The sequence below is a fragment of the Streptomyces similanensis genome (assembly GCF_039543625.1).
GTDB lineage: Bacteria > Actinomycetota > Actinomycetes > Streptomycetales > Streptomycetaceae > Streptomyces > Streptomyces similanensis.
Genome location: NZ_BAABKC010000020.1, coordinates 1 through 56,635 on the forward strand (window position 1 = coordinate 1; position 56,635 = coordinate 56,635).

Here is a 56,635-nt window from a genome sequence, read left to right on the forward strand (position 1 = left end):
TCACCGGCCTCTACCTCCTGCTCACCTCCCGCGGAAGGAAGACAGCCGATGCCTGACACCCCCACCACCCTCACCGCCCGGCGCCCGGCCCGCTCACCGATGGCCCCGCCCCGCTCCTTCCACTGGTCACGCCGCGTCTTCCTCACCCTGCTGACCGCCTTCGTCCTCCTGCCCGTCTACGTGATGGTCTCCAGCTCCCTCAAACCCTTGCAGGACGTCTCGGGCAAGTTCCGCTGGCTGCCCAGCGGCCTGACCATCCGCCCCTACATCGACATCTGGTCCACCATCCCCCTGGCCCGGTACTTCACCAACTCCCTCATCGTCGCCGGCGCCGCCACCGCCGGATCCGTGGTCATCGCGGTGTTCGCCGCCTACGCCGTCAGCCGCTACTCCTTCCGCGGCAGACGCGTCTTCACCGTCACCGTCCTGTCCACCCAGATGTTCCCCGGCATCCTCTTCCTCCTCCCGCTGTTCCTCCTCTACGTCAACATCGGCAACACCACCGGCATCGCCCTGTTCGGCTCCCGCGGCGGACTGATCCTCACCTACCTCACCTTCACGCTGCCGTTCTCGATCTGGATGCTGATCGGCTACTTCGACTCCGTCCCCAAGGACCTGGACGAAGCGGCCCTGGTCGACGGCTGCGGCCCGCTGGGCGCCCTGTTCCGCGTCGTGGTCCCCGCCGCGATCCCCGGCATCGTCGCGGTCGCCGTGTACGCCTTCATGACCGCCTGGGGCGAAGTGCTGTTCGCCTCCGTCATGACCAACGACACCACCCGCACCCTCGCCGTCGGACTCCAGGGCTACTCCACCCTCAACGACGTGTACTGGAACCAGATCATGGCCGCCTCCCTCGTCGTCAGCGTCCCCGTCGTCGCCGGCTTCCTCCTCCTCCAGCGCTACCTCGTCGCCGGGCTGACGGCAGGCGCCGTCAAGTGACCGCCCGCCCCGATCCCGAAGGGACCTCCGTGACCATCGACCTCGCCGCGCTCCCGCACGACTTCCTGTGGGGCAGCGCCACTTCGGCCTACCAGATCGAGGGGGCCGTCGCCGGGGACGGGCGTTCACCGTCCATCTGGGACACCTTCTCGCACACCCCGGGCAAGATCGACGGCGACGACCACGGCGACACCGCCTGCGACCACTATCACCGGTGGCGCGAGGACATCGGTCTGATGCGGCAACTGGGCCTCAACGCCTACCGGTTGTCGATCGCGTGGCCGCGCGTGCTGTCGCACGGCGACGGCCCGGTGAACCCCAAGGGCCTCGCCTTCTACGACGAGTTGATCGACGGCCTGCTGGAGGCGGGCATCACCCCGTCCGTCACCCTCTACCACTGGGACCTCCCGCAGGCCCTCCAGGACCGCGGCGGCTGGCCCGAGCGGGACACCGCCGAGCACTTCGCCGACTACGCCGCGGTCGTCGCCGACCGCCTCGGCGACCGGGTCACCCACTGGACCACCCTCAACGAGCCCTCCTGCTCGGCCTGGATCGGGCACCTGGAGGGCAAGATGGCCCCCGGCCTGACCGACCTCACGGCCGCCGTCCGCGCCTCCTACCACCTGCTGCTCGGCCACGGCCTGGCCACCCGGGCGATCCGCGCCGCGGCTCCGGGCGCCCGGATCGGCATCGTCAACAACCTCTCCACCGTCTTCCCCGCCACCGACCGCCCGGAGGACGTCGCCGCGGCCCACCGCCACGACGGCCACGTCAACCGCTGGTGGCTGGACCCGGTCCACGGCCGAGGCTTCCCCGCCGACATGCGCGAGATCTACGGCGTCGAACTCCCCGAACGGGACGGCGACGCCGAGACCATCGCCGCCCCGCTGGACTGGCTGGGCCTGAACTACTACTTCCCGGCCCACATCGCCGACGACCCCACCGGCCCCGCGCCGCACGCGCGCTCCGTGCGCCGCCCGGACGTGCCGCGCACCGGCATGGACTGGGAGATCGACCCGAGCGGCATCGAGACCCTGCTGCTGCGCCTCACCGATGAGTACCGCGCCCGCAAGCTCTACGTCACCGAGAACGGCTCCGCCTTCCCCGACACCGTCGGCCCCGACGGCACGGTCGAGGACCCCGAGCGCCAGGACTACCTGGTCCGGCACCTGGCGGCCTGCGCCTCCGCCACCCGCCAGGGCGCCCCGCTGGCGGGCTACTTCGCCTGGTCGCTGCTGGACAACTTCGAGTGGGCCTACGGCTACGACAAGCGCTTCGGCCTCGTCCACGTCGACTACGCCACCCAGCAGCGGACCGTCAAGGGCAGCGGACACCGGTACGCGGGGATCGTGCGCGCGCACCGGGCGGGGGAGCGGAAGGCGGCGTAGCACCCGCCGCCGCCACGAGACGCCGGTGGGCGCGAGCGCGGGAGGCCCGCGTCCACCGGTGAACGGCCCGGCCGTCAGCCGTCCTTGCGGGCCACCCCGCCGTAGATGCCGATGGGCGGGGCGTCCTGCTCCAGGGGCTCGTCGGGACGCCAGTCGGTGACCTTGACCAGACCGGGGTCGAGCAGGGTGAAGTCGCCGAAGAAGTCCAGGATCCGGTCGTGCGGACGCAGGTTCAGGGTGGCGGTGGCGTTCTTGTAGACGGCCGCCGCGTCCTCGCGCCGGTCGTCGTGGACGTCGCCCGTGGCGTGCGAGAGGACGAGGTAGGAACCGGCGGGCAGCGCGTCGCGGAGGGTGGCGACGACGCCGGCCGGGTCGTCCGCCTCGGAGAGGAAGTGCACGACGGCCACCAGCAGCAGCGCCACCGGCCGGCCGAAGTCGACGAGCCGCCGCACCTCGGGGTGGCCGAGGATCGCGTGCGGGTCGCGCAGGTCGCCCAGGACGACGGAGGTGCCGCCGGCGCCGTCCAGCAGGGCCATCGAGTGGGTGCTGACGATCGGGTCGTTGTCGACGTAGGCGATGCGGGTGTCGGGGGCGACGGCCTGCGCGATCTGGTGCACGTTCGGCTCGGTGGGCAGGCCCGTGCCCACGTCCAGGATCTGCCGGACGCCGCCCTCGGCGACGACGTGCCGGACGGCGCGGTGCAGGAAGCGCCGGTTGGCGAGGACCCCGGCCCGCACCTCCGGGGCCGCCTTCATGAACCGCTCGGCGGCCCGCTGGTCGACCTCGTAGTTGTCCTTGCCGCCCAGGAAGTAGTCGTACATCCGGGCCGGGTGCGGCTTGCTGGTGTCGATCTCGTACAGCTCGTACTGGGAGACGGCGCCGCTGTCGCCGCTGCTGAGGGAGGTCATGGATGCCTGGGCTCCGTCCTGGACTCGCACCCCGGTGATTGCCTGTCGGACCGTCATCCTGGCATGCCCGCGGCACGGCCGGGACGGAGATCACGAGAGATCGGCTACGGGCTGCCGCCGGTTCCGCCGGGCTCCGGTTTCACTCGATCGGATGGGCTCGGGCGGAGCGGGCACGGGCGGCGGGAGCGGCTCGTTCGACGGGGTGACGGGACGTTCCCGGCATCGTCGGACATCGGGCAGCGAGGGAGACACGGCATGGGACTGTATGTGCACCACAACGAGGACGGCACGATCACCGGTCGCAACGAGGACACGGGCTTCGCCGTGACCCTCGCCGACGAGGAAGAGGTCAAGCGGCGGTTGTGCGAGGACGCGGGCTGGGAGTACACGCCGCCGCCCCCGCCGTCCGTGCCGCCGGGCTTCCACCGCTTCACGCTCGTGGACGAGTCGTCCGGGTCCGACGGCTTCGAGGACGAGCGCTGGGCGGGGGTGCGGGAGCGGCCGCCGCGGGGCTGCACTCCGGCGGACCGGGACGGCTTCGCCTTCGCCCTGGAGTGCGAGCGGCCGGGGAAGTCGCTGCTGGACGCCGTCGCGGACACCGTCGCCGAGATCCGCCGCGACCACGGCGTGGTGATGAACAGCCTCGGCGTCGAGCAGCCGCAGGAACGGCTCGACCGCGACCGGGACGGCCACGCGGGGCGGACCGTGGCCCACCTCCTGCTCATGACGGCACACCGTGCCGCGCTGTTGGGATACGGCCGCAAGGACCTGGTCCGGCTGCTGGACGCGACGGGAGTGCGGTAGCGGCGAGGACGGGCGACGACCCGACCCCGGCCCCGGCCCCGGCCCCGGCGGCGGCCGCCCCCCACCGGTCCGTCCCCCGCTGGGGCGCTCGTCGCCGGTCCGCTCGCCGCCGCAGCCACCGCACGTCCCGCCCGAACGACCACACCAGCAGGGTCAGCGCCAGCAGTACGACTCCCAGGTTCGCCGGGCGGGGAAGGAGGTGTGCGTCCGCCAGCAGCAGAAGGACGCCCTGGAAGGCGGCCACCGTCTTGCGGGCGGTGCTCGGCGGCAACGGTGCGTCGAGCCAGGGCAGGAGACGGGCGGCGGCGACGAAGGCGTAGCGCATGCCGCCGATCAGCAGCACCCACGCGCCGAGGTCCCTGGACACATGGACGCTGAGCACCAGGATGAGGAACGCGTCGACCTCCATGTCGAAGCGGGCGCCCAGCGCCGTGGCGGTGCCGGTGCGGCGCGCCACCCTGCCGTCCACGCCGTCCAGGATCAGCGCCACCGCGGTCAGACCGACCAGCGGTGCCAGGGGAGGTGAGCTTACGAAGGAGTCCGCGACCAGCGCCGTCACCGCGCCGACGAGGACGGTCCGCCCCAGCGTCACCCGGTTCGCCGGGCCGAACGAGACGAGCCGGGAGCGCAGCACCGCCCTGGAGAGCACCGCCCAGGTGGCGATCGCGAAGACGAGGCCGGTCACCCAGCCCGCGGGGCCCATGCCGATCGCCGTGCCGAGCAGGGCCAGCAGCAGGATCTGCGCTCCCGCTCCCACCGCGGTCTCCTGCTGGACCGGCCTCGCCTCGTACGTGTTGTTCAGGGCCACCGCACACCCTCCGACGGAGTGACAGAGTCGATCTACGCCGCGTACGTTGTGCGCGGCCTGTGCATCCGTCGGTACGTGGACCACTTCCCGATCGTTCAGGAGGACGCTCGATGAACCGTTCCGCCCGCGCCTTCTGGCTGGCCTCGCCCGGCCGGGGCGAGATACGTGACGAGCGCCTGCCCGAGCCCGGCGCGGACGAGGTCGTCGTCCGCACGCTCTACTCCGGGGTCAGCCGGGGGACCGAGACACTGGTGTTCCGCGGCGGGGTGCCCGTCAGCCAGCACGAGGCGATGCGGGCGCCGTTCCAGGAGGGCGACTTCCCGGGACCGGTGAAGTACGGCTACCTCAACGTGGGCGTGGTGGAGCAGGGGTCGCCGGAGCTGGCCGGGCGCACCGTCTTCTGCCTGTACCCGCACCAGAGCCGCTACGTCGTGCCGGCGAGCGCCGTGGCCGTGGTGCCCGAGCGGGTCCCCGCCGGACGGGCGGTCCTCGCGGGTACCGTGGAGACCGCGGTGAACGCGCTGTGGGACGCCGCGCCGCTGGTCGGCGACCGGATCGCGGTGGTCGGCGGCGGGATGGTCGGCTGCTCGGTGGCCGCGCTGCTGGCCCGGTTCCCCGGGGTGCGCGTCCAGTTGGTGGACACCGACCCCGCGCGGGCCGCCGTCGCCGAGGCGCTGGGCGTGGACTTCGCCGCACCCGAGGAGGCCCTCGGCGGCTGCGACCTGGTCGTGCACGCCAGCGCCACCGAGCAGGGCCTCACCCGCGCGCTCGACCTGCTGACCGCCGAGGGCACCGTCCTGGAGCTGAGCTGGTACGGCGACCGCACGGTCGCCCTCCCGCTCGGCGAGGCGTTCCACTCCCGCCGGCTGGTCATCCGCGGCAGCCAGGTCGGCGCCGTCTCCCCGGCCCGCCGCGGCGACCGCACCTACGCCGACCGGCTCGCCCTCGCCCTGGACCTGCTCGCCGACCCGGCGCTGGACGCGCTGATCACGGGCGAGAGCGCGTTCGAGGAACTGCCGGACGTGCTGCCCGAACTCGCCTCCGGCGCGCTGCCGGCCCTGTGCCACCGGGTGCGGTACGGGACGGGCGCGTGACCTGAGGCGACACGCACCGCTGACCTGAGAAAAGGGTGCGAGGCGGCTGAACAAGGGGAAGCGTGGAGCCGTACTACACGGCATCCCCCGGCAGGTACGGGCGGGGGACCAGACGCGCCGCACCTGGAGGGTCGTCCGTTGTTCAGCATCACCGTCCGCGATCACATCATGATCGCCCACAGCTTCCACGGCGAGGTGTTCGGGCCCGCGCAGCGACTGCACGGAGCCACGTTCCTGGTGGACGCCACCTTCCGGCGCGAGCAGCTGGACGACGACAACATCGTCGTCGACATCGGCCTGGCCACCCAGGAGCTGGGCGCCGTGGTCAGCGAGCTGAACTACCGCAACCTCGACCACGAGCCCGACTTCGCCGGGATCAACACCTCCACCGAGTTCCTGGCCAAGGTCGTCGCCGACCGGCTCGCCGAGCGGATCCACCAGGGCGCCCTGGGCGAGGGCGCCAGGGGCCTGGCGGGGATCACCGTCACGCTGCACGAGTCGCATGTCGCCTGGGCGAGTTACGAGCGTGCGCTGTGACCGACCCGGCCACCCATGCCCCGTCGCACGGCGCTCCGCCTCCCGGTGTCGCGCCCCTCGACCATGTGCCCGCGCAGCGCGCGAGCCCCGAGAACGTCGGGATCATCCCCATGTCCCTGCGCACCGCGCACTTCGTCCTGCCGGGCGGCGTCGACGACCCGGCCACCCCGAGCGGCGGCAACGCCTACGACCGCCGGGTCGGCCTCGACCTGCCCGGCTTCGGCTGGCAGGTCCGCCCGCACCCCGTGCACGGCGACTGGCCCCGGCCCGGCGACCGCGCCCGCGCGGAACTGGCGCGGACCCTGCGGGAGCTGCCGGACGGTTCCGTCGTCCTCCTGGACGGACTGGTCGCCTGCGGCGTCCCCGAGGTCGTCGTACCCGAGAGCGAACGGCTGCGCCTGGCCGTCCTCGTCCATCTCCCGCTCGGCGACGAGACGGGCCTCGAACCGTCCGTCGCCGCCGAACTGGACGCCCGGGAACGCCGGGTGCTGCGGGCGGCGGCCGCCGTCGTCGCCACCAGCGACTGGGCGGTCCGCCGGCTCGTCGCCCACCACGGCCTCGCCCCCGACCGGGTGCACGTGGCCGCCCCCGGCGCCGACATCGCGCCGCTCGCGCCCGGCACCGACGGCGTCTCGCACCTGCTGTGCGTCGCGGCCGTCACCCCGCGCAAGGGCCAGCACCGGCTGGTGGAGGCCCTGGCCGCGGTCACCGACCTGCCCTGGGAGTGCGTGTGCGTCGGCGCGCTGACCCAGGACCCGGCCTACGTCGCCCGGCTGCGCGAACTGATCGCCGCACACGGTCTGACGGACCGATTCCACCTGGCCGGACCGCGCACCGGCGCCGACCTCGACGCCGCCTACGCCGCCGCCGACCTGATGGTCCTCGCCTCCTACGCGGAGACGTACGGCATGGCGGTCACCGAGGCGCTGGCGCGCGGTGTGCCCGTACTGGCCACGGACGTCGGGGGCGTGCCCGAGGCGGTCGGCCGCGCACCCGACGGCGGGGTGCCCGGCATCCTCGTCCCGCCGGAGGACCCCGCGGCGCTCGCCGCCGAACTGCGCGCCTGGTTCGGCGAGGCCGACGTACGGCGTCGGCTGAAGACCGCCGCCCGGGGCCGGCGCGCCGCCCTCGGCGGCTGGGCCGCCACCGCCCGCAGCCTGGCCGGCGTCCTGGCCCGGCTCCCGCGAGAACCCCGGAGGGCGGCATGAGGAGGACGAGTTCCGCGGCGCGCACCGGCTCCGGCGCGGTGATCGCGGGCGCCGGTCCGGTCGGGGCCCCCGGCGAGCGGAAGACCGTGCGGCTGCGCGCGGAAGAAGCGGAGGGGATGGAGGTATCGAAGGGAGCGGAGGTAGTGGCGGAAGCGGAGGAAGCGGCGGGGGCCGAGGAGCCGTCCCGGTACGCGCCCGAGTGGCTGCGGCTGCGGGAGCCCGCCGACGCGGCGGCGCGAGCGGCGGAGCTGCTCGGACCGCTGTCCACCCGGCTCGCCGAACGGCCGGGCGCACAGCGCGGGTTCGTGGTGCACGACCTGGGCTGCGGCACCGGTTCGATGGGCCGCTGGCTCGCCCCCCGGCTGCCCGGCGCCCAGCACTGGGTCCTGCACGACCGCGACCCCTACCTGCTGCACTTCGCCGCCGTCGGCGCCGCCCGCGCCGCCGCGGACGGCAGCCGGGTCACCGTGGAGACGCGGCGCGGCGACGTGGCCCGGCTGACCCCGGCGGCCCTGGCCGGGGCCGGCCTGGTGACCGCGTCCGCCCTGCTGGACGTGCTCACCCGCGAGGAGGTCGACGTCCTCGCCGCCGCCTGCGCCGGGGCCGGCTGTCCGGCCCTGCTGACCCTGTCCGTGGCCGGCCGCGTGGCACTCGCCCCGGCCGATCCGCTGGACGCCGACCTCACCGAGGCGTTCAACGCCCACCAGCGCCGCAGCGGCCTGCTCGGTCCGGACGCGGTGCCGGCGGCCCGCGAGGCGTTCGCCGCGCACGGCGTGCGCGTCCTCGTGCGGCCGAGCCCCTGGCGGCTCGGCCCCGGCGCCCGCGAACTGGCCGCCCAGTGGCTGCGCGGCTGGGTCGGCGCGGCCGTCGAACAGCGCCCCGCACTCCGGCAGCGCGCCGACCGCTACCTCGCCGAGCGCCTGGCGGCCTGCGCGGCGGGCGAGTTGGAGGTCGTCGTGCACCATGACGACCTGCTGGCCCTGCCCGGCCGGCCGGACGGTGAGGCATGAGCGCGCGCACACTGCACGCGCCGACGCCGCGAACGGACATCCTGCTTTCCGGGGGCTCCGCCCCCGGTCCCGGCTCCGCCCCCGGCCCCGACGCCGACCCCGAGTCCTCGTCCGTCGTCGCCCGGAGCGGCGTAGCCTCTGCTGTCCGCGTCCGGACCGGCATCTCCCGGTTCGACACACGTGTGCTGCGGGCACACCTCGGCACGGTCACGGGTGTGTTGATCCTCGCCGTGCTGCTGTGGCGGCTGGGCACCGGCGTCTTCCTGGACGGGCTGCGCCGGATCGACGCGCCCACGCTCCTCGCGGCGGTCGGGATCGGCGTCGTCACCACCGTGTCCAGCGCCCGGCGCTGGCAGTTGGTGGCCCGCGCGCTGCGCATCCGGCTGCCGCTCGGCCCGGCGGTCGCCGACTACTACCGCGCGCTGTTCCTGAACGCGGCGCTGCCCGGCGGCGTCCTGGGCGACGTGCACCGCGCCGTGCGGCACGGACGGAGCGCCGGGGACGCGGGCCGCGCCGTGCGGGCCGTCGTCCTGGAGCGGCTGGCCGGCCAACTCGCCCTGGCTGTCACGGCGCTGGCGGTCCTGCCGACCCTGCGGTCCCCGGTCCGCGCACAGGCCCGGCACCTCGCGCCCCTCGTCGCGCTCGCCGCGGTGGGCGCGCTCGCCGTCGGCCTCGCCCTGCGCATGAACCGGGCGCCGTCCGGCGGCGGCCGGGGGAGCGCCCTGGGCCGGGCCCTGGGCGAGGCGCGCGCGGGGCTGCTGTCCCGCCGTACCGGACCGGGCGTCGCGCTGTCCTGCGCCGTCGTGCTCGCCGGGCACCTCGCGACGTTCGTGGTGGCCGCCCGGGTGGCCGGCTGCGCCGCCCCCGTCTCCGTGCTGCTGCCGCTCGCGGTGCTCGCGCTGGTCGCGATGGGACTGCCGCTGAACGTGGGCGGGTTCGGACCCCGGGAAGGCGTCACCGCGTGGGCGTTCGGGGCCGCCGGACTCGGTGCGAGCACCGGACTGGCGGCGGCCGTGGTCTACGGGGTGCTGAGCTTCACGGCGAGCCTGCCGGGCGCGCTGGTCCTGGTCGCCCGCCGGCGCACCGTTCCGGCGACCCCGGTGACCCCGACGGCCCCGGAGTCCGGTCCCTCGGCTCACTCCGGCCGTTCGGCCGAGCTGAGCAGCGAGAAATACGCGCCGAAGGAATCGGCGAGGCTCGCCAGCAGTTTTCCGCCCTTTTCCGCGTCGCCCAGGGAAGGACGGCCGATGACGCCCGATTCGGTATAGGCGGACATTCCGACGGTGAGGAGATGACGCCGGTCGTCCGCGACGAAGTCCGCTTTTTCGTAGCCTTCCTTGACCATTTCGGGGTGTGCGTGCAGAAGAATCGAGGTCTCGATCTCCCCGGCGTGCATGTCGGTGAGCAGCGAGGTGCGCACCCCGGCGTGCTCCCGGGCCGCCTCCCAGTCCTCCGCGGCCGGGAAGAGCGCGATGTGCTCGCCGCGCGCGGAGGACTCCTGGACGACGTTGCCCAGCACGTAGTTCCCGCCGTGTCCGTTGACCACCACCAGCGCGTCCACACCGGAGCGGCGGAGCGAGTCCGCGATTTCCCGCACCACCGCGTGGAGGGTCACGGCGGAGATGCTGACCGTTCCCGGCCAGGCCGCGTGCTCGTGGGAGCAGGAGATCGTCACCGGCGGCAGCGGGTGCACCGGGTACGCGGCGGCGATCTCCCGGGCGATGGCGCAGGCGACCAGCGTGTCGGTCGCCAACGGCAGGAAGGCGCCGTGCTGTTCGAAACTCCCCACCGGCAGAACGGCCACCTGCCGGCCCCGGCCCGCACCCCGGCTCCGTACGTCCTCGGTGGTGTCCACGGGCACCAGACCGCCGGCACCGGACGCCGTCGGCCGCGTTCCTGAACCACTCGTCATTTCCCGGCCTTTCGTCTCTGCTTAGGAACCAGATCATGACAGAAAAAATCGGCGTACTCGGCGAGAAGTCCGCACGGCGCATCGGTGTGGAACGCGTGGTGAATGCCCCGCTGCCCACGGTCCACGGGAAATTCCAGGCGATCGGTTACGTCGACCACGACCGCGGCGACGAACAGGTGGCGCTGGTGCACGGCGACATCGGCGCCGAACGCGTCCTGGTCCGGCTGCACTCCGAATGCCTGACCGGTGACGCGTTCGGGTCGCAGCACTGCGAGTGCGGCGACCAGCTCGCCGCCGCGCTGCGCGCCGTGGTCGCCGAAGGCAGCGGCGTGGTCGTCTACTTGCGGGGCCACGAAGGGCGGGGGATCGGGCTGCTCGCCAAGTTGCGGGCGATGGCCCTGCAGGCGGAGGGCCTGGACACGGTCGAGGCCAACCTCGCCCTCGGCCTGCCCGTCGACGCCCGCGACTACGGCGCCGCCGCCGGGATGCTGCACGACCTCGGTGTCCGCTCGGTGCGGCTGATGTCCAACAACCCGCGCAAACGCGAGGCGTTGGTGCGGCACGGCATCGAGGTGAGCGAGCAGGTCCCGTTGCTGATACCGCCGTGCGAGAGCAACATCACCTATCTGCGGACCAAGCGGGAGCGCCTGGACCACCATCTGCCGCACCTCGACGCGGTGGCCCACCTGTCCTGAGCCGCCCTGGACCCGAGCGGGCCACGCCACGGTGCCACCCGACACGGCACCCGGACCGCCCTCGCGCCCTGACGGCGCCCCCGGCGCCCCCGGCGCCCCTGCGCTCCGAAGGCCCCCGAGCCGCCCGCCTCTGGGGGCCCCTGGACTGCCGCCGCGCCCGCTCGGCAGGTTTCCGCACCCCGTGCGAGTGCCCCGACCGGTGGGCGGTCTCCCGGAGGGGCAGTGCCCGGTGGTGCTCCGCAGGAGTGGTTCGGGAATGCGTGGATCGGCCCGATGGGTTGACCCGGGTATGACTCAGGACACATCGCACGACCCCGCGCCGGAAACCCTGCTCGCCCTGCTCTCCGAGGGCCACGGCGGCGTGCTGGTGACCCTCAAGCGCGACGGCCGGCCCCAGCTGTCGAACGTCAGCCACGCCTACGACCCGGACGAGCGCGTCGTGCGCGTCTCGATCACCGACGACCGCGCCAAGACCCGCAACGCGCGCCGCGACCCCCGGGTCTCCTACCACGTCACCAGCGCGGACCGCTGGGCGTACACGGTCGTCGAGGGCACCGCCGAACTGACCCCCGTCGCTGCGGACCCGCACGACGAGACGGTCGAGGAGCTGATCCGCCTCTATCGCGACGTCCTCGGCGAGCACCCCGACTGGGACGAGTACCGCGCCGCGATGGTCCGCGACCGGCGTCTGGTGCTGCGGCTGCCGGTGGAGCGGGCGTACGGCGTCCCCAAGGGCGCCATCGGCGGCTGAAACCCGCCGCCGGGATCGCTCGCCCTGGGGGCAGGGGCCGCTCATCCCCGGCCGCCGGGACCGCTCACCCCTGGCCGCCAGGGTCGCTCAGCCCTCGGCGGTCGCCGGTGCGCGCCTCCAGGGCCCGCAGCACCGCCACCATGTCCTCGCCGCCGTGCCCGAGCGCGACCGTCTCCTCGAACAGGGCGTGGCACACGTCGAGCAGCGGCGAGGCGATCCCGGTGGCGCGGGCGGCCTCGGCGATCAGGCGGTTGTTCTTGAGCACGTCGCGTGCCGCCGCTTGTACGGAGAAGTCCCCGGTCAGCAGCTTCGGCGCCTTCATCAGCGACACCGCGCTGGCCATCGGGCCGGCCCCCAGGACGTCCAGGAACAGCCGCCGGTCGAGGCCCTGCCGTCCGGCGAAGTGGAAGGCCTCGGCGAGTCCGGTCACCAGCGTGATCAGGAACAGGTTGACCGACAGCTTCATCAGCAGCGCGGCCGGCGCGGGACCGCACACGAACGTCTCCCCGCACAGGGGCGCGAGCAGCGGCCGTACGGTCGCCACGGCCCGCTCCTCCCCGGCCAGCATCGCCACCAGCCGGCCCTTCTCGGCCGGGATGCGGGAGCCGGAGACGGGGGCTTCGACGTAGCGGCCGCCCGCCGCCCGGACATCGGTCTCCAGGCCCTGCGAGTACGCGGGCGAGGTGGTGCCCATGGGGACGACCACCCGGCCCGCGACCAGGTCCGCGAACCGTGCCGTGCCGCGGGCCAGGACCGCGTCCGTCGCGGTCTCGTCGGCCAGCATCAGGAACACCACGTCCGAACGGGCGAACACCTCGCCGGGGTCCGCCGCGACCTCGGCGCCGGCGGCGCGCAGCGCGTCGGCGCGGGCCGCCGTGCGGTTCCACACGATCAGCGGGGTGCCGGAGCGGGCCAGCCGGAGCGCCATGGGCCGGCCCATGACTCCGAGACCGAGGAAACCGACGTGCACGGGGACCGTCCTGAAGCCGGGGTGACGTTATGACGGTGGTCATAGTAGCGGCGGTTATGACGCCGGTCATAGAGTGGGCGTCCCAAAAACACACGGAACACGTACGGCGTCAGGAGGCCGCGGATGGCGGAGGGCCGGGAGGGCGGGCGGGGCCCGCGCGAGCGGATGGTGTTCAGCGCCGCCCAGCTGATCCGGCGCGACGGGGTGGGCGCGACGGGCATGCGGGACGTGGCCGCGCACGCCGGCGCACCGCGCGGGTCGCTCCAGCACTACTTCCCCGGCGGCAAGGAGCAGCTGGTCAACGAGGCGGTGGCCTGGGCCGGCCGCTACGCCGGCCGGCGCGTCGCCCGGTTCGTGGCCGCTCTGGCCGAGCCGACGCCGAGCGCTCTGTTCGCCGCGATGGTGCGGCAGTGGACCGACGAGTACGAGGCGGCCGGCGCCGTGGGCGGCTGTCCGGTGGCCGCGGCGACCGTCGACCACGCCTCCTGCGGTCCGGCCACCCGCGAGGCGGCCGCCGCGGCGTTCGCCGCCTGGCGGCGGCCGGTGGCCGGGGCGCTGGCGGACATGGGGGTGCCGGCCGCACGGGCCGAGCCGCTGGCCACGCTGATGATCAGCAGCCTGGAGGGGGCGATCCTCATGGCCCGGGCCGAGGGCGGCGCCGATCCGCTGACGACCGTGGCCCGAGAACTGGCCCCGCTCCTGGACGCGGCCCTACCACCGCACCACCCACCGCACCCCACACCGGACCGGTCACCGGACCACGACGGCGCACCACACCCCTGACCCCCGCCCCGGCCCGCCGAGCCTGCCACAAAGCACCCGCACACCCCCGCCACACAGGCGCCCACGCGAAAGCACACAGGCCCCGCCACGCAAGCCCCCAGACGAAAGCGGGGCCCCGGCGCACCCGCCGGAACCCCGCTCACCGCTCTGCCGCGCCCGCGAAGGGCGTGCCGCGCCCGCGAAGGGCGCCGTCAGGCCGTCAGTCCTTCTTCACCGCCTCCACCGCGTGCCCGCCGAACTGGTTGCGCAGCGCCGCGACCATCTTCATCTGCGGCGAGTCCTCCTGGCGGGAAGCGAACCGGGCGAAGAGGGAGGCAGTGATCGTCGGCAGCGGCACGGCGTTGTCGATGGCCGCCTCCACCGTCCAGCGTCCTTCGCCGGAGTCCTCCGCGTAGCCGCGCAGCTTGTGCAGGTGCTCGTCCTCGTCCAGCGCGTTGACGGCGAGGTCGAGCAGCCAGGAGCGGATGACGGTGCCCTCCTGCCAGGAGCGGAAGACCTCGCGGACGTTGTCCACGGAGTCCACCTTCTCCAGCAGCTCCCAGCCCTCGGCGTAGGCCTGCATCATCGCGTACTCGATGCCGTTGTGGACCATCTTCGCGAAGTGGCCGGCGCCCACCTTGCCCGCGTGGACGTATCCGTAGGGGCCCTCCGGCTTGAGCGCGTCGAAGATCGGCTTCAGGTGGTCGACGCACTCCTTGTCGCCGCCGACCATCAGCGCGTAGCCGTTCTTCAGGCCCCACACGCCGCCGGAGACGCCCGCGTCCACGAAGCCGATGCCCCGCGCGTGCAGCTGCTTGGCGTGCTTCTCGTCGTCCGTCCAGCGGGAGTTGCCGCCGTCCACGACCAGGTCGCCCGGCTTGAGCAGGGTGGCGAGCTGGTCGATGACGTGCTGGGTGGGGCCGCCGGCCGGGACCATCACCCACACCGTGCGCGGCGCCTCCAGCGCGTCGACCAGGTCGACCAGGCTCTCCACGTCCGAGATTTCGGGGTTCTGGTCGTAACCGACGACCGTGTGACCGGCGTTGCGGAGACGCTCCCGCATGTTGCCGCCCATCTTGCCGAGACCGATGAGGCCGAGCTGCATCGCTGCCATGTCAGTTCACTTCCTGAGGGTGCGGTAGGCGGCCACGAGGGCGGCGGTGGACGGGTCGAGACCGGGCACGTCGGCGCCTTCGGTCAGGGCGGGCTCGACGCGCTTGGCGAGCACCTTGCCGAGTTCGACGCCCCACTGGTCGAAGGAGTCGATGTTCCACACCGCGCCCTGTACGAACACCTTGTGCTCGTACAGCGCGATCAGCTGGCCGAGGACCGACGGGGTCAGCTCGGTCGCCAGGATCGTGGTGGTGGGGTGGTCGCCGTGGAAGGTGCGGTGCGCGACCTGCTCCTCGGACACGCCCTCGGCGCGCACCTCGTCGGCGCTCTTGCCGAAGGCCAGCGCCTGCGTCTGCGCGAAGAAGTTGGCCATCAGCAGGTCGTGCTGGGCCTTGAGTTCGTCGCTCAGCTCGCCGACCGGGTTGGCGAAGCCGATGAAGTCGGCCGGGATCAGCTTGGTGCCCTGGTGGATCAACTGGTAGTAGGCGTGCTGCCCGTTGGTGCCGGGCGTGCCCCACACCACGGGGCCGGTCTGCCACTCGACGGGCTCGCCGTCGCGCTGCACCGACTTGCCGTTGGACTCCATGTCCAGCTGCTGGAGGTAGGCGGTGAACTTCGACAGGTAGTGCGAGTACGGCAGCACCGCGTGCGTCTGCGCGTCGAAGAAGTCGCCGTACCAGATGCCCAGCAGGCCCAGCAGCAGCGGGGCGTTGGCCTCGGCCGGGGCGTTCTTGAAGTGGTCGTCGACGATGCGGAACCCGTCGAGCATCTCGCGGAACCGGTCCGGCCCGATGGCGATCATCAGGGACAGGCCGATCGCCGAGTCGTAGGAGTAGCGTCCGCCGACCCAGTCCCAGAACTCGAACATGTTGGCCACGTCGATGCCGAAGTCGGCGACCTTCTCCGCGTTCGTGGACAGCGCCACGAAGTGCTTGGCCACCGCCTCGGGGCCCGCGTTCAGTTCGCCGAGCAGCCAGTCGCGGGCCGAGGTCGCGTTCGTGATCGTCTCGATCGTGGTGAAGGTCTTGGACGCGACGATGAACAGCGTCTCCTCGGCGTCCAGGTCGCGGGTGGCCTCGTGCAGGTCGGCGCCGTCGACGTTGGAGACGAACCGGACCGTCAGGGCGCGGTCGGTGAAGGCGCGCAGCGCCTCGTACGCCATCGCCGGGCCGAGGTCGGAGCCGCCGATGCCGATGTTGACGACGTTCTTGATGCGCCGGCCGGTGTGCCCGGTCCACTCGCCCGAGCGCACCCGCCCGGCGAAGTCGGCCATCTTGTCCAGGACTTGGTGCACCTCGGGCACGACGTTCTCGCCGTCGACCTCGACCACCGCGTCCCGCGGGGCGCGCAGCGCGGTGTGCAGCACGGCCCGGTTCTCGGTGACGTTGATCCTCTCGCCGCGGAACATCGCGTCCCGCAGCCCGAACACGTCGGTGGCGGCGGCCAGTTCCTGGAGCAGGGCGAGGGTCTCGTCGGTGATCAGGTGCTTGGAGTAGTCGAGGCGCAGGTCGCCGACGCGCACCGTGTAGCGCTCCGCGCGCTTGGGGTCCTCGGCGAACAGGTCCCGCAGGTGCGGCTGCCACTGGTCGCGGTGGTCCGCCAGGGCGGTCCACTCGGGGCGCCGGGTGAGCTTGGGGGTGTCGGACATGTCAGACGGTCTCCTTGATGCCGTCGCCGCGCAGGGCGATGGCGTACATCTCGTCGGCGTCGAGGCGGCGCAGTTCCTCGGCGATCAGTTCCGAGGTGGGACGGACCTTGAGGGCCAGGGTGCGCGAGGGCTGACCGGGCAGGGTCAGGGTGGCCAGCGGGCCGGCGGGGCGGTCGATGACGATCTCGCCGTCCGCCGTGCCGAGCCGCACCGCCGTCACGAACGGGCCGGCGCTGCCCACGCGGTCGACGCGGACGCCGAGGCGGGCCTCCAGCCAGCGGGCCAGCAGCTCCGCGCTCGGGTTGTCCGGCTCGGCCTCCACGGCCGCCGAGACCACCTTCACCCGGGCCTGGTCGAGGGCGGCGGCGAGCATCGAACGCCACAGCGTGAGCCGGGTCCAGGCGAGGTCGGTGTCGCCGGGGGCGTAGTACCGGGCCCGCCGCTCCAGGACCTCGATCGGGTGGTCGAAGGCGTACAGGTCGGTGATCCGGCGCTGGGCGAGCGCGCCCAGCGGGTCCTCGGCCACGTTCTCCGGCGCCTCCACCGGCCACCACACCACGACCGGCGCGTCCGGCAGTAGCAGCGGCAGGACCACCGAGTCGGCGTGGTCGGACACGTCGCCGTAGGTGCGCAGCACCACCGTCTCGCCGGTGCCGGCCTCCGAGCCGACCCGGATCTCCGCGTCCAGCCGGGAGTGGGTGCGGTCGCGCAGGGTGCGCACATGCCGCTTGATCACGACCAGGGTGCGCGAGGGGTGTTCGCGCGAGGCGTCCTCGGCCGCCTTGATCGAGTCGTAGGCGTTCTCCTCGTCCGTGACGATGATCATCGTCAGGACCATGCCCACGGCGGGCGTGCCGATCGCGCGCCGGCCCTGCACCAGCGCCTTGTTGATCTTGCTTGCCGTGGTGTCGGTCAGGTCGATCTTCATGGCCTGCGCCAGCTCCGTCCGTCTCGTGCGAGCATCTCGTCGGCTTCCCGCGGACCCCAGGTTCCCGACGGGTACTGGGCGGGCCTGCCGTGCTCGTCCCAGTACTCCTCGATCGGGTCGAGGATCTTCCAGGACTCTTCCACTTCCTGGTGCCTCGGGAACAGGTTGGCGTCGCCGAGGAGCACGTCCAGGATGAGGCGTTCGTACGCCTCCGGGCTGGACTCGGTGAAGGACTCGCCGTAGGCGAAGTCCATCGACACGTCCCGGATCTCCATGGAGGTGCCCGGCACCTTGGAGCCGAACCGGACCGTCATGCCCTCGTCCGGCTGGACGCGGATCACGATGGCGTTCTCGCCCAGTTCCTCGGTGGCCGTGGAGTCGAACGGGGAGTGCGGGGCCCGCTTGAATACCACCGCGATCTCGGTCACCCGGCGGCCGAGCCGCTTGCCGGTGCGCAGATAGAACGGGATGCCGGCCCAGCGGCGGTTGTCGATCTCCAGCTTGACCGCCGCGTAGGTGTCGGTCTTCGACTTCGGGTCGATGCCCTCCTCCTGGAGGTAGCCGACGACCTTCTCGCCGCCCTGCCAGCCCTCGGCGTACTGGGCGCGCACCGTGTGGGCGCCCAGGTCGTCGGGCAGCCGCACCGACTTGAGCACCTTCAGCTTCTCGGTGAGCAGCGCCTCCGCGTCGAAGGCGATGGGCTCCTCCATCGCGGTGAGCGCCATCAGCTGGAGCAGGTGGTTCTGGATGACGTCACGGGCGGCGCCGATGCCGTCGTAGTAGCCGGCCCGGCCGCCGATGCCGATGTCCTCGGCCATCGTGATCTGCACGTGGTCGACGTAGGACCGGTTCCAGATCGGCTCGTACATCTGGTTGGCGAAGCGCAGCGCCAGGATGTTCTGGACGGTCTCCTTGCCCAGGTAGTGGTCGATGCGGAAGACCTGGTCCGGGTCGAACACCTCGTGCACGATCCGGTTCAGCTCGCAGGCGCTCTCCAGATCGTGCCCGAACGGCTTTTCGATGACCGCGCGCCGCCAGGAGCCTTCCGGCCCCTCGGCCAGGCCGTGCTTCTTCAGCTGCTCGACGACCTTGGGGAAGAACTTCGGCGGCACCGACAGGTAGAAGGCGTAGTTGCCGGCCGTGCCGCGCGAGGAGTCCAGCTCGTCCACGGCGGTGCGCAGCTGTTCGAAGGCCGTGTCGTCGTCGAAGTCGCCGGGGATGAACCGCATCCCCTCGGCGAGCTGCTGCCAGACCTCCTCGCGGAACGGCGTGCGCGCGTGCTCCTTGACCGCGTCGTGCACCACCTGCGCGAAGTCCTGGTCCTCCCAGTCTCGGCGGGCGAAGCCGACCAGCGAGAAGCCCGGCGGCAGCAGACCGCGGTTGGCGAGGTCGTAGACGGCCGGCATCAGCTTCTTGCGGGACAGGTCGCCGGTGACGCCGAAGATGACGAGCCCGGACGGGCCCGCGATCCGCGGCAGGCGCCGGTCGCGGGCGTCCCGCAGCGGATTCACCCAGTCGGCGGCGGGCGCGGGCGCCGCACGCCGCTCGGACGCCGCGGTCCCGGACGCGCCGGACGCGGCCGCTGGTTCGGCGGCGGCGGCGTCCCCTGAGGCCGCTGCGGCTGCCGCGGCTGCCGCCGCGTCCCTGCGGCGCGCCTGTTCGGCGGCCGGCTCCCCGGCCTGCATGGCCTTGGGACCCGGCCCCTCCGGCACCGTGGCGTCCTGCGCCGACGGGCCCTTCGCCGCGTCCGCTCCCGGCTTCGCCGGCTCGGCGGGCTTCTTGCTCATTCCGCGTCAACTCCCTTGCTGTTCAAGGACTTCGCGACCGCGTCCAACAGGTCCTGCCAGGCCGTCTCGAACTTGGCGACGCCCTCTTCCTCCAGCTGCCGCACGACCTCGTCGTAGGAGATCCCCAGCCGCTCGACCGCCGCCAGGTCGGCACGGGCCCGCTCGTAGCCGCCGGTCACCGTGTCACCGGTGACGACACCGTGATCGGCGGCGGCGTTCAGCGTGCCCTCCGGCATGGTGTTCACCGTGCCCGGCGCGACCAGTTCGTCCACGTACAGGGTGTCCTTGTACGCGGGATCCTTCACCCCGGTCGACGCCCACAGCGGACGCTGCGCGTTCGCCCCGGCGCCCGCGAGCGCGGCGAAGCGCTCACCGGCCGGCGTGCCGCCGTCGGCGGAGCCGAACACCTGCTCGTACGCCGCGTAGGCCAGCCGTGCGTTGGCCAGCGCCGCCCGGCCCTTGAGCGCCCGCGCCTCCTCGGTGCCCAGCAGGGTCAGCCGCTTGTCGATCTCGGCGTCGACCCGGGAGACGAAGAAGGAGGCCACGGAGTGGATCGAGGACAGGTCCCGGCCCGCGGCGCGCGCCTTCTCCAGGCCGGCGAGGTAGGCGTCCATGACCTCGCGGTAGCGCTCCAGGGAGAAGATCAGCGTCACATTGACACTGATACCCGCTCCGACGACCTCCGTGATCGCCGGCAGGCCCGCCCGGGTGGCCGGAATCTTGATCATCGCGTTGGGCCGGTCCACCAGCCAGGCCAGCTGCCGGGCCTCGGCGACCGTGGCCGCCGTGGCGTCCGCGAGCCGCGGGTCGACCTCGATGGAGACCCGGCCGTCCCGCCCGCCGGTCGCCTCGTACACCGGGCGCAGCACGTCGGCGGCGGCCCGCACGTCGGCCGTGGTCATCATGCGCACCGCCTCGTCGACGCTCACGCCGCGCACCGCCAGATCGGCGAGCTGCTCCTCGTAGCCGTCGCCCGAGCCGATGGCGGCCTGGAAGATCGAGGGATTGGTGGTCACGCCCACCACGTGCTGGTGCTCGACGAGACCGGCCAGGTTGCCCGAGTCGATCCGCCGCCGCGACAGGTCGTCCAGCCAGATCGACACGCCCTCGGCGGAGAGGCGCTCGAGCGCTCCGGCGGTCGCGGTTGCTTCGGTCACAGTGATCATCTTCCTTGTTGCGTGGGGATCATGCGCGCGCGGCGGCCAGCGATTCGCGGACCGCGGCGGCGACGTTCTCAGGGGTGAAGCCGTACTCGGCGAACAGGGTCGCGGCGTCGGCGGAGGCGCCGAAGTGCTCCAGGGAGACGATGCGCCCCGCATCGCCCACATAGCGGTACCAGGTCAGCCCGATGCCGGCCTCGACCGCCACCCGGGCCCGCACCGACGGCGGCAGCACCCGCTCGCGGTACGCGCGCGGCTGCTGCTCGAACCACTCCACCGAGGGCATCGACACCACCCGCACGCCGACGCCCTCGGCCTCCAGCAGCTCGCGCGCCGCCACGGCGAGGCGCACCTCGGAGCCGGTCGCGACGATCACCGCCTCCGGGGCGCCGGTGGACGCTTCCACCAGCACGTAGCCGCCCTTGGCCGCGTCCGGGTTCGGCGCGTACGTCGGCACGCCCTGACGGGTCAGCGCGAGGCCGTGCGGGGCCGGGTCGGTGGAGTGCCGGCGCAGGATCTCCGCCCAGGCGACGACGGTCTCGTTGGCGTCGGCGGGGCGCACCAGGTTCAGGCCGGGGATGGCGCGCAGCGAGGCCAGGTGCTCGACGGGCTGGTGGGTCGGGCCGTCCTCGCCGAGCCCGATGGAGTCGTGCGTCCAGACGTAGGTCACCGGCAGCTGCATCAGCGCGGACAGCCGCACCGCGTTGCGCATGTAGTCGGAGAAGACCAGGAACGTGCCGCCGTAGACGCGGGTGTTGCCGTGCAGGGCGATGCCGTTCATCTCCGCGGCCATGGAGAACTCGCGGATGCCGAAGTGGACGGTGCGCCCGTAGGGGTCGGCGCCCGGCAGCGGGTTGCCCCCGGGCAGGAACGACGACGTCTTGTCGATGGTGGTGTTGTTGGAGCCGGCCAGGTCGGCGGAGCCGCCCCACAGCTCGGGCAGGACCGCGCCGAGCGACTGGAGCACCTGGCCGGAGGCGGCGCGGGTGGCGACCGCCTTGCCCTCCTCGAACACCGGCAGCGCGTCCTGCCAGCCCTCGGGGAGCTGACCGGCCACGATCCGGTCGAACAGCGCGGCCCGCTCCGGCTGGTCGCCGCGCCACTCCTTGAGCCGCCGGTCCCAGGCGGCGTGCGTCTCGGCGCCCCGGTCCAGGGCCTGCCGGGTGTGGGCGAGGACGTCCTCGTCGACCTGGAAGGAGCGCTCCGGATCGAAGCCGAGCAGCCGCTTGGTGGCGGCGATCTCGTCCGCGCCGAGCGCCGAGCCGTGCGCCGCCTCGGTGTCCCGCGCGTTCGGCGCCGGCCAGGCGATGATCGTGCGCATCGCGATGATCGAGGGACGGCCCCTCTCGGCCTTCGCCGCCGTCAGCGCCTCGTACAGCGCCGGTACGTCGATGTCGCCGTCCTCGGTGGGTGCCACCCGCTGGGTGTGCCAGCCGTAGGCCGCGTACCGCCCGAGCACGTCCTCGGAGAAGGCGGTGGCGGTGTCGCCCTCGATGGAGATGTGGTTGTCGTCGTAGAGGAAGACCAGGTTCCCGAGCTTCTGGTGCCCGGCCAGCGAGGACGCCTCGGCGGAGACGCCCTCCTCCAGGTCGCCGTCGGAGACGATCGCCCAGACGGTGTGGTCGAAGGGGGACTCGCCCTCGGGCGCGTCCGGGTCGAACAGGCCGCGCTCGTAGCGGGCGGCCATCGCCATGCCCACCGCCATCGCGGCGCCCTGCCCGAGCGGTCCGGTCGTCGTCTCCACGCCCGCCGTGTGCCCGTACTCGGGGTGGCCGGGCGTCTTGGAGCCGTAGGTGCGGAACGCCTTCAGATCGTCCAGCTCCAGCTCGTAGCCGGCCAGGTAGAGCTGGGTGTAGAGGGTCAGCGAGGTGTGGCCGGGGGAGAGGACGAAGCGGTCGCGTCCGGTCCACTCCGGGTCGGCCGGGTCGTGACGCATCACCTTCTGAAAGATCGTGTACGCGGCCGGGGCCAGGCTCATCGCCGTGCCGGGGTGGCCGTTGCCGACCTTTTGCACGGCATCGGCCGCCAGCAGCCGGGCGGTGTCGACGGCACGCCGGTCGAGGTCGGTCCACTCGAAGCGGTCGGTTGTCTGCTCGCTCATCTTCAAGAAGTCCTCGGAAGAAGCGGAAATGGTGCCGGACGTGTTCGAACTTAAAAGTCAGACTTTTTCGCCGGAAGGTCTCCGTGTGTCAGCCTGTGGTGAAAATGGGACACCCCCCGGCGAACGATCCGGCCGCCGGGCGGTCAAGGCGGTACGAGAGGGACATGGCGGACGCAATCACCCACGACGGGCCGGGCCGCCTCGACAGACCCGGCCCCCACGACGGACCCGGCCCCCGCGACGGCGACGGGATCAGGACCTTCCCCTTCCCGGTGGACCTCAGCCTCGGCGGCGTGGGACTCCAGATCGGCCCCATGGGCACCGCACGCACCTGGCACGCCGAGGCTCCTCTGCATCGCGTCCACCGCATCGACTTCCACGTGGTCATGCTCTTCGGCGACGGCCCGGTGCGGCACATGGTCGACTTCGCCGAGTACGAGGCCGCCGCCGGGGACGTGCTGTGGGTGCGCCCCGGACAGGTCCATCGGTTCTCCGGTACCGACGAGTACCGCGGAACCGTGCTGACCATGCAGCCCGGCTTCCTGCCCCGCGCCACCGTCGAGGCGACCGGCCTGTACCGCTACGACCTGCCGCCCCTGCTCCACCCCGACGACGCCCAGCGCGCGGCCCTGGATGCCGCCCTCGACCAGTTGCGCCGCGAGTACGAGGACACCGACACCCTCCCGCTGAGCCTGCACACCGCGGTGCTGCGGCACTCGCTCACCGCGTTCCTGCTGCGCCTGGCCCATCTCGCGGCCAGCTCGGCCGAGGCCACCCGCCGCCAGGCCGACACCACCTTCACCCTGTTCCGCGACGCGGTCGAGAAGGGCTTCACCGCCAACCACAGCGTCAGCGCCTACGCCGACGCCCTCGGCTACTCCCGCCGCACCCTGGTGCGCGCGGTCCGCGCCGCCACCGGCGAGACCCCCAAGGGCTTCATCGACAAACGCGTCGTCCTGGAGGCCAAGCGGCTGCTCGCCCACACCGGGCTGCCCATCGGCCGGGTCGGCGCGGCCGTCGGCTTCCCCGACGCGGCCAACTTCTCCAAGTTCTTCCACCTGCACACCGGCCAGACCCCGGTGGCCTTCCGGGCCGAGCTGCGCTGAACGCGCGGCGGCCCCGCGCGGGTGCGCGGGGCCGCGGGACGCCCGGTGCCGCCGAGGTCCGCCCTACTGGAGGCGGTACGCGTACACGGCCGTCGTCACCTTGCACACGCTCGGCGGCACGACCTCGGCGCGCAGGACGCCGCGGGCCGCGTCGTAGTCCACGCCCTCCGCCTCGAACGTCCCCGTGCACACGCTGCGTCGGGGCAGCGCGAACAGGCTCGTCACGTGCCCGGTGACCGGCGAGCCGTCCAGCCGGTGCGCCAGGTCCACCTGGAGCAGCGGCCGGTCCTCGGGGAACAGCGACTTCGAGCCGTCGTCCGAGGCGCACAGCAGCCGGGTGTCGTTGACGAAGTCGCAGCCCTGGATGTCGCGCACGGGCTTGTCGAGGGTGATCTGCGGCGCCTGCGCGAGCGCGCCGCCGGTGGCCGGGGTGGCCGGGTTGAGCAGGGGCGCCGGGAAGACCTGGAGCCGGTCCTGGTCGCCCCACTCGCCCGACACCAGCCACTGGGCGTCGGGCGAGACGGCGGCGAAGGAGTTGTTCACCTTCTCGCCGGCGTCGAGCCGGTGGACGTACTCGTAGCGCTTGCCGGCCGGGGTGGTCACCGCGAACATCTTGGACGTCGCGTCGTCCGCGCCCTGGTAGGCGTCGAAGACGTGGTCCCGCGCGACGTCCGGGTCGCCGACGTGGTTCCAGCCCTTGATCCGCAGGTCCAGCGGGATCGAGGCGAGTCCCCGGTGCAGCAGCGAGCCGTCCGCGCGGCTCGCCAGGCCCTGACTGCCGCTCAGCGAGTCGACGTACGCCGTACCGGTCTCCTGCCAGACCGGTACGGCCGCCACGGCGGAGGCGGCCGTCCCGAGGACGAGGGCCGCCGACAGGGCCGCGCCGGCGAACAGTTGACGTCTCATCCGTACCTGCCATGTCCATGAGGGGGGAAGGGGTTCGCATCGAACCATGTGCCGCGCCGTCAGGGCACCGCCTTCGCCCGACGCGTCCGGAACCCGCCCCTCATGGCCCGCGCGGCGCCGCGGGCAACCCCCTTGCGCAATGGTCAACAATCGTTGACCATTGCTCGCATGGCTACCGACGATCTTCCCGAGACGTTTCACGTCACGACGGACGAGCAGCTGCGCGCCGTCTCCAACCTCACCCGCCACCGGATCATGGCCGTGCTCCGCTTCGAGCCGGCGACGATCACACAGATCGCCGAGCGGGTGGGCCTCGCGAAAGGGAGCTCCAGTTATCACGTGCGCCTGCTGGAGCGGGCCGGACTGGTGAAGGTGGTGCGGACGCGGAAGGTGCGGGGGGTCACCGAGCGGTACTACGCGATGGCCGCCCGTTCGATCGAGCTGCCGGACCCCGGGGCGGGGCAGCCCGACGTGCTGATGCGCAACGCGGTGGCGGACCTGGAGGCATCGCCGGCGGACGCCGAGCGGTACGTGCGGATGGCCCATCTGCGCCTCACCGAGGAGCAGTTCGCGCAGCTGGGAGCGCGGCTGGAGGCGCTGGCGGACGAGTACCGGGAGCTGTCCGACCCGTCGCTGCCGGACGTGTCGCTCGCCTTCGCGCTGTTCCGTCCGGCGCCGCGCGACCAGGCGAAGGGGGACTCCAAGTGAGTGATGACACAAGGAAGTTGCCTACCGGGTTCGGACGGCTGTGGACCGCGCAGACGGTGTCCTCGCTCGGCGACGGCGTCACGCACGCCGCACTGCCCCTGCTCGCGCTGACGTTGACGCGGGATCCGATGGCGCTCGCCGTCGTCACGGCCGCCGGGACGCTGCCGTGGCTGCTCTTCGGGGTGCTCGGCGGCGCGCTGGTGGACCGCTGGGACCGCCGGCGCACGATGTGGGTCACGGACGCGGCGCGCACGGCGCTGCTCGCGACACCGGCGGCGGCCGCCGCGCTCGACGCGCTGAGCATCCCGCTGCTCGCCGCCGTCGCCTTCCTCCTCGGCCTCGGCGGACTCTTCTTCGACACGGCCGCCACGGCCTACCTGCCCGGCCTGCTCGGCCGCGACCCCGCACTCCTGGAGCGCGCCAACTCCCGCCTGCGCGGCGCCCAGACCGTCGCGTCCGGATTCGCGGGACCGCCCGCGGGCAGTGCGCTGCTCGCACTCGGACGGGCGGTCCCGCTGCTCGCCGACGCGCTGTCGTTCCTGCTCTCCGCACTGCTCGTGCGCTCGCTGCCCGCCCTGCCCCGGCCCGTGCCGGAGGCCCGCGCCTCGCTGCTCGGGCAGGCCCGTGCCGGGGCCTCCTACGTCTTCCGGGACCGGGTGCTGCTCGGGCTCGCGCTCCGCCCTGCGGTCGGCAACGTCGCCTTCCTCGCCGTGGAGACCGTCCTCGCCCTCTTCGCGCACGACCGCCTCGGCATCCACGCCTACGGCTTCGGCCTGCTCCTCACGGCGGAGGCCACCGGCGGCCTGCTCGGCGCGGGCATCGCCTCCCGGCTCGGCCGGCGCCTCGGCACCGGCACCGCACTGACCTGCACGGCCGCCGTCGAAGGGCTCGCCATCCTGGGCCTGGCCGCCGCCCCGAACCCGTACGTCGCCGCGCTCGCGCTCGCCGCCTGCGGGGCCGGCATGGGCGCCACGATGGTGCTCGGCCCCTCCCTGAGACAGACGATCGTCCCCGCCCGCCTGATGGGCCGGGTCGCCTCCACCTCCCGCATGCTCGCCATGTGCGCCGCCCCGCTCGGCGCCTTCCTCGGCGGCTGGCTGGCCACCGCCTACGACCTCCGCACCCCGCTCTACGCCGCCGCCGCCCTCCTCCTGGCGATGACGGCCGTCACGGCCTCCATGACCAGCAACCGCCGCGTCGAGGCGGCCCTCCAGGCAGCGGCCCAGGCCGCCGCCCCGGACATCCCCGCGCCCAGGGAACCCGCCCGGCGGAGCGCGCCCGACCCGGTGTGACGCCTCCGCCGCCGCCCCGTCCGCGCACGGCCTCGCGGGCCGCGCCGCGCCCGGCGAGTAGGGTTTGGGCAGGCCGGACGGGTGGCGTGGCGGGAGGGTACGAGGGTGAGGCTGACGATTCTGGGCGGCGGCGGATTCCGCGTGCCGCTCGTGTACGGGGCGCTGCTGGCCGACCGCGCCGAGGGCCGGGTCACCGAGGTCGTCCTGCACGACGTCGACGCCGGACGGCTCTCGGCCGTCACCCGGGTCCTGGCCGAACAGGCCACCGCGGCGCCCGACGCCCCCGCCGTGCGCGCCACCACCGATCTCGACGAGGCGCTGCGCGGCGCGGACTTCGTGTTCTCCGCGATCCGCGTGGGCGGTCTGGCGGGACGCGCGGAGGACGAACGGGTCGCCCTCGCCGAAGGCGTGCTCGGCCAGGAGACCGTCGGCGCGGGCGGCATCGCCTACGGCCTGCGCACCGTGCCCGTCGCCGTCGACATCGCGCGGCGGGTGGCCCGCCTGGCGCCCGACGCCTGGGTCATCAACTTCACCAACCCCGCGGGACTGGTCACCGAGGCCATGTCCCGCCACCTCGGCGACCGCGTCATCGGCATCTGCGACTCGCCGGTCGGCCTCGGCCGCCGCATCGCCCGGGTGCTCGGCGTGCCGCCGGACGAGGCGTGGATCGACTACGTCGGCCTCAACCACCTCGGCTGGGTACGCGGTCTGCGCGTCGCCGGACGCGACCTGCTGCCGCGCCTGCTGGACGATCCCGAACTGCTCGGCTCCTTCGAGGAGGGGCGGCTCTTCGGCGCGCGGTGGCTGCGCTCGCTGGGCGCGGTCCCCAACGAGTACCTGCACTACTACTACTTCAACCGCGAGGCCGTACAGGCGTACCAGCGGGCCGAGAAGACCCGCGGCGCCTTCCTGCGCGACCAGCAGGCCGCGTTCTACGAGCGGCTGGGGGCCCCCGGGGCGCCGGCGCTCGCGGCCTGGAACCGCACCCGGGCCGAGCGCGAGGCCACCTACATGGCCGAGAACCGCGAGGCGGCCGGGGCGGGGGAGCGGGAGGAGGACGACCTCTCGGGCGGCTACGAGAAGGTGGCCCTGGCCCTGATGCGGGCCATCGCCCGCGACGAGCGCGCCACGCTGATCCTCAACGTCCGCAACAAGGGCACCCTTTCGGCACTGGACGCGGACGCCGTCATCGAAGTCCCGTGCCTGGTCGACGCCAACGGCGCGCACCCGGTCGCGGTCGATCCGCTGCCCGGCCACGCCACCGGCCTGGTCTGCGCGGTCAAGGCGGTCGAACGCGAGGTGCTGACGGCGGCCGAGTCACGCTCCCGGGAGGCGGCGGTCCGGGCGTTCGCGCTGCACCCGCTGGTCGACTCGGTGAACGTGGCCCGCAGGCTGGTCGACGGCTACACCCGGGTCCACCCGGGGCTGGCGTATCTGCGCTGACCGCGGCGCGGGCGGGCGGTGCGATCGGGCGGTGCGGCGCGCCGGTCCGGAACGGCGGACACCGGAGCGGCCGGCCGCCTCCCCGTACGGCGACCGACCGCCCCACCCCCGTGTTCCCCCGTGCTCCCCGCCCCGGTTCCCCCGTTCTTCCCCGCATCCCCACCCTTGAGAGTCGGCGGCGGCCCGCCTGATACACCCCGGACGCAAAGAATCCGCGGAGGAGGGCGATTCGGCCATCCGGCTGGAGGGGCGGACCGGGAACCCCCTTGTCCGGATGTCGGCCGGTGTGTTGTTGTGGGGGGCGACGGCTGTGCGACGGGGGGCCAGAGGTGACGGGGACGGCGGGTGATGACGGGCGGCTGCTCGCCATCAGCGACCTGCACATCGGCTACCGCGAGAACCGCGAACTGGTCGAGCGGATGGAGCCGGAGTCGGAGAACGACTGGCTGCTGGTGGCCGGCGACGTCGCCGAGACCGTGACCGACGTCCGCTGGGCGCTCAAGACGCTGGCCAGCCGCTTCCACAAGGTCATCTGGGCGCCCGGCAACCACGAACTGTGGACCCACCCGAGGGACACCGTCACCCTGCGCGGCGTCGCCCGCTACGAGCATCTGGTCGAGGTCTGCCGCGAACTGGGCGTGACGACCCCCGAGGACCCCTACCCGCTCTGGCACGGCCCCGGCGGACCGGTGGCCGTCGCCCCGCTGTTCCTGCTGTACGACTACTCGTTCCTGCCGGCCGGCTGTGCCACCAAGGACGAGGGACTGGCCTACGCCAACGGCACCGGCGTCGTCTGCAACGACGAGTTCCTGCTGCACCCCGACCCCTACCCGAGCCGTGAGGCGTGGTGCCGGGCCCGGGTCGCCGAGACCGAGCGCAGACTCGCCGCGCTCCCCGCCGACCTGCCGACCGTGCTCGTCAACCACTACCCGCTGGACCGGCACCCCATGGACGTGCTCTGGTACCCGGAGTTCGCCATGTGGTGCGGCACCCGGCTGACCGCCGACTGGCACCGCAGGTTCCGGGTGGCCGCCATGGTCTACGGCCACCTCCACATCCCCCGGACCACCTGGCACGAGGGCGTCCGCTTCGAGGAGGTGTCCGTGGGCTACCCGCGCGAATGGCGCAAGCGGCCGGGACCGCCGGACAGGCTGCGCCGCATTCTCCCGACGGAGGGCTGAACCGGTGATCGACGAACTGCTCCCGGACTCGGTGGTGGCCGTGGAGTCGTACGGCGACGAGGGGGGCGTCCTCCCGCCGCTGCATCCCGAGGAGGAGGCGGTCGTGGCCCGCGCGGTCGCCAAGCGCCGCCGCGAGTTCAGCACCGTACGGGCCTGCGCCCGGCGCGCCATGGAGAAGCTGGGCGTCCCGCCGCAGCCCATCCTGCCGGCCGAACGGGGAGCGCCGGTCTGGCCGGAGGGCCTGGCCGGCAGCATGACCCACTGCGAGGGCTACTGCGCCGCGGCCCTGGTGCGCTCCACGGACCTGGCCTCCCTCGGCATCGACGCCGAACCCCACGCCCCGCTGCCGGACGGGGTGCTGACCGCCGTCGCCCTGCCCGGCGAGGCGCGGCGGCTGACCGCTCTCGCCGCCGGGGACGGCGCGGTGCACTGGGACCGGCTGCTGTTCAGCGCCAAGGAGTCCGTCTACAAGGCGTGGTTCCCGCTGACCGGCAAGTGGCTCGACTTCATGGAGGCGGACATCGAGATGTACGCCTACCCCGGGACGCCCCGTCTCGGCGCCTTCCGGGCCGAGTTGCTGGTCCCGGGCCCGGTCGTCGGCGGCCGTCGCCTCACCGGCTTCCAGGGCCGCTGGACGGTCACCAGGGGCCTGGTGGCCACGGCGGTGACGGTTCCGCACGCCTGAGGGCGCCCCGGCCCCGCGGGCGGCGCCGCGGAGGCCGGGACCGGGCCTGCTCGTTTGTCCGGCGGCGGGCCGGTCAGGGCTCGGGGCACCAATTGCCGAGCAGGTCGAAGAACGCCTCCTCGTTGCCCGTCAGGCCGGCCCGGGCCAGGGCCTGGTCGGCCTCGGCGAGGACGGCCGGCGGGACGAGTGCCGGCCGGTCGGCCGCCGCGGGGGCGTCGAACGCGGCGCGCACGGTGTGCAGCAGCCGCAGATAGGCCTGGACGGCGGTGCGTTCACGGTCGGTCAGTACGGCGGTCGGCATCGGTCGATCTCCCCGGTTTCGGCGTCACACGGTCCCGCGCCCGGTTGCCCGCGGCGCGGTGCCACCAGCTTGCCGCCCCCCACTGACAATGCCCCCGTCGCACGCCCCGGTTCGCCCGCTCAGCTCAGGAACGCTCAGCTCAGGAACGCTCAGCTCAGGAACGCCCGGCGTGGGAACGCCCGGCGTGGGAACGCCCGGCGTGGGAACGCCCGGCTCCGGGCCGCGGGCGGCGCCGGGGCGCCGCCCGGGTCACGACTCGGGGCGCTTGACGCTCTCCAGCAGCATGTCCAGCCACTCGGCGACCTTGTCCCGGTGCTGGTCGGTGGGCAGTTGCGCGGCGCGCCAGGCGATGCCGCGGACGCCGTGGTTCTGCAGCAGCCGCTCCAGCGGATCGTCGGCGGCCGCCGCCTGCCGCTCGCGGTCCGCGAGGCGTTGCAGCAGTTCCTGCTCGGTGCGCTGCAGGGCACTCGCCAGCGCCTCGGGGTCCTCGGCGGTGAGGAAGCCCGCGTGCACGCGGAAGAACCGCTGGATGGCGTCGCAGTGCTCCATGGTGGGCCGCCGGTCGCCGTTGATGAGAGCGCCCGCCTGCTGGCGCGACATCCCCGCGCCGTCGGCGATCTCCTGCTGGGTGTAGCGTCGCCGGTCGGGCTTGAGCCGGGTGCGGCGCAACAGATCCAGCCGTTGCAGGAACCGGGCCTGCACGTCCGGCTCGCCCGCGGTGCGGCCGCTCAGCAGTGTCCTGATCACGGGTTCGGGGACGCCGCAGGCCACGGACAGGCGGGCGACGTCGAAGACCTCCGCCTGGGAGACGCCCAGCCGGTCGGCGAGCGTGGTGACACGTGCGACGACCGCCGACAGGACGGCCGACGCCACGGAACCCGGATCCTCGATGCCATCCGTCACCGACAGATCTCCTACGTCTCTCTACAGACTTCTCACAGGGCAGGGTGCCGTGAACTTCCCGGAGAGTAGCCCGTTGTTCGAACTCACATCCAGGTCTCGCCACAACTGTGGCCAATTTCAGCCGTCGATCGGCATGAAATGCCACGATAGTTGACACGGTCGCGTCCGAACAGCAGGATCAAGGCGCCGCGTGAAGGCCGCAGAGGCAAGAGGGGTGACCTCCGGATGGCATTTCAGGCAGGAGGGCAGCGGCCGGCGCCGCAGTCCGTTCCCGTCAGTCCCGAGGCGCAGGCCTACCTGCGGGACTACGCCGTGCTTCTGGAGGCAGTCTCCTTCCCGTCCTTCGTCGTCGACCACCGCTGGGACGTCGTCCTGAGCAACGGCGCTTTCACGTCGCTCTTCGGCGGCGCGGGCCCGCATCCGACGGCCATGCCGGACGAGAACTTCCTGCGCTTCGTCCTGTTCCATCCCGAGGCCGGCGCCGTCCTCGGCGACCACGAGGCCCGCTGGTGCCTGCCGATGCTGGCGCAGTTCGCGGCGACCGTGGAGCGGGTGGGGCACGATCCGGTCCTCCAGGGCATCCGTCGGGACATCGCCCAGGACCCGATCATGGAGGCCGCCTACCGGCACGGCCTGCCGCACTGGCTGCGCGCGGTCGGCCCGGCGGCCGCGGAGCCGGACGGCGCGGTGCGTCCGCTGCTGCATCCCGATCCGCGCTGGGGCGCCACCGAGTGCCGGGTGGTCGAGGAGACCCCGGCGACCCTGCGGGAGCTGGGCCACACCCGGCTCACCCTGGTGCTGCGCGAGCCGCCCCGGCCGTCCCGGCCCCAGCACCGCCCGCGCCGCGCCCGCCGCCCGGCCGGCCACCTCAGCGTGGTGCCCGCCGCCGAGTCCTGACGCCCGGCACCGCCGGCGTTCAGGTCGCCGACGGCACCGGGCGCCAGGACCGGCCCCGCCCCTCCCAGGACGGAGCCCCACGCACGTCCGGTCCGGGCCGCCCGCCGATCCGGGCCGCCCCGGCTTCGTCCCGTCCGGTCCGGGCTACCCGCTGATCCGGGCCGCCCCGGATCCGGCCCGTCCGACGCGGGCCGCCCCCTGATTCGGGCCGCCTCCCGATCCGGGCTGTCCCCGACTCCCGCCCGCCCACGGCTCCCACCCGCCCCCGAGTCCGGCCCGACCGACGCGGGCCGTGCCCCGCCGCTCCCCGTCCGCGGCACCGCTCCCAGGGGCGTCCACGCAGCGGCGTCCCGCGTCCGATCAGTACGCAAGGCACTTGCAATCCTTGCGCTATTCTTGCGCGCATGACGCGACGACTTGCGGAAGTGGCGAAGAAGGTCGGGGTCAGCGAGGCCACCGTCAGCCGGGTGCTCAACAACAAACCCGGGGTGTCCGAAGCCACCCGGCAGGCGGTGCTGTCCGCGCTGGACGTGCTCGGCTACGAGCGGCCCACCCAGCTGCGCGGCGAGCGGGCCCGGCTGGTCGGCCTGGTCCTGCCCGAGCTGCAGAACCCCATCTTCCCGGCCTTCGCCGAGGTCATCGGCGGCGCGCTGGCCCAGCTGGGCCTGACCCCCGTGCTGTGCACCCAGACCAAGGGCGGCGTCTCGGAGGCGGACTACGTCGAGCTGCTGCTGCAACAGCAGGTCTCCGGCGTCGTCTTCGCCGGCGGCCTGTACGCCCAGGCGGACGCGCCGCACGACCACTACCGGCTGCTGGCCGAGCGCAACATCCCCGTGGTGCTGGTCAACGCGGGGATCGAGCACCTGGGCTTCCCCAGCGTGTCCTGCGACGACGCGGTCGCCGTGGAGCAGGCCTGGCGCCACCTCGCCTCCCTCGGGCACGAGCGGATCGGCCTCGTCCTCGGCCCCGGCGACCACGTGCCGTCCGCGCGCAAGCTGGCCACCGCCCGCGCCTTCGGCGCCGAACTGCCCGAGGAGTTCGTCGCCCGCGCCATCTTCTCCATCGAGGGCGGCCACGCGGCGGCGGCCAAACTCATCGACCGGGGCGTCACCGGCTTCATCTGCGCCAGCGACCCGCTCGCCCTCGGCGTCGTACGCGCCGCCCGGCGCCGCGGCCTCGACGTCCCGACCCGGATCTCGGTCGTGGGCTACGACGACTCCGCGCTGATGAACTGCACGGAACCGCCGCTGACCACCGTCCGCCAGCCCATCGAGTCCATGGGCAAGGCGGCCGTGGAGCTGCTCAACGCGCAGATCGCCGGCAGCGCCGTACCGGCCGACGAGCTGCTGTTCGAGCCGGAGCTGGTGGTGCGCGGCTCCACCGCCCAGGCTCCCCGTCCCTGACCCGGGCCCTGACCCGCGCCCGGGCCCGCGCCCTGACTCACCCCCTGCAACCCCCCGGAAGCCTCTGGAAGAGACCGTCCTGAAGATCCCGCGAGCTGTCAAATAATTTCAGATTCTGCGCGAGATATTGCGCGCAGCCCTCACCGGTGCTTGAGTGTGCCGCGCCCACCGCTCCTGCCCAGAGGGGTCCACCGATGAGAACTACCGGGTTCCGCCCTGCCGTCGCCGCCATCGGCGTCTGCGCCTTCGCTCTCGCCCTGACGTCGTGCGGTTCCGGCGACGACGGCGCCGCGAGCGGCAAGACCCGCATCACGGTCAACTGCGAGCCGCCCAAGAGCGCCAAGGTCGACCGGACGTTCTTCGACGAGGACTCGGCGTCCTTCGAGAAGCAGAACCCGGACATCGACGTCACCCTGCACGACGCGTTCCCCTGCGAGGACCCCAAGACCTTCGACGCCAAGCTGGCCGGCGGCCAGATGGAGGACGTGTTCTACACGTACTTCACCGACGTCAAGCACGTCGTGAGCACCGGCCAGGCCGCCGACCTGACGCCGTACGTCAAGGAGCTGAAGAGCTACGGCACCCTCCAGCAGCAACTGCGCGACATCTACACCGTCGACGGCAAGGTCTACGGCATCCCGCGCACCGGCTACTCGATGGGCCTGATCTACAACAAGAAGCTCTTCCAGAAGGCCGGCCTCGACCCCGAGAAGCCGCCGACGACCTGGGAGGAGGTCCGCGCCGACGCCAAGAAGATCGCCGCGCTCGGCGGCGGCACCGTCGGCTACGCCGACTACAGCGCCCAGAACCAGGGCGGCTGGCACTTCACCGCCGAGATGTACTCCCAGGGCGGCGACGTCGTCGGCGCCGACGGCAAGAAGGCCGCCGTCGACACCCCCGAGGGCCACGCCGTGCTCCAGAACCTGCACGACATGCGCTGGACCGACGATTCGATGGGCAGCAAGCAGTTGCTCGTCATCAACGACGTCCAGCTGATGATGGGTTCGGGCAAGCTCGGCATGTACCTGGCCGCTCCGGACAACATCCCGATCCTGGTCAAGGAGAAGGGCGGCAACTACAACGACCTCGCCCTGGCCCCCATGCCCGGCGGCAAGGGCACCCTCGTCGGCGGCGACGGCTACATGTTCAGCAAGAAGGACAGCCCCGCCCAGATCCGCGCCGGCCTGAAGTTCCTCGACCACATGTTCCTCACCCCCGGCAAGGGCTTCCTCGGCGACTACGCCCGCGCCAAGAAGAACAACGCGCCCGTCGGCCTGCCCGAGCCGCGCCTGTTCACCGGCGCCGCCGACGCCACCGACCAGCAGGTCAAGAAGGCCAACGCCAACGTCCCGGTGGACAACTACCAGTCCTTCCTCGACGGCAACCAGAAGCTCCAGCTGAAGGTCGAGCCGCCCAACGCCCAGCAGATCTACTCCGTCCTCGACGGCGTCGTCTCCGCGGTCCTCACCAAGAAGGACGCCGACATCGACCATCTGCTCAAGGACGCCTCCTCGAAGATCGACGGCATCCTGGCCCGGAGCTGACCGACCATGACGAAAACGGCCGAGCGGCGATCCGCCGAGGCGATGGCCGTCCACCCGGTACAGGCGCCGTCCCCGGCGGGGGACCGGAGGCGGCGCCGCCTGGCCGAACAGGCCCGCGCCTACGCCTTCCTGCTGGGCGGACTGATCTGCTTCGCCCTGTTCTCCTGGTACCCGGCGATCCGCGCCGTCGTGCTCGCCTTCCAGAAGTACACGCCGGGCAACCCGCCCGAATGGGTCGGCACCGCCAACTTCACCCACGTCCTGCACGACCCGGAGTTCGGCGCCGCCTGGCGCAACACCCTGACCTTCACCGTGCTCGCCCTGCTGATCGGCTTCGCCGTCCCGTTCGTCCTGGCCCTCGTCCTGAACGAACTGCGGCACGCCAAGGCCTTCTTCCGGGTCGTGGTCTACCTTCCGGTGATGATCCCGCCGGTGGTCAGCGCGCTGCTGTGGAAGTGGTTCTACGATCCCGGCGCCGGCCTCGCCAACGAGGCGCTGCGCGCCCTGCACCTGCCCACCTCGAACTGGACCAACGGCACCGACACCGCGCTCGTCTCCCTGGTCCTCGTGGCCACCTGGGCCAACATGGGCGGCACCGTCCTGATCTACCTGGCCGCCCTCCAGTCCATCCCCGGCGAGCTGTACGAGGCCGCCGAACTGGACGGCGCGAACATCCTCCAGCGCGTCCGCCACGTCACGGTCCCGCAGACCCGGTTCGTGATCCTGATGCTGATGCTGCTCCAGATCATCGCCACCATGCAGGTGTTCACCGAACCCTTCGTGATCACCGGCGGCGGCCCGGAGAGCGCCACGGTCACCGTGCTCTACCTCATCTACAAGTACGCCTTCCTCTACAACGACTTCGGCGGCGCCTGCGCCCTGAGCGTGATGCTGCTCGTGCTGCTCGGCGTCTTCTCCGCGGTCTACCTCAGGCTGACCCGGTCCGGCTCCGGCGAGGAGAACGCATGAGCAGCGCCACCCGCACCCTCGTCTCCCCGGCCACCCTCGCCCGCCCGCGCGGCAAGGTCCTGTACTGGACCGTCTTCGGCAGTGTCCTGGTGCTGTTCACGCTCGCCTTCCTCTTCCCCGTCTACTGGATGGTGACCGGCGCGGCCAAGTCGCCCGACGAGGTGGCCCAGACCCCGCCCACCCTGGTTCCCGAGCACTGGCACACCAGCGCCTTCACCGACGCCTGGGACCTGATGCAGCTGCCGCAGCACCTGTGGAACACCCTCGTCCAGGCCGCCGGAGCCTGGGCGTTCCAGCTGGTGTTCTGCACGGCCGCCGCCTACGCGCTGTCCAAGCTGCGGCCGGCCTTCGGCAAGGTGATCCTCGGCGGCATCCTGGCCACCCTCATGGTCCCGGCCCAGGCCCTGGTCGTCCCGAAGTACCTCACCGTCGCCGACCTGCCGTTCCTGCACACCAGCCTGCTCAACGACCCGCTCGCGATCTGGCTGCCGGCCGTCGCCAACGCCTTCAACCTCTACCTGCTCAAGCGGTTCTTCGACCAGATACCGCGCGACGTGCTGGAGGCCGCGGAGATCGACGGCGCGGGCAAGCTGCGCATCCTGTGGTCGATCGTGCTGCCGATCTCCCGGCCGGTGCTCGGCGTCGTGTCGATCTTCGCGCTGGTCGCCGTCTGGCAGGACTTCCTGTGGCCGCTGATGGTCTTCTCCGACACCGACAAGCAGCCCATCAGCGTGGCCCTGGTGCAGCTGTCGCAGAACATCCAACTGACCGTGCTCATCGCCGCCATGGTGATCGCCAGCATCCCGATGGTCGCCCTCTTCCTCCTCTTCCAGCGGCACATCATCGCCGGGATCAGCGCGGGCAGCACGAAGGGCTGACACCACCCCTTCGCACCGACACAGAAAGGCAGGCACAGTGGGACAGCCCACCCATGCCCGAAACGGCCGCGACGACGCCGACTGGTGGCGCGACGCCGTCCTCTACCAGGTCTACGTCCGCAGCTTCGCCGACGGCGACGGCGACGGCACCGGCGACCTCGCGGGCGTCCGCTCCCGGCTGCCGTACCTCTCCGAACTCGGCGTGGACGCCCTCTGGTTCAGCCCCTGGTACCTCTCCCCGATGAAGGACGGCGGCTACGACGTCGCCGACTACCGCGCCATCGACCCCGCCTTCGGCACCCTGGCCGAGGCGGAGAAGCTCATCGCCGAGGCCCGCGAACTGGGCATCCGCACCATCGTCGACATCGTGCCCAACCACGTCTCCGACCAGCACCCCTGGTTCCGCGCCGCCCGCGCCGCCGCCCCCGGGGCACCCGAGCGGGAGCTGTTCCACTTCCGGCCCGGCCGCGGCGCGAGCGGCGAACTGCCGCCCAACGACTGGACGTCGGAGTTCGGCGGCCCCGCCTGGACCCGGCTCCCGGACGGCGACTGGTACCTGCACCTGTTCGCCCCCGAGCAGCCCGACCTCAACTGGGCGCACCCGGCGGTCCGCAGGGAACACGAGGACATCCTGCGGTTCTGGTTCGAACGCGGCGTGGCGGGCGTCCGCATCGACTCGGCCGCCCTGCTCGTCAAGGACCCCGCTCTGCCCGACTTCACCGAGGGCCGCGACCCGCACCCCTACGTCGACCGGGACGGACTGCACGACGTCTACCGCTCCTGGCGCCGGCTCGCCGACGAGTACGGCGGCGTGTTCGTCGGCGAGGTGTGGCTGCCCGACAGCGAGCGCTTCGCCCGCTACCTGCGCCCCGACGAGCTGCACAGCGCCTTCAACTTCGCCTTCATGTCCTGCCCCTGGGACGCGGAACGGCTGCGCACGTCCATCGACGAGACCCTGGCCGAGCACGCCCCCGTCGGCGCCCCCGCCACCTGGGTGCTGTGCAACCACGACATCACCCGCACCGTCACCCGCTACGGCCGCGCCGACACCGGGTTCGACTTCGCCGCCAAGGTCTTCGGCACCCCCACCGACCTCGCCCTGGGCACCCGCCGGGCCCGCGCCGCCGCCCTGCTCTCCCTCGCCCTGCCCGGCGCGGTCTACGTCTACCAGGGCGAGGAACTCGGGCTGCCCGAGGCCGACATCCCCGTGGACCGCGTCCAGGACCCGATGCACTTCCGCTCCGGCGGCACCGACCCCGGCCGCGACGGCTGCCGCGTCCCGCTGCCCTGGGCGGCCGACGCGCCGTACGCGGGCTTCGGCTCCCGCGAGGAACCGTGGCTGCCCCAGCCCGCCGACTGGGCCGCGTACGCCGTCGACCGCCAGGCGGCCGACCCGGACTCGATGCTCGGGCTCTACCGCCGGGCGATCGCCCTGCGCCCGGTGTTCGGCGACGCCCCCCTGACCTGGCTGCCCGCCGCCGACGGCGTCCTCGCCTTCACCCGCGCCGAGGGCACCGCCTGCGTGGTCAACCTCCGCGCCGAACCCGCCGAACTGCCGGCCCACACCCGGCTGCTGCTGGCCAGCGGTCCGCTGGACGCCGCCGGCCGCCTCCCGCAGGACACGGCGGTCTGGCTGCGCACCTGACGGCGCGGCCGGACCGCCGGACCACCCCGCACCTCCCGCACAGCGCTATCCCCGCACCCCCACTCGAAGGGATCAGCACATGCACGGCACCCGTACGCTCCCCACCGCCCGGCGCCTGCCGGCCGTCGGCGCCGCCGTCGCCCTCGCCGCCGGCCTGCTCGGCACCCTCGGCGCGCCCGCCGCCCACGCGGCGGCGGGCGCGAGCCTCCCCTTCACCTCGGTCGAAGCGGAGTCCGCCACCACCAGCGGCACCAGGATCGGCCCCGACTACACCCAGGGCGCCCTCGCCTCCGAGGCGTCGGGCCGCCAGGCCGTCCGGCTGAACGCCGGACAGCGCGTCGAGTTCACCGCGCCCCGCGCGGCCAACGCGGTGAACGTCTCCTACAGCGTTCCCGACGGCCAGTCCGGCACGCTGAACGTCTACGTCAACGGCGTCCGGCTCGCCAGGACCCTCGCCGTCACCTCCAAGTACTCCTACGTGGACACCGGCTGGATCGCCGGCGCCAAGACGCACCACCTCTACGACAACGCCCGCCTGCTGCTCGGCCAGAACGTCCAGGCCGGCGACAAGATCGCGGTGGAGGCGGCCAACGTCCAGGTCACCGTGGACGTGGCCGACTTCGAGCAGGTCGCCGCCGCGGCGGCCCAGCCCGCCGGTTCCGTCTCCGTCACCGCCAAGGGCGCCGACCCCAGCGGCCAGGGCGACTCCACCCAGGCCTTCCGCGACGCCATCAACGCCGCCCAGGGCGGGGTGGTGTGGATCCCGCCGGGCGACTACCGGCTGACCTCCTCGCTCGGCGGCGTGCAGAACGTCACGCTCCAGGGCGCGGGCAGCTGGTACTCCACCGTGCACAGCTCCGGTTTCATCAACCAGGGCAGCTCGGCCGGCAACGTGCACATCAAGGACTTCGCGGTCATCGGCGAGGTCACCGAACGCAACGACTCCAGCCCCGACAACTTCGTCAACGGCTCCCTCGGCCCGAACTCCTCCGTCTCCGGCATGTGGATCCAGCACCTCAAGTGCGGACTGTGGCTGACCGGGAACAACGACAACCTGGTCGTCGAGAACAGCCGGATCCTCGACACCACCGCCGACGGCCTCAACCTCAACGGCAGCGCCAAGGGCGTCAAGGTCCGCGGCAACTTCCTGCGCAACCAAGGCGACGACTCGCTCGCCATGTGGTCCCTCAACGCCCCGGACACCAACAGCAGCTTCGAGAACAACACGATCAGCCAGCCCAACCTCGCCAACGGCATCGCGGTCTACGGCGGCACCGACATCACTGTCAGGAACAACCTGGTCTCCGACACCAACGCCCTCGGCAGCGGCATCGCGATCTCCAACCAGAAGTTCATGGACCCCTTCAACCCGCTCGCCGGCACCATCACCGTCGACGGCAACACCCTGGTGCGCGCCGGCGCGATCAACCCCAACTGGGGCCACCCGATGGGCGCGCTGCGCGTCGACTCCTACGACAGCGCCATCAACGCCACGGTGAACATCACCAACACCACGATCACCGACAGCCCCTACAGCGCCTTCGAGTTCGTCTCCGGCGGCGGCACCGGCAACCCGGTGCGCAACGTCACCGTGAACGGCGCGACCGTGAAGAACACCGGCACGGTCGTCGTCCAGGCCGAGACCCAGGGCTCGGCCACCTTCCGCAACGTCACCGCGACCGGCGTCGGCGTCGCCGGGATCTACAACTGCCCCTATCCCTCGGGCGGCTTCGCGCTCACCGACGGCGGCGGCAACTCCGGCTGGAACACCACCTGGTCGAACTGCTCCAGCTGGCCGCAGCCCGGCCAGGGCAACCCGGACCCGGACCCGAACCGCAATCTCGCCAAGGGCCGCCCGGCCACCGCCACCGGCTCCCAGGACGTCTACACGCCCGGCAAGGCGGTCGACGGCGACGCGAACAGCTACTGGGAGTCGGCCAACAACGCCTTCCCGCAGTCCCTCACCGTCGATCTGGGATCGAGCCAGAGCGTGCGCCGGCTGGTGCTGAAGCTGCCGCCGTCCTCGGCCTGGGGCGCCCGCACCCAGACCGTCGCCGTGCTCGGCAGCGGTGACGGGTCGGCGTACTCGACACTGGCCGCCGCGCAGGGCTACCGCTTCGACCCGGCCACCGGCAACACCGCCACCGTGTCCCTGCCCGCCGGCACCAGCCCGCGCTACCTGCGGCTGACGGTCACCGGCAACACGGGCTGGCCGGCGGCCCAGTTCAGCGAGGTGGAGGCCTACGCCACCCCGTGACGCGGGCGGACCGGCACGTCGCCGGAACCGGCCCCGTGCCACTTCGGCCGGGCGCCGTCCCCCCATCGCTTTGGGGGGACGGCGCCCGGCCGTGCGCGTGGCCGAAACCTGTCGCCGCACGTACCTCTCGCCGTCACTCGGGCGACACCGCACCCTTCCCCCGCGTTCGGTGCTCTTGGAACACTCGCTGCGCACAGCATTCGGTCCGTACCGGCCGTCCGCGCGTCAGCAGGATGAGAGGTCCTTCCCCCATGCCGTCACCCACGCCCGAAGTCAACCGGCGCCGCTTCCTCCAGATCGCGGGCGCGACCACCGCGTTCACCGCGCTCTCCGGCAGCATCCAGCGGGCCGCCGCGCTGCCCGCCAACCGCCGCACCGGGTCGATCGAGGACGTCGAGCACATCGTCGTCCTCATGCAGGAGAACCGTTCCTTCGACCACTACTTCGGCACCCTCAGAGGCGTCCGCGGCTTCGGCGACCCGCGCCCGGTGACCCTGCCGAGCGGCAGGAGCGTCTGGTACCAGACGAACGCCGCCGGCAAGGAGATACCGCCCTTCCACCCGGACGCCGACGACCTGGGCCTCGCCTTCCTCCAGGACCTCCCGCACGGCTGGAACGACGGCCACGCCGCGTTCAACGGCGGCCGCTACGACAAGTGGGTGCCGTCCAAGGGCAGTACGACGATGGCGTACCTGAACCGCGACGACATCCCCTTCCACTACGCGCTCGCCGACGCCTTCACCGTCTGCGACGCCTACCACTGCTCGTTCATCGGCTCCACCGACCCCAACCGCTACTACATGTGGTCCGGTTACGTCGGCAACGACGGCCAGGGCGGCGGCCCGGTGCTCGGCAACGACGAGGCCGGCTACGGCTGGACGACGTATCCCGAGCGGCTGGAGAAGGCGGGCGTCTCCTGGAAGATCTACCAGGACGTCGGCGACAATCTCGACGCGGCCGGCGGCTGGGGCTGGATCGACGACGCCTACCGCGGCAACTACGGCGACAACTCCCTGCTGTACTTCAACCAGTACCGCAACGCCAGGCCCGGCGACCCGCTGTACGACAAGGCCCGCACCGGCACCGACGCCCGCACCGGCCAGGGCTACTTCGACCAGCTGAAGGCCGACGTCAAGGGCGGCAAGCTGCCCCAGGTCTCCTGGATCGTCGCCCCCGAGGCCTTCACCGAGCACCCCAACTGGCCCGCCAACTACGGCGCCTGGTACGTCTCCCAGGTCATCGACGCGCTGACCGCCGACCCCAAGGTGTGGGCGAAGACCGCGCTGTTCATCACCTACGACGAGAACGACGGCTTCTTCGACCACCTGGTGCCGCCCTTCGCGCCGGCCGACGCCGGCCGGGGCCTGTCCACGGTGGACGTGACCCAGGACGTCTTCAAGGGCGACGCCGGCCACGTCGCCGGACCCTACGGGCTCGGCCAGCGGGTGCCGATGCTCGTCGTCTCGCCCTGGAGCAAGGGCGGCTACGTCTGCTCCGAGACGCTCGACCACACCTCGATCATCCGCTTCATCGAGCGCCGCTTCGGCGTGCGCGAGCCGAACATCTCGCCCTGGCGGCGCGCGATCTGCGGCGACCTGACCGCCGCCTTCGACTTCGCCGGCGCCGACACCCGGCCGGCCGCCCTCCCCGACACCGCCGGCTACCGGCCGCCGGACAAGAACCGCCACCCCGACTACGTGCCCGTCCCGCCCGCCCAGGGCGCCCTGCCGAAGCAGGAGCGCGGGCAGCGCCCCACCCGCCCGCTCAAGTACGCGCCCGCGGTGGACGGTTCGGCCGACACGGCGACCGGGAAGTTCCGGCTGACCTTCTCCTCGGGCGCCGCCGCCGGCGCCGCGTTCCTGGTCACCTCCGCCAACCGCACCGACGGCCCCTGGACCTACACCACCGAGGCCGGCAAGAGCCTGTCCGACGCCTGGAACTCGGCGTACTCCGGCGGCTCGCACGACCTCACCGTGCACGGCCCCAACGGCTTCCTGCGCGCCTTCCGCAACCCCGGAAAGACCGCGGGCCCCGAGGCGGTCGCCCGGTACGCCGGCGACGACGTCGAGCTGACCTTCACCAACCAGGGCGCCGCCACAGTCACGTTGAAGGTGACGGGCGGCTACGGCGCGGGGACCACCGCTGTCAAGGTCACGCCCGGCGCCACGGTGCGCCGCCGCTTCTCCCTCGCGGCGAGCGGGCGCTGGTACGACCTGACGGTCACCTCCGACGCCGACGCCGGCTTCCTGCGGCGGTTCGCCGGACATGTCGAGAACGGCCGTCCCGGCGTGAGCGATCCGGCCATCGCCACCCGCTGACGCGCGGGTCCCCGGGGCGCACGGGCGGGAGCGAGGACGGCGGTTGTCTTCCGGCCGGCTCGCGGTAGTGTGCCCCGGTGACCACGCATTCGAACACACCTGCAGGCTGGTACCCCGATCCGCACGGCGCGGCCCAGACGCTGCGCTACTGGGACGGCGCGCAGTGGACCGAGCACACCCACGCCGGCCAGCAGGCTCCCGCCGGGCAGCAGGCCCCCGCCGGCCAGCACGGCCAGCACGGCCAGCACGGCCAGTACCAGCAGGCGCCGGCCCAGCAGGCCGCGCCCGACGCCCGCGTGCAGCAGCAGGTGCGGCAGGAGGCCGGCGTCGTCGGCGCCGGTGTGGGCGGCGGCTCGCTGTTCAGCGAGCCGGTGCTCGTGGTGAACCAGAAGGCCAAGCTGATCGAGCTGACCAACGAGTACAAGGTCTTCGACCAGAACGGCAACCAGATCGGCGCGGTCACCGAGATCGGCCAGAACGCGCTGAAGAAGATCCTGCGGTTCGTCTCCAGCCTCGACCAGTTCATGACCCACAAGCTGGAGATCCGGGACGGCTACGGACAGCCGCTGCTGGTGCTGACCCGGCCCGCGAAGATCTTCAAGTCGCGGGTGATCGTGTCCCGTCCGGACGGCACACAGGTCGGCGAGATCGTCCAGCAGAACGTCTTCGGGAAGATCAACTTCGCGATGAACGCGAACGGCCAACAGGTCGGCGCGATCAAGGCGGAGAACTGGCGCGCCTGGAACTTCGCGATCGTCGACCACGCCGACAACGAGGTCGCCCGGATCACGAAGACCTGGGAGGGCCTGGCCAAGACCATGTTCACCACGGCGGACAACTACGTCCTCCAGATCCACTACCAGCTGCCCGAACCGCTGCTGAGCCTGGTCGTGGCGACGGCGCTGACCGTCGACACCGCCCTCAAGCAGGACTCGCGCGGCCTGGGCTGACCGGGTCCGCACGCACCCGCCCGACGGACACCGGCGGCGGTCACCACCCGGTGACCGCCGCCGGTGCCCGTAACCTCGCGGTGCCCGTGCGTCACAGCGGTGTGAGGTGCTCCGGTCCGGACCGCCGCGACCGGGGCAGCAGCGCGGGTTCCGCGGCCGCCGCGCGCGCCTCCAGGGCCAGGACGGCCGCCACGGGGTGCGCCTCGTCGCCGTCGTAGGGGTCCGGTCGCGGCCCTTCGGGGTCCGGGAGGGCCGCCTCCTCGGCGCGCGGCGTGGCCCGGGAGAGTTCCACCACGCCCCACGAGGCCAGCGCCGCTCCTGCCAGCGCGAACAGCACGCCCCGTACGCCCCCGTGCAGCCCCTGGCCGAGCAGCGTGAGCCCGATCACGGCCGCCGCCACCGGGTTGGCCAGGGTCACCACCGCCAGCGGAGCGCCCAGACCGCCCCGGTAGGCGGTCTGCGACAGCAGCAGCCCGCCCACCGCGAACGCCGCGACGAGCAGCGCCACGACGATCACCCGGGCGCTGAAGAGCGGCCCGGTGTGGTCGGTGGCGGCCACCGTGACCGTCTGGGTGAGCGCGGAGGCGACGCCCGAGGCCAGGCCGGACGCGGTCGCGTGCCGCAGCCCCGGCCGCGCTCCGGGCCGGGAGAGCGCGCCGATGAGGACGGCCGTCGCACCGGCGACGGCCAGCGCCTCGGCCGGGCTCAGCACCTGGTGGGGCGCGGGCCCGGACGCCGCGAGCAGCAGCGCGCCGAGCCCGAGCAGGGTGAGCGCGGTGCCCCGCCACTCGGCCGCGACGACCCGCCGCCCGGCCAGGCGCGCCCCCATCGGCACGGCCGCCACCAGCGTGAGCGCGCCGAGCGGCTGGACCACGGTCAGCGGACCGTACTTGAGGGCCACCACGTGCAGCAGGGCCGCGGCGCCGTTCAGCCCGACGGCGCACCACCAGGCGCCCGCGCGCAGCATCCGCAGCACACCCGCGCCCGCGGCGCGCGAGGCGAGCCGCTCCTGGGCGACGGCGGCCGCGGCATAGGCGACGGCGGAGACCAGCGAGAGGACCACGGCGAGCAGGAAGGCGCTCATCGGGCCGCCCCCACCAGGACGGTGTCCTCGACCGGCGCGGCCTGGCCGGGGACGCGCACGCGGGCGGCCGGGGCGCGGTGCGGCAGCGGTATCGCCGCCAGCGCGAGCGCGAGCAGCGCGGCCGCGGCCAGCGCGTCGAGCCAGTAGTGGTTCGCGGTGCCCACGATCACCAGCAGGGTGAACAGCGGGTGCAGCAGCCACAGCCAGCGCCACCGCGACCTGGTGGCGACGATCAGCGCGACCGCCACCATCAGGGCCCAGCCGAAGTGCAGCGAGGGCATCGCCGCGAACTGGTTGGAGAGGTGGTCGGTCTTCGGCGGCCCGTACACCGAGGGTCCGTAGACCCGCGCCGTGTCGACGAGGCCGGCCGCGCCGAGCATCCGCGGCGGGGCGAGCGGGAACGTGAGATGCAGCACCAGGGCCGCGGCGGTCACCGCGGCGAGCACCCTGCGGGTCCAGACGTAGTGCGCCGGGCGGCGCAGGTACAGCCAGACCAGCAGACCGACGGTGGCCGGGAAGTGCACGGTCGCGTAGTAGGTGTTCGCTATGTGCACGAGGGTGTCGCCGGTGTCGCCGTGCAGCAGCAGGGACTGCACCGCGCCCTCGCCGGGCAGATGGGCCCAGCGCTCCAGGTCCCAGACGTGCCGGGCGTTGTGGAGGGCCTCGCCGGTGTGGTCGGCGGCCAGTTGCCTGCCGAGTTTGTAGACCAGGAACAGGCCGGCCACGAGCAGGAGTTCGCGGACGAGCGGCGGCCGGGCGGGCCGGTCGGGCTCCGCTGCGGCGGCCTCGTTCAGGGATGTCATGCCCCGGCCCCTTCGCTGGCGGTGTACGGGTGTCCGCCCGCCGGCCCGGTCGGGCGGCAGGCTCGGACGTTGTCATCGATACGGTACCGTACCGATACGGCAGTGTACCGATACGTCGTAGTACCGGTACACTGGCGTATCGGTCGATGTACGTCACACCGGCGCGCGCCACACTGGACGGCGAACCCATCCGCATCACGAGTACGAGCGAGGAGAAGAGCGATGACATCGCAGGCCGCGGACGGACCGGACACGGTTGTCGCCTCGCGCCGCTCCAAGATCACGCCCGAGCGTGAACGGGAGTTCTTCGATGCCGTGCTCGAACAGATCCGCGAGTGCGGGTACGACGCCGTCACCATGGAGGGCGTCGCCGCCACCACCCGGTGCAGCAAGTCCACGCTCTACCGGCAGTGGAAGAACAAGCCGCAGTTCGTGGTCGCCGCGCTGCGGGCCAACCGGCGGGCCCGGTTCGCCGGGATCGACACCGGCTCGCTCGCCGAGGACCTGCGGCAGGCCGCACGGGCCGCGGGACAGTGGTCGGGCAAGGACACCCGGCTCCTCCAGGCGCTCGGACACGCGATGACGCAGGACCCGGAGCTGAAGACGGCGCTGCGCGAGACGCTGGTGGAGCCGGAGGTGGCCGCGCTGCGCGAGCTGCTGCGGCGCGGGGTCGAGCGCGGCGAGGTCCGCGCCGACAACCCGGCGCTGGAGTATGTGCCCGCGCAAATGTTCGGCGTGCTGCGCATCCGTCCCGTGCTGGACGGGGAGTTCGCCGGTCCGGACTACATGGTCCGGTTCGTGGAGGCCGCGGTGCTGCCCGCGCTCGGCCTGGACTAGCAGGAGACCCAGGCCGCCGTCCGTGGGATGACTGGACGGCGACCTGTTCGCGCCGCACCGTGGGGACGGGGGCGGCGCCACCCGGCCGGGCGGAGTTCCTCTGGAGCGGAGAGGAACCCCGCCCGGCCGACACACGACCCGGGCGGTGCGGGCCGGCTCACACGTTCTGGCCGCTCCCGCCGCCCGAGGACTCCTTGATGCCGCCGGTGATCTCGTCGATCACCGACTGGCCCTGCGCCACGTCCACGCCGAACCGGACGACGACCATCTGGCTCGGATTCCCCGGGGACGGGAAGGCCAGCGACTCCACGAAGCCGTCGGAGCCCTTGTTCGTGACCGCCTTCCAGCGCACCAGGTAGCCCTTCTGGCCGGCCACCGTGACCGCCTTGGAGGCCAGCACCTGGTGCGAGGTTATGCCGCCGTACGCCTTGCCGTACGACTGGTCGGCGTTGTCCGCGATGTCCGCCTCGGCCACCTGCCGCGCCGTGCCGACCGCCAGGGCGGGCGAGGAGGACGCGCCGCCCTTGTTGCAGCTCAGCGAGGTGTCGGCCGGACACTTGTAGGTGTCGGAGGAGTTGACCTGGGCACCGCTGCCGTTGGCGAACTGCTGGCCGTACCAGCCGCTCGGGATGGGCAGGCTGATGCCGCTGGCCGGGTCGGCCACCGAGCCGCTCCTGATCTTCGGCGGCGCGGACTGCTGCGGACCGGGCGTCTGGCCCCCGGACCCGCCCGAGCCGTCGGACCCGCCGGAGTCCCCGGACCCGCCCGACCCGCCCGACCCGCCCGGGCCTCCGAAGCCGCCGCTGCCGCCGCTCCCGTCACTGCCGCCGGACCCGCCGGAGCCGCCGAACGGGCCGCCCTGGCCGCCGGAGCCGCCGCGCCCGCCGCCCTGCCCGTTCGGCAGCTGCCGCGAGGCGGTCCGGTCACCGCCGTCGTCCTTGGTCAGCGCGTACACCCCGACCCCGATGCTCGCCAGCACCGCGGCGGCCACCGCCACGGCGATGCCCGTGCGCAGCCCACGGCGCCCTGCGGGCGCGGGCTGCCCCGGGTAGCCGGGATGGCCCGGGTAGGCGGACTGCCCCGGGTAGGCGGGCTGGCCGGGCTGGCCCGGATACCCCTGTTGGCCCGGATAACCGGGCTGGGCCGGATGCCCCGGTCGGCCCGGGTCGCCCTGGTACGCCGGGTGGGGGCCGGCGGCGGGCGGCTGCGCCGGCGGACCCCACGCGGCGGCCGACCCGGCCGGGCGGGTCCGGTCCGTCCATGCCCCGCCGTCCCACCAGCGCTCGGTGGCGGGGCCGTCACTTGTCTGCCCCGGGTCGGGATACCACCCGGGAGGAGTCACCTGCGTCATGTCCCCACCGTATGAGGCGTCCGTGAAAGAGGTATGAGAGGCCCCCGGTCGACGAGGACGCCCTCGCCCCGCCGCACACGACGCTCCCCGCGCCGCGGGGCCCCGCCCCACTGTAGGAGCCATCGCCCCGTCGGGGCAGCCCCCGTCCCCGGCCCGCCACCGGTTCCCGCCCCGGGAGCCCGGTGCACGAACCGCCGCCCCCCTCCCGTGAGCCCCGCCCCGCGCCCCACCGGCCCCGGCCCGGCGCGCCAGCCACGCACCGCCACCGCCACCGCCCGCCCCACCGCGCACCAGCACACCACCGCACCATGAATGTGCCTACACACCGTCAAATCTGCGCCAACTCACGCCCGTTGACTTTCCGCCCCTTTTCCCCGCAGGTCGCGGCCCCGCCCCGTCGCCCGCCCGTACCCGACGTCACCCGTGACGGCAACACGTGCGTGGAGCGGCCTCCGCTGGGCCTCCCGGAGGGATACGCTCGGGATTCGTACGGCGTTCGGGCGACTTGGGGAGGTAGCGGAATGACGGAGGCACGGCCGGATGCGGCCGCCCCGGCTTGCCTGTGGGAGCGCGACGAGGAAGTCACCGCCGTCCGGCGAGCGGTGGAAACCCTGCGCGCCGACCGCGCGTCCGCGGGCGGCCTGCTGGTCTTCCAGGGCGACGCGGGACTGGGCAAGACCGCCCTGCTGACCGAGACCCGCCGCATCGCCGAGGAGCACGGCTGCGCCGTGTGGTCGGCCCGCGGCGGCGAGATCCTGCGCTCCGTCCCGTTCAACGTGGTACGCCAACTGCTGCAGCCCGCCCTGCTGTCGCTGCTGCCCGAGGAGGCCCGCGAATACCTCGGCGACTGGTACGGCATCGCCGGCCCCGCCCTCGGCATAGCGGAACCCGGCGAGGGCCACGCCGACCCGCAGGCCGTGTGCGACGGTCTGGTCAACGCCGTACGCAGGCTGGCCGGGCGCGAGTGGCCGCTGGTGCTGCTGATCGACGACGCGCACTGGGCCGACGAGGAGTCCCTGCGCTGGCTCGCCGCCTTCGCCGAGAGCCTGGACGACCTGTCCGTGCTGCTCGTGGTGACCCGCAGGTCCGGCGAGGTGAGCGGCGAGAGCGCCCGGCTGCTGGACGCGGTCGCCGCCGCCGCGGGCGTGAGCGACCTGCGCGCGCTGTCCCCGGACGCCACCGCCGAACTCACCCGCACCGCCCTCGGCGCCCACGCGGACGCCCCGTTCTGCCGCGAGGTGTGGGCCGTCACCGGCGGCAACCCCTACGACGCCGTGGAACTCCTCGCCAAGGTCCGCGACAGCGAGCTGGAACCGGTCGAGTCCCGGGCCGCCGAACTGCGCGACCTGAACCGCTCCGCCCGCGGCGGCGGCCTCGTCGCACGCCTGGAGGAACTGGGCATCGACGCCACCCGGTTCGCCTGGGCCGCCGCCATCCTCGGCACCGGCATCTCCGTCGACCTGGTCGCCCAACTCGCCACCATGAGCCGGGAGGAGGCGGTGCGCTGCGCCCAACTGCTGCGCGCCGCCCGCATCCTCACCGAGCCGGACCCGGCGACCGCCCGCGGCGGCGACGGCGACCTGGAGTTCGTGCACCCGCTGATCGCCACCGCCGCCTACCACTCCATCCCGGACGCGCTGCGCACCGCCATGCACGGCATCGCCGCCCAGGTCGTGGCCGAATCCGGGCGCGGCGCCGCCGCGGCCTCCCGGCATCTGCTGGAGGTCCACCCGGACGACGACGAGGAACTGGTCGACCAGCTGCGGCAGGCCGCCCGCGAACACCTCGCCGTCGGCGCCCCGGAGGCGGCCCGCCGCTGCCTGGAGCGGGCCCTGCGGGAGCCGCCCACACCCGAGGCGCACCCACAGGTCCTCTACGAACTGGGCTGCGCCACGCTGCTGACCAAGCCCGCCACCACCATCGAGCACCTCCGCCTGGCGCTGAGCATGCCCGGCCTGGAGGGCGAGGCGCGGGTGGACGCCGTCCGCCGGCTGTCGCAGGCCCAGCTCCACAACAACCAGCTGGAGGAGGCCGTCCGCACGGTCGAGGCCGAGGCCGCCCGCCACGCACCGGGTCCCACCCGGCTGAAGCTGCACGCCATGCAGTACATGTGGGAGGGCCTGCACGCCGGTGAGACGATCTCGCCCCGCCGCTCCGAGCGCCTCGCCGAGCTCGCCGCCGGCTGCACCGGACGCGACAGCTCCGAGCGGGCGCTGCTCATCCTGCGCGGCTTCGACGCCATGGCCCGCGGCGAGAACGCCGAGGAGGTCGTCGAGCTGTGCGACCGCGCCCTCGTCAACGGCCGTCTGGCTCCCGGCCTCGGCTGGACCGACACCGAGTGGGGCGTCGAACTGCCCCTGATGCTCGCCAGCGCGTACGCCTACAGCGACCGTCTCGACCGGGCCGAGGCCCTCTACAACGAGGCTCTGCGCGCCTACGAGACCGCGGGCTGGAGCGGCGGTCACCTCGCCCTCGCGCACGCCTACGTCGGACTCGCCCACCGCAGGCGCGGCCGGCTCATCGAGGCCGAGGCGTCCCTGCGCGAGTCGCTGCGGATCGCCGAGCGGGTCGGCCGGGGACTGCCGCTGTACTGGACGGCGACCTGCAACCTGGTCGACACGCTGCTCGCCCGCGGCCATGTCGAGGAGGCCCAGGCGGTCGCCGAGCGCTACGAGTTCGCCCCGCCCTACCCGGCCACCATCGTCATCCCCGACCCGCGCAGCGTGCGCGGCAGGCTGCTGCTCGCCACCGGCCGCACCAAGGAGGGCGTCAACGAACTGGAGGCCGCCGAGAAGGCGGCGGCCGTCCGCGGCCACCACAACCCGGTGATGGTGCCCTGGGCCGCCGATCTGTCCCGCGCCCTGGCCGCGGAGGACCCGGCCCGGGCCGCCCGGCTCGCCGCCGACGTCCGCCGCCAGGCCGAGCGGTTCGGCACCGACACCGCCATAGGCGAGGCACTGCGCTGCGCGGCCGTCCTGGAGACCGGCCAGCGCGCGGTCCGGCTCGCCGCCCAGGCCGTCGCCTACCTCGAAGCGTCCCCGTGTCAGTACGAACACGCCGCGGCCCGGGTCGAGTTCGGCATCGCCTCCCGCTCGGCCGCCGAACTCGAACGGGGCCTGGCGCTGGCCGTCTCGTGCGGCGCGGACGGTCTGGCGGCCCAGGCGCGCGGGGCCCTGCGCTCGGCCCACGGACTGCTCTGAACCAGCCGCACCGGCCCGTCAGGGGGAGAGGCCGCCCTTCCTCCGCCCTTCCGGACGCCTCCGCGCCGCACCTGCGCGGTTCGCCCGTTCGGCTCCGGGTACCCGGCCGCTCGCGAAGGTGACGGAACGGGACGAAGGGGCGCGACACGATGAAGGCAGTGACCTGGCAGGGCAAGCGCGACGTCCGGGTGGAGGAGGTCCCCGACCCCACGATCCAGGAGCCGACGGACGCCGTCATCCGGATCACCTCCAGTGGCCTGTGCGGCTCCGACCTGCACCTGTACGAAGTGCTCACCCCGTTCATGACGCCCGGCGACATCCTCGGCCACGAGCCGATGGGCATCGTCGAGGAGGTCGGTCCCGAGGTGCCGAACCTCAAGCGCGGCGACCGGGTGGTCGTCCCGTTCCAGATCTCCTGCGGCCACTGCTTCATGTGCTCCTCGGGCCTCCAGACCCAGTGCGAGACGACCCAGGTCACCAGTGAGGGCATGGGCGCCGCCCTGTTCGGCTACACCCGGCTCTACGGCGCCGTCCCCGGCGCGCAGGCCGAGTACCTGCGCGTGCCGCAGGCCCACTACGGGCCGATCAAGGTGCCCGTGGGCCCGGCCGACGACCGCTTCGTCTACCTCTCCGACGTGCTGCCCACCGCCTGGCAGGCGGTCGCCTACGCCGACGTCCCGCCCGGCGGCAGCGTCGCCGTCCTGGGGCTCGGGCCCATCGGCGACATGGCCTGCCGGATCGCCCGGCTGCGCGGCGCCGAGCAGGTGTTCGGCGTGGACCTGGTGCCCGAGCGGCTGGAGCGGGCCCGCCGACGCGGGGTGAAGACGTACGACCTGCGCGACTTCGACAGCGAGAAGGAACTCGTCGCCGCCATCCGCGACGAGACGCACGGACGCGGCCCCGACTCGGTGATCGACGCGGTGGGCACCGAGGCGCACGGCAGCGCCGTCGCCCGGATGGTGCAGCAGGCCGCCGCGGTGATGCCGCGTGCCCTGAGCGGACCGCTCGCCGAACGCTTCAGCGTGGACCGGCTCGCCGCCTTCTACACCGCCATCGACCTGGTGCGCCGCGGCGGGACCATCTCGCTCTCCGGCGTGTACGGCGGCTCGGCCGACCCGCTGCCGCTGCTCACCATGTTCGACAAGCAGCTCCAGATCCGGATGGGCCAGGCCAACGTCCGCCGCTGGGTCGACGACATCCTGCCCCACCTGACGGAGGAGGACGTGCTCGGCGTCGACGACTTCGCCACCCACCGGGTGCCGCTCACCGACGCGCCGCACGCCTACGAGATCTTCCAGCACAAGCAGGACGGCGCGGTCAAGATCCTCATGTCGCCGTGACGTCCGCGTCGCCGGGCGGCCGGCCGAGGATCTCGGCCAGGTCGTAGCGGACGGGCTCCTCCAGCTGGGCGTAGGTGCAGCTGTGCGGGGCGCGGTCCGGGCGCCAGCGGCGAAAGCGCGCCGTGTGCCGGAACCGCGCCCCGTTCTCCATGTGGTCGTACGCCACCTCCGCGACCCGCTCGGGCCGCAGCGGCACCCACGACAGGTCCTTCTTGCCCGACCAGCGGCTCGGCGCCCCCGGCAGCCGGGCCGACGTGTGGGCCGCCTCGTCCGACCAGGCCGCCCACGGGTGCCCGGCCGCGTCGTCCATGCGCAGCGGCGCCAGCTCCTCGATCAGCTCGGCCCGCCGCTTCATCGCGAACGCCGCCGACACGCCGACGTGCTGGAGGCGGCCCCCGTCGTCGTAGAGGCCCAGCAGCAGGGAACCGACGACCGGCCCCGACTTGTGGAGCCGGTAGCCGGCCACCACCACGTCGGCCGTCCGCTCGTGCTTGATCTTGAACATGGCGCGCTCGTCCTGGCGGTAGGGCAGCCCCGGCGGCTTGGCGATCACCCCGTCCAGGCCCGCGCCCTCGTACTCCTCGAACCACCGCCCGGCCACCTCGACGTCCCGCGTCGCGGGCGCCACGTGGACCGGCGCCGTCACCCCTTGGAGCGCCCTGACCAGCAGCGCCCGCCGGTCCTCCAGCACCACGTCCAGCAGCGAGGCGTCGTCCAGCGCGAGCAGGTCGAAGGCGACGAAGGAGGCCGGCGTCCGCCGCGCCAGCGTGCGCACCCGGGAGTCGGCGGGGTGGATCCGCTCGGTCAGCGCGTCGAAGTCCAGCCGCCCCTCGCGGGCGATCACGATCTCCCCGTCCAGGACGCACCGCTCGGGCACCCGCTCCCTCAGCGCCGCCACCAGCTCGGGGAAGTACCGGGTCAGCGGCTTGCCGGTCCGGCTGCCCAGCTCCACCTCGGGGCCGTCGCGGAACACGATTGCCCGGAAGCCGTCCCACTTCGCCTCGTACTGCATGCCCGGCGGGATCCTCGCCACCGGCTTGGCGAGCATCGGCTTCACGGGCGGCATCACGGGCAGCTCCATGCAAGCGATTGTGCGGGCCCGCGATCCTCCGCGCCCGTTCACGGCCGGTGGTCCGGTGTGCGGGGGCCGCGCGCTGCACCTACCGTGGCACGCATGGGCGAAGCGGTGGAACTGGACGTGGCCGGCCGGACCGTACGGCTGTCCAGTCCGGACAAGGTCTTCTTCCCGGAGCGCGGCTACACCAAGCTGGACGTGGCCCGCTACTACCAGGCGGTCGCCCCCGGCATCCTGCGCGCCCTGCGCGACCGCCCCACCACCCTGGAGCGCTACCCGGACGGCATCACCGGCGAGTGGTTCTACCAGAAGCGCGCGCCCAAGGGCATGCCCGACTGGATCCCGACCGCCCACATCACCTTCCCCAGCGGGCGCAGCGCCGACGAGATGTGCCCCACCGAGGAGGCGGCCGTGGTGTGGGCCGCCCAGTACGGCACCCTCACCTTCCACCCCTGGCCGGTGCGCCGCCACGACGTCGACCACCCCGACGAACTGCGCGTCGACCTCGACCCGCAGCCCGGCACCGACTACGCCGACGCGGTCCGCGCCGCCGGTGAACTGCGCGCCGTGCTGGCGGAGTTCGGCGGACTGCGCGGCTGGCCCAAGACCTCCGGCGGGCGCGGACTGCACGTCTTCGTGCCCATCGAGCCGCGCTGGACCTTCACCCAGGTGCGCCGGGCCGCCATCGCGGTGGGCCGGGAACTGGAGCGCCGGATGCCCGAACGGGTGACGATCAAGTGGTGGAAGGAGGAGCGCGGCGCCCGCATTTTCGTCGACTACAACCAGACCGCCCGCGATCGCACCATCGCCTCCGCCTACTCGGTGCGCCCCCGCCCCGACGCCCCGGTCTCCGCGCCGCTGCGCTGGGAGGAGGTGGGCGTCGCGCACCCCGAGGACTTCGACATCACGACGATGCCCGCCCGCTTCGCCGAGGTGGGCGACGTGCACGCCGACATGGACGACCACGCCTTCGCCCTGGACGCGCTGCTGGAGCTGGCCGACCGCGACGAACGCGACCACGGCCTCGCCGACCTGCCCTATCCGCCCGAGTACCCGAAGATGCCGGGCGAGCCCAAACGGGTCCAGCCCAGCCGCGCCAAGCGGGCGGACCGGCCCGGCCGCGCCAAGCGGGAGGACCGGCCCGCGCCCGAGGCGTCGTAGGCCGCGCTCACCCGCGTCGTCGCGGAGCCGGCCGCAGGACCGCGAAACGGGCGCCGCAGGGGTCGGCGAGGCGGGCGACGCGGCCGACGTCCGCGATGTCGGTGGCGGGCAGCCGGACCGTGCCGCCCAGCTCCGCCGCCCGGCCGGTCACGGCGTCCACGTCCGGCACGGCGAAGTACGGCATCCAGTACGCGCCCGCCGCCGCCTCCGTCGGGTCCTCGGCGAGCGGCACGAAGCCGCCGAACGCGGCGTCCTCCCCGCCCTCGGCCGGATTGACGAGGGTGTACGTGCCGTCGGGGAAGGACGCCGCCGCGGTCTCCAGGCCCAGCACCCGGTGGTAGAAGGCGGCGGCCGCCGCGATGTCCGGCGTGTACAGCTCGGCCCAGCACAGCGCGCCGGGCGCGCCCGTCACCTCCAGGCCCTCGGTCCGCCCCGGCTGCCAGAGCCCGAACCGCACGCCCGCCCGGTCGGCGAGCAGCGCCATACGGCCCTCGTCCATGACGTCGACCGGCCGGAGCAGCACACCGCCGTGCGCCTGCTCGGCGGCGACGGCGCTCGCCCGTGCGTCGGGAGTGCGGAAGTACACGGTCCAGGAGGGCGGCCCCTGGTCCGGCCGGATCCGCGCGCCGCCGGCCACGGTACGGCCGTCCAGCCGGAAGAAGCCGTAGTCGCCGCCTTCGGGTCCGGCCGGGCGGAACTCCCAGCCGAACAGGGCGCCGTAGAAGGCGCGGACGCCGTCGAGGTCGGGGGCGCCGACGTCGATCCAGCTGGGAGCGCCGTCGACGAAACGGGTGGTGAGCATCGTCGCCCTCCTCGGCAGGGGCCCGCGGTCCGCTCCGCGTGTGCTCTGCCGAGTCTCGCACCGCCCGCGGACGAACGCCGCCGCAGCACGCGGGTGGGCGCGCCGCCGTGCGCCGCCGTCGCCGCCGGGCCATCATCGAGGCGGCCGGGGGACCGCGGGCGGCGCGTTGATCCGGCGTTGATCGAACGTTTTTCGCCGCCTGCGACGCTTTCGGACATGCACATCGAGACGATCACCCCGGCCGACCCCGCCTGGCAGGCCCAGGCGCTGTGCGCGCAGACCGGGGCCGACTTCTTCTTCCCCGAGCCGGGCAGCTCCGTGCGCGAGGCCAAGCGCATCTGCGGTCTGTGCGAGATGCGCCCGGCCTGCCTGGAGTACGCCCTCGCCAACGACGAACGCTTCGGCGTCTGGGGCGGCCTGTCCGAGAAGGAACGGCTGAGCCTGCGCCGGACCGCGCGCTAGGCGCGCCGCTCGGGGCGGGCGGCGCGCCGCCGCACGACAGCCGTCGGGCCCGGCGGCACGCGGCCGTGGGGGAGGGGCGTTCAGCCGGCGGCGCGGGCCGCCATGCGCGCCTTGCGGGCCGCCAGCCGCTCGTCGAACTTGGCCGCCTCCGCGTCCAGGCCGCCCATGTACAGGCCCAGCTCCTCCTGCGCCTGGCGGCCCTCCGGGCCGAGGCCGTCGATGTCCAGCACCTTCAGGAAGCGCAGCACCGGCTGGAGCACGTCGTCGTGGTGGATGCGCAGGTTGTAGACCTCGCCGATGGCCATCTGCGCCGCCGCCCGCTCAAAGCCGGGGATCCCGTGGCCGGGCATGCGGAAGTCGACCACCACGTCGCGCACCGCCCGCATGGTCAGGTCGGGGGCGAGGTCGAAGGCGGCCCCGAGCAGGTTGCGGTAGAAGACCATGTGCAGGTTCTCGTCGGTCGCGATGCGCGCCAGCATGCGGTCGCAGACCGGGTCGCCGGACTGGTGGCCGGTGTTGCGGTGCGAGATGCGGGTGGCCAGTTCCTGGAAGGCGACGTAGGCGATCGAGTGCAGCATCGAGTGCCGGTTGTCGGACTCGAAGCCCTCGCT

Annotated in this window: 49 protein-coding genes and 1 pseudogene (1 of these 50 cut by a window edge); 31 read left to right on the forward strand and 19 right to left on the reverse strand. The window is 73.2% G+C overall.

Annotated features, from left to right (window positions below):
* Positions 1–48: 48 nt before the first annotated feature.
* Positions 49–939: a carbohydrate ABC transporter permease gene (locus tag ABEB07_RS07940; protein ID WP_345667595.1), complete on the forward strand. Its 891-nt coding sequence runs from the start codon at positions 49–51 to the stop codon at positions 937–939.
* 29 nt (positions 940–968) lie between these two features.
* A complete protein-coding gene (locus ABEB07_RS07945) occupies positions 969–2,327 on the forward strand; it encodes a GH1 family beta-glucosidase (protein ID WP_345667596.1) in 1,359 nt (452 codons plus the stop codon).
* Between the two features lie 74 nt (positions 2,328–2,401).
* Here ABEB07_RS07945 and ABEB07_RS07950 read toward each other — a convergent pair whose 3' ends face one another.
* Positions 2,402–3,235, reverse strand: a complete 834-nt coding sequence (locus ABEB07_RS07950; protein ID WP_345667597.1) for an SAM-dependent methyltransferase — start codon at positions 3,233–3,235, stop codon at positions 2,402–2,404.
* Positions 3,236–3,490: 255 nt separating this feature from the next.
* Here ABEB07_RS07950 and ABEB07_RS07955 point away from each other — a divergent pair, with 255 nt between their 5' ends.
* A complete protein-coding gene (locus ABEB07_RS07955; RefSeq protein ID WP_345667598.1) occupies positions 3,491–4,039 on the forward strand; it encodes a hypothetical protein in 549 nt (182 codons plus the stop codon).
* On the opposite strand, the gene ABEB07_RS07960 is transcribed toward ABEB07_RS07955, so the two are convergent.
* Positions 3,957–4,847: a CDP-alcohol phosphatidyltransferase family protein gene (locus tag ABEB07_RS07960; protein WP_345667599.1), complete on the reverse strand. Its 891-nt coding sequence runs from the start codon at positions 4,845–4,847 to the stop codon at positions 3,957–3,959. The genes ABEB07_RS07955 and ABEB07_RS07960 overlap by 83 nt on opposite strands.
* Before the next feature lie 110 nt (positions 4,848–4,957).
* On the opposite strand from ABEB07_RS07960, the gene ABEB07_RS07965 reads away from it, so the two are divergent.
* The 5 genes and pseudogenes from ABEB07_RS07965 to ABEB07_RS07985 form a co-directional block, all read left to right on the forward strand.
* A complete protein-coding gene (locus tag ABEB07_RS07965; RefSeq protein WP_345667600.1) occupies positions 4,958–5,941 on the forward strand; it encodes a zinc-dependent alcohol dehydrogenase in 984 nt (327 codons plus the stop codon).
* Positions 5,942–6,079: 138 nt separating this feature from the next.
* Entirely contained in the window at positions 6,080–6,478 is a 399-nt protein-coding gene (locus ABEB07_RS07970; RefSeq protein WP_164587389.1) for a 6-pyruvoyl trahydropterin synthase family protein, read from the forward strand.
* Positions 6,475–7,686, forward strand: a complete 1,212-nt coding sequence (locus ABEB07_RS07975; RefSeq protein WP_345667601.1) for a glycosyltransferase family 4 protein — start codon at positions 6,475–6,477, stop codon at positions 7,684–7,686. Before ABEB07_RS07970 ends, ABEB07_RS07975 begins: the two co-directional genes overlap by 4 nt.
* Positions 7,683–8,696 carry a methyltransferase domain-containing protein gene (locus ABEB07_RS07980; RefSeq protein WP_345667602.1) on the forward strand — a complete coding sequence of 338 codons (1,014 nt, stop codon included), beginning with the start codon at positions 7,683–7,685 and terminating at the stop codon, positions 8,694–8,696. The genes ABEB07_RS07975 and ABEB07_RS07980 overlap by 4 nt, the downstream gene beginning before the upstream one ends.
* Positions 8,693–9,691, forward strand: a pseudogene (locus tag ABEB07_RS07985) (lysylphosphatidylglycerol synthase transmembrane domain-containing protein); the annotation flags it as partial. The gene ABEB07_RS07980 and the pseudogene ABEB07_RS07985, both read left to right, overlap by 4 nt.
* Before the next feature lie 140 nt (positions 9,692–9,831).
* Here the strand turns inward: ABEB07_RS07985 and ABEB07_RS07990 are convergent.
* On the reverse strand, positions 9,832–10,608 hold the full coding sequence (locus tag ABEB07_RS07990) for a creatininase family protein (RefSeq protein WP_345667603.1): 777 nt from the start codon (positions 10,606–10,608) through the stop codon (positions 9,832–9,834).
* Positions 10,609–10,643: 35 nt separating this feature from the next.
* Here ABEB07_RS07990 and ribA point away from each other — a divergent pair, with 35 nt between their 5' ends.
* Positions 10,644–11,303, forward strand: a complete 660-nt coding sequence (ribA, locus tag ABEB07_RS07995) for a GTP cyclohydrolase II (RefSeq protein ID WP_176151209.1) — start codon at positions 10,644–10,646, stop codon at positions 11,301–11,303.
* Between the two features lie 289 nt (positions 11,304–11,592).
* Positions 11,593–12,054, forward strand: a complete 462-nt coding sequence (locus ABEB07_RS08000) for a PPOX class F420-dependent oxidoreductase (RefSeq protein ID WP_176151210.1) — start codon at positions 11,593–11,595, stop codon at positions 12,052–12,054.
* A 64-nt stretch (positions 12,055–12,118) separates the two neighbouring features.
* On the opposite strand, the gene ABEB07_RS08005 is transcribed toward ABEB07_RS08000, so the two are convergent.
* On the reverse strand, positions 12,119–13,024 hold the full coding sequence (locus tag ABEB07_RS08005; RefSeq protein WP_345667604.1) for an NAD(P)-dependent oxidoreductase: 906 nt from the start codon (positions 13,022–13,024) through the stop codon (positions 12,119–12,121).
* A 123-nt stretch (positions 13,025–13,147) separates the two neighbouring features.
* On the opposite strand from ABEB07_RS08005, the gene ABEB07_RS08010 reads away from it, so the two are divergent.
* The gene (locus ABEB07_RS08010; RefSeq protein ID WP_345667605.1) at positions 13,148–13,807 is read left to right on the forward strand and encodes a TetR/AcrR family transcriptional regulator; all 660 of its coding nucleotides are present in this window, start codon (positions 13,148–13,150) and stop codon (positions 13,805–13,807) included.
* Between the two features lie 199 nt (positions 13,808–14,006).
* Here ABEB07_RS08010 and gnd read toward each other — a convergent pair whose 3' ends face one another.
* The 6 genes from gnd to tkt form a co-directional block, all read right to left on the reverse strand.
* Positions 14,007–14,891, reverse strand: coding sequence for a phosphogluconate dehydrogenase (NAD(+)-dependent, decarboxylating) (gene gnd, locus ABEB07_RS08015; RefSeq protein ID WP_345667633.1), 885 nt, complete (start codon positions 14,889–14,891; stop codon positions 14,007–14,009).
* A 15-nt stretch (positions 14,892–14,906) separates the two neighbouring features.
* Positions 14,907–16,547, reverse strand: coding sequence for a glucose-6-phosphate isomerase (gene pgi / locus ABEB07_RS08020; protein WP_345667607.1), 1,641 nt, complete (start codon positions 16,545–16,547; stop codon positions 14,907–14,909).
* A 1-nt stretch (position 16,548) separates the two neighbouring features.
* Positions 16,549–17,475 carry a glucose-6-phosphate dehydrogenase assembly protein OpcA gene (gene opcA / locus ABEB07_RS08025; protein WP_176151213.1) on the reverse strand — a complete coding sequence of 309 codons (927 nt, stop codon included), beginning with the start codon at positions 17,473–17,475 and terminating at the stop codon, positions 16,549–16,551.
* Positions 17,472–19,160, reverse strand: coding sequence for a glucose-6-phosphate dehydrogenase (gene zwf, locus ABEB07_RS08030; RefSeq protein ID WP_345667634.1), 1,689 nt, complete (start codon positions 19,158–19,160; stop codon positions 17,472–17,474). The genes opcA and zwf overlap by 4 nt, the downstream gene beginning before the upstream one ends.
* 98 nt (positions 19,161–19,258) lie before the next feature.
* Positions 19,259–20,428, reverse strand: a complete 1,170-nt coding sequence (gene tal, locus ABEB07_RS08035; protein ID WP_164582623.1) for a transaldolase — start codon at positions 20,426–20,428, stop codon at positions 19,259–19,261.
* A gap of 19 nt (positions 20,429–20,447) precedes the next feature.
* Positions 20,448–22,523, reverse strand: a complete 2,076-nt coding sequence (tkt, locus tag ABEB07_RS08040; RefSeq protein ID WP_345667608.1) for a transketolase — start codon at positions 22,521–22,523, stop codon at positions 20,448–20,450.
* 164 nt (positions 22,524–22,687) lie between these two features.
* Here tkt and ABEB07_RS08045 point away from each other — a divergent pair, with 164 nt between their 5' ends.
* On the forward strand, positions 22,688–23,629 hold the full coding sequence (locus tag ABEB07_RS08045; protein ID WP_345667609.1) for a helix-turn-helix domain-containing protein: 942 nt from the start codon (positions 22,688–22,690) through the stop codon (positions 23,627–23,629).
* Positions 23,630–23,692: 63 nt separating this feature from the next.
* Here ABEB07_RS08045 and ABEB07_RS08050 read toward each other — a convergent pair whose 3' ends face one another.
* Positions 23,693–24,535 (reverse strand): hypothetical protein, encoded by an 843-nt coding sequence (locus tag ABEB07_RS08050; protein WP_345667610.1) that lies wholly within the window; start codon positions 24,533–24,535, stop codon positions 23,693–23,695.
* A gap of 168 nt (positions 24,536–24,703) precedes the next feature.
* Here ABEB07_RS08050 and ABEB07_RS08055 point away from each other — a divergent pair, with 168 nt between their 5' ends.
* From ABEB07_RS08055 to ABEB07_RS08075, 5 genes are all read left to right on the forward strand, one after another.
* Complete coding sequence (locus tag ABEB07_RS08055) at positions 24,704–25,243, forward strand: ArsR/SmtB family transcription factor (RefSeq protein WP_345667611.1); 540 nt, start codon at positions 24,704–24,706, stop codon at positions 25,241–25,243.
* Between the two features lie 17 nt (positions 25,244–25,260).
* A complete protein-coding gene (locus ABEB07_RS08060; protein ID WP_425588973.1) occupies positions 25,261–26,535 on the forward strand; it encodes an MFS transporter in 1,275 nt (424 codons plus the stop codon).
* A 105-nt stretch (positions 26,536–26,640) separates the two neighbouring features.
* On the forward strand, positions 26,641–27,978 hold the full coding sequence (locus tag ABEB07_RS08065; protein WP_345667613.1) for a 6-phospho-beta-glucosidase: 1,338 nt from the start codon (positions 26,641–26,643) through the stop codon (positions 27,976–27,978).
* Between the two features lie 329 nt (positions 27,979–28,307).
* The gene (locus ABEB07_RS08070) at positions 28,308–29,159 is read left to right on the forward strand and encodes a metallophosphoesterase family protein (RefSeq protein ID WP_176151219.1); all 852 of its coding nucleotides are present in this window, start codon (positions 28,308–28,310) and stop codon (positions 29,157–29,159) included.
* Positions 29,160–29,163: 4 nt separating this feature from the next.
* On the forward strand, positions 29,164–29,844 hold the full coding sequence (locus tag ABEB07_RS08075) for a 4'-phosphopantetheinyl transferase family protein (RefSeq protein WP_345667615.1): 681 nt from the start codon (positions 29,164–29,166) through the stop codon (positions 29,842–29,844).
* A 73-nt stretch (positions 29,845–29,917) separates the two neighbouring features.
* Here ABEB07_RS08075 and ABEB07_RS08080 read toward each other — a convergent pair whose 3' ends face one another.
* Both ABEB07_RS08080 and ABEB07_RS08085 read right to left on the reverse strand, forming a co-directional pair.
* A complete protein-coding gene (locus tag ABEB07_RS08080; RefSeq protein ID WP_345667616.1) occupies positions 29,918–30,145 on the reverse strand; it encodes a hypothetical protein in 228 nt (75 codons plus the stop codon).
* 249 nt (positions 30,146–30,394) lie between these two features.
* Positions 30,395–31,048 (reverse strand): helix-turn-helix domain-containing protein, encoded by a 654-nt coding sequence (locus ABEB07_RS08085; RefSeq protein WP_164586509.1) that lies wholly within the window; start codon positions 31,046–31,048, stop codon positions 30,395–30,397.
* Positions 31,049–31,273: 225 nt separating this feature from the next.
* Here ABEB07_RS08085 and ABEB07_RS08090 point away from each other — a divergent pair, with 225 nt between their 5' ends.
* The 9 genes from ABEB07_RS08090 (at position 31,274) to ABEB07_RS08130 (ending at position 43,909) form a co-directional block, all read left to right on the forward strand.
* Complete coding sequence (locus ABEB07_RS08090) at positions 31,274–31,945, forward strand: MmyB family transcriptional regulator (RefSeq protein ID WP_176151221.1); 672 nt, start codon at positions 31,274–31,276, stop codon at positions 31,943–31,945.
* A 404-nt stretch (positions 31,946–32,349) separates the two neighbouring features.
* Positions 32,350–33,348: a LacI family DNA-binding transcriptional regulator gene (locus tag ABEB07_RS08095; RefSeq protein ID WP_176151222.1), complete on the forward strand. Its 999-nt coding sequence runs from the start codon at positions 32,350–32,352 to the stop codon at positions 33,346–33,348.
* Positions 33,349–33,542: 194 nt separating this feature from the next.
* Positions 33,543–34,892 (forward strand): ABC transporter substrate-binding protein, encoded by a 1,350-nt coding sequence (locus ABEB07_RS08100; protein ID WP_164586511.1) that lies wholly within the window; start codon positions 33,543–33,545, stop codon positions 34,890–34,892.
* A 6-nt stretch (positions 34,893–34,898) separates the two neighbouring features.
* Positions 34,899–35,861: a carbohydrate ABC transporter permease gene (locus ABEB07_RS08105; protein ID WP_345667617.1), complete on the forward strand. Its 963-nt coding sequence runs from the start codon at positions 34,899–34,901 to the stop codon at positions 35,859–35,861.
* Positions 35,858–36,739 (forward strand): carbohydrate ABC transporter permease, encoded by an 882-nt coding sequence (locus ABEB07_RS08110; RefSeq protein WP_345667618.1) that lies wholly within the window; start codon positions 35,858–35,860, stop codon positions 36,737–36,739. Before ABEB07_RS08105 ends, ABEB07_RS08110 begins: the two co-directional genes overlap by 4 nt.
* Positions 36,740–36,776: 37 nt before the next feature.
* Positions 36,777–38,384: a glycoside hydrolase family 13 protein gene (locus ABEB07_RS08115; protein WP_345667620.1), complete on the forward strand. Its 1,608-nt coding sequence runs from the start codon at positions 36,777–36,779 to the stop codon at positions 38,382–38,384.
* 79 nt (positions 38,385–38,463) lie between these two features.
* Positions 38,464–40,641, forward strand: coding sequence for a discoidin domain-containing protein (locus ABEB07_RS08120; RefSeq protein WP_345667621.1), 2,178 nt, complete (start codon positions 38,464–38,466; stop codon positions 40,639–40,641).
* Positions 40,642–40,892: 251 nt separating this feature from the next.
* Entirely contained in the window at positions 40,893–42,959 is a 2,067-nt protein-coding gene (locus ABEB07_RS08125; RefSeq protein ID WP_345667622.1) for a phosphocholine-specific phospholipase C, read from the forward strand.
* A 77-nt stretch (positions 42,960–43,036) separates the two neighbouring features.
* Positions 43,037–43,909 carry a phospholipid scramblase-related protein gene (locus ABEB07_RS08130; protein ID WP_345667623.1) on the forward strand — a complete coding sequence of 291 codons (873 nt, stop codon included), beginning with the start codon at positions 43,037–43,039 and terminating at the stop codon, positions 43,907–43,909.
* 91 nt (positions 43,910–44,000) lie between these two features.
* On the opposite strand, the gene ABEB07_RS08135 is transcribed toward ABEB07_RS08130, so the two are convergent.
* Positions 44,001–44,993, reverse strand: a complete 993-nt coding sequence (locus ABEB07_RS08135; protein ID WP_345667624.1) for a DMT family protein — start codon at positions 44,991–44,993, stop codon at positions 44,001–44,003.
* A complete protein-coding gene (locus ABEB07_RS08140) occupies positions 44,990–45,796 on the reverse strand; it encodes a phosphatase PAP2 family protein (RefSeq protein WP_176151229.1) in 807 nt (268 codons plus the stop codon). The genes ABEB07_RS08135 and ABEB07_RS08140 overlap by 4 nt, the downstream gene beginning before the upstream one ends.
* 222 nt (positions 45,797–46,018) lie before the next feature.
* Here ABEB07_RS08140 and ABEB07_RS08145 point away from each other — a divergent pair, with 222 nt between their 5' ends.
* Positions 46,019–46,633: a TetR/AcrR family transcriptional regulator gene (locus tag ABEB07_RS08145; protein WP_176151230.1), complete on the forward strand. Its 615-nt coding sequence runs from the start codon at positions 46,019–46,021 to the stop codon at positions 46,631–46,633.
* Positions 46,634–46,790: 157 nt separating this feature from the next.
* Here the strand turns inward: ABEB07_RS08145 and ABEB07_RS08150 are convergent, their stop codons facing one another.
* Positions 46,791–47,984, reverse strand: coding sequence for a DUF2510 domain-containing protein (locus ABEB07_RS08150; RefSeq protein WP_345667625.1), 1,194 nt, complete (start codon positions 47,982–47,984; stop codon positions 46,791–46,793).
* Between the two features lie 521 nt (positions 47,985–48,505).
* Here ABEB07_RS08150 and ABEB07_RS08155 point away from each other — a divergent pair.
* Positions 48,506–51,184 (forward strand): ATP-binding protein, encoded by a 2,679-nt coding sequence (locus ABEB07_RS08155; protein ID WP_176151232.1) that lies wholly within the window; start codon positions 48,506–48,508, stop codon positions 51,182–51,184.
* Between the two features lie 149 nt (positions 51,185–51,333).
* Positions 51,334–52,524: a zinc-dependent alcohol dehydrogenase gene (locus tag ABEB07_RS08160; RefSeq protein WP_345667626.1), complete on the forward strand. Its 1,191-nt coding sequence runs from the start codon at positions 51,334–51,336 to the stop codon at positions 52,522–52,524.
* Here the strand turns inward: ABEB07_RS08160 and ABEB07_RS08165 are convergent.
* Positions 52,511–53,605 carry an ATP-dependent DNA ligase gene (locus ABEB07_RS08165; protein WP_345667627.1) on the reverse strand — a complete coding sequence of 365 codons (1,095 nt, stop codon included), beginning with the start codon at positions 53,603–53,605 and terminating at the stop codon, positions 52,511–52,513. The two genes, ABEB07_RS08160 and ABEB07_RS08165, sit on opposite strands and share 14 nt — an antisense overlap.
* Before the next feature lie 93 nt (positions 53,606–53,698).
* On the opposite strand from ABEB07_RS08165, the gene ligD reads away from it, so the two are divergent.
* Positions 53,699–54,760, forward strand: coding sequence for a non-homologous end-joining DNA ligase (gene ligD / locus ABEB07_RS08170; protein ID WP_345667628.1), 1,062 nt, complete (start codon positions 53,699–53,701; stop codon positions 54,758–54,760).
* Between the two features lie 7 nt (positions 54,761–54,767).
* Here ligD and ABEB07_RS08175 read toward each other — a convergent pair whose 3' ends face one another.
* Positions 54,768–55,562, reverse strand: a complete 795-nt coding sequence (locus tag ABEB07_RS08175) for a VOC family protein (protein WP_345667629.1) — start codon at positions 55,560–55,562, stop codon at positions 54,768–54,770.
* 216 nt (positions 55,563–55,778) lie between these two features.
* Here ABEB07_RS08175 and ABEB07_RS08180 point away from each other — a divergent pair, with 216 nt between their 5' ends.
* Complete coding sequence (locus ABEB07_RS08180; RefSeq protein ID WP_176151236.1) at positions 55,779–56,024, forward strand: WhiB family transcriptional regulator; 246 nt, start codon at positions 55,779–55,781, stop codon at positions 56,022–56,024.
* Between the two features lie 80 nt (positions 56,025–56,104).
* Here the strand turns inward: ABEB07_RS08180 and ABEB07_RS08185 are convergent, their stop codons facing one another.
* A protein-coding gene (locus tag ABEB07_RS08185; RefSeq protein ID WP_345667630.1) for an acyl-ACP desaturase crosses the window boundary here: on the reverse strand, positions 56,105–56,635 show its 3' portion. 447 nt of this gene lie beyond the right edge of the window; the window shows 531 of its 978 coding nt (coding positions 448–978); the start codon falls outside the window, past its right edge; the stop codon is at positions 56,105–56,107.

What these genes read in the sequence shown, in the direction of transcription:
- ABEB07_RS08165 (WP_345667627.1), bottom strand. Translation starts at nt 53,605, where the DNA reads ATGGAGCTGCCCGTGATGCCGCCCGTGAAGCCGATGCTCGCCAAGCCG.
- ABEB07_RS08050 (WP_345667610.1), bottom strand. Translation starts at nt 24,535, where the DNA reads ATGAGACGTCAACTGTTCGCCGGCGCGGCCCTGTCGGCGGCCCTCGTC.
- gnd (WP_345667633.1), bottom strand. Translation starts at nt 14,891, where the DNA reads ATGCAGCTCGGCCTCATCGGTCTCGGCAAGATGGGCGGCAACATGCGG.
- ABEB07_RS07965 (WP_345667600.1), top strand. Translation starts at nt 4,958, where the DNA reads ATGAACCGTTCCGCCCGCGCCTTCTGGCTGGCCTCGCCCGGCCGGGGC.
- ABEB07_RS08145 (WP_176151230.1), top strand. Translation starts at nt 46,019, where the DNA reads ATGACATCGCAGGCCGCGGACGGACCGGACACGGTTGTCGCCTCGCGC.
- ribA (WP_176151209.1), top strand. Translation starts at nt 10,644, where the DNA reads ATGACAGAAAAAATCGGCGTACTCGGCGAGAAGTCCGCACGGCGCATC.
- pgi (WP_345667607.1), bottom strand. Translation starts at nt 16,547, where the DNA reads ATGTCCGACACCCCCAAGCTCACCCGGCGCCCCGAGTGGACCGCCCTG.
- ABEB07_RS08010 (WP_345667605.1), top strand. Translation starts at nt 13,148, where the DNA reads ATGGCGGAGGGCCGGGAGGGCGGGCGGGGCCCGCGCGAGCGGATGGTG.
- ABEB07_RS08175 (WP_345667629.1), bottom strand. Translation starts at nt 55,562, where the DNA reads ATGCTCACCACCCGTTTCGTCGACGGCGCTCCCAGCTGGATCGACGTC.
- ABEB07_RS07950 (WP_345667597.1), bottom strand. Translation starts at nt 3,235, where the DNA reads ATGACCTCCCTCAGCAGCGGCGACAGCGGCGCCGTCTCCCAGTACGAG.
- ABEB07_RS08000 (WP_176151210.1), top strand. Translation starts at nt 11,593, where the DNA reads ATGACTCAGGACACATCGCACGACCCCGCGCCGGAAACCCTGCTCGCC.
- tal (WP_164582623.1), bottom strand. Translation starts at nt 20,428, where the DNA reads ATGATCACTGTGACCGAAGCAACCGCGACCGCCGGAGCGCTCGAGCGC.
- ABEB07_RS08105 (WP_345667617.1), top strand. Translation starts at nt 34,899, where the DNA reads ATGACGAAAACGGCCGAGCGGCGATCCGCCGAGGCGATGGCCGTCCAC.
- ABEB07_RS08150 (WP_345667625.1), bottom strand. Translation starts at nt 47,984, where the DNA reads ATGACGCAGGTGACTCCTCCCGGGTGGTATCCCGACCCGGGGCAGACA.
- ABEB07_RS08180 (WP_176151236.1), top strand. Translation starts at nt 55,779, where the DNA reads ATGCACATCGAGACGATCACCCCGGCCGACCCCGCCTGGCAGGCCCAG.
- ABEB07_RS08090 (WP_176151221.1), top strand. Translation starts at nt 31,274, where the DNA reads ATGGCATTTCAGGCAGGAGGGCAGCGGCCGGCGCCGCAGTCCGTTCCC.
- ABEB07_RS08055 (WP_345667611.1), top strand. Translation starts at nt 24,704, where the DNA reads ATGGCTACCGACGATCTTCCCGAGACGTTTCACGTCACGACGGACGAG.
- zwf (WP_345667634.1), bottom strand. Translation starts at nt 19,160, where the DNA reads ATGCAGGCCGGGGAGCCGGCCGCCGAACAGGCGCGCCGCAGGGACGCG.
- tkt (WP_345667608.1), bottom strand. Translation starts at nt 22,523, where the DNA reads ATGAGCGAGCAGACAACCGACCGCTTCGAGTGGACCGACCTCGACCGG.
- ABEB07_RS08125 (WP_345667622.1), top strand. Translation starts at nt 40,893, where the DNA reads ATGCCGTCACCCACGCCCGAAGTCAACCGGCGCCGCTTCCTCCAGATC.
- ABEB07_RS08095 (WP_176151222.1), top strand. Translation starts at nt 32,350, where the DNA reads ATGACGCGACGACTTGCGGAAGTGGCGAAGAAGGTCGGGGTCAGCGAG.
- ABEB07_RS08110 (WP_345667618.1), top strand. Translation starts at nt 35,858, where the DNA reads ATGAGCAGCGCCACCCGCACCCTCGTCTCCCCGGCCACCCTCGCCCGC.
- ABEB07_RS07990 (WP_345667603.1), bottom strand. Translation starts at nt 10,608, where the DNA reads ATGACGAGTGGTTCAGGAACGCGGCCGACGGCGTCCGGTGCCGGCGGT.
- ABEB07_RS08160 (WP_345667626.1), top strand. Translation starts at nt 51,334, where the DNA reads ATGAAGGCAGTGACCTGGCAGGGCAAGCGCGACGTCCGGGTGGAGGAG.
- ABEB07_RS08100 (WP_164586511.1), top strand. Translation starts at nt 33,543, where the DNA reads ATGAGAACTACCGGGTTCCGCCCTGCCGTCGCCGCCATCGGCGTCTGC.
- ABEB07_RS08045 (WP_345667609.1), top strand. Translation starts at nt 22,688, where the DNA reads ATGGCGGACGCAATCACCCACGACGGGCCGGGCCGCCTCGACAGACCC.
- opcA (WP_176151213.1), bottom strand. Translation starts at nt 17,475, where the DNA reads ATGAAGATCGACCTGACCGACACCACGGCAAGCAAGATCAACAAGGCG.
- ABEB07_RS08135 (WP_345667624.1), bottom strand. Translation starts at nt 44,993, where the DNA reads ATGAGCGCCTTCCTGCTCGCCGTGGTCCTCTCGCTGGTCTCCGCCGTC.
- ABEB07_RS07955 (WP_345667598.1), top strand. Translation starts at nt 3,491, where the DNA reads ATGGGACTGTATGTGCACCACAACGAGGACGGCACGATCACCGGTCGC.
- ABEB07_RS08155 (WP_176151232.1), top strand. Translation starts at nt 48,506, where the DNA reads ATGACGGAGGCACGGCCGGATGCGGCCGCCCCGGCTTGCCTGTGGGAG.
- ABEB07_RS07940 (WP_345667595.1), top strand. Translation starts at nt 49, where the DNA reads ATGCCTGACACCCCCACCACCCTCACCGCCCGGCGCCCGGCCCGCTCA.
- ligD (WP_345667628.1), top strand. Translation starts at nt 53,699, where the DNA reads ATGGGCGAAGCGGTGGAACTGGACGTGGCCGGCCGGACCGTACGGCTG.
- ABEB07_RS08120 (WP_345667621.1), top strand. Translation starts at nt 38,464, where the DNA reads ATGCACGGCACCCGTACGCTCCCCACCGCCCGGCGCCTGCCGGCCGTC.
- ABEB07_RS07980 (WP_345667602.1), top strand. Translation starts at nt 7,683, where the DNA reads ATGAGGAGGACGAGTTCCGCGGCGCGCACCGGCTCCGGCGCGGTGATC.
- ABEB07_RS08080 (WP_345667616.1), bottom strand. Translation starts at nt 30,145, where the DNA reads ATGCCGACCGCCGTACTGACCGACCGTGAACGCACCGCCGTCCAGGCC.
- ABEB07_RS08140 (WP_176151229.1), bottom strand. Translation starts at nt 45,796, where the DNA reads ATGACATCCCTGAACGAGGCCGCCGCAGCGGAGCCCGACCGGCCCGCC.